This window comes from Prochlorococcus sp. MIT 0604 (assembly GCF_000757845.1).
Taxonomy (GTDB): Bacteria; Cyanobacteriota; Cyanobacteriia; order PCC-6307; family Cyanobiaceae; genus Prochlorococcus_A.
Genome location: NZ_CP007753.1, coordinates 913,082 through 966,277 on the forward strand (window position 1 = coordinate 913,082; position 53,196 = coordinate 966,277).

Below are 53,196 nucleotides of genomic sequence, written 5' to 3' on the forward strand. Positions count from 1 at the left end.
CAATAAACAATAGATTTTCACCTTACCCAATAAAAGTATCATTACTCAATAGATTCAAAACCGTTAATGAAAGAAAGGAAATCTATGCAGGCTTGAAAAATAACAAAATTGATTTAGTTGTAGCTACGCACCAAATTTTAGGAAAAGAAATAGAAATTAAAAACTTAGGACTACTTGTTATTGATGAAGAACAAAGATTTGGAGTAAGGCAAAAAGAAAAAATTAAAAAAATCAAAGCCAACATAGACGTTTTAACTCTCTCGGCAACTCCAATCCCAAGGACTCTTTATATGAGCTTATCTGGACTAAGACAAATGAGCTTACTTAATACTCCTCCTCCATCACGAAGATCAATAAAAACATATTTATCTGAAATAGATATGGATGTTATAAGAACTGCCATTAATCAAGAACTTGATAGGGGAGGTCAGATTTTTTATGTTCTTCCAAGAATTTCAGATATTGATCAAGCTGTAAACAAATTAAAAAATATGTTTCCAAGCTTAAAATTTATTGTTGCTCATGGGCAAATGAACGAAACAGAGCTTGAAAATGCAATGATTGCCTTTAATAATGGAGAAGTAGATCTAATGATATGCACAACGATAATTGAAAGTGGATTAGACATTCCTAAAGTAAATACAATCATAATTGAAGATTCTCACAAATTTGGGCTTTCACAACTTTATCAACTTAGAGGAAGAGTTGGTAGAAGCGGTGTACAAGCACATGCTTGGTTATTTTATCCAAATCTAAATAAAATTAATGACGCTGCAAAACAGAGATTGAAAGCTATAAAAGACTTTTCAGAACTAGGAAGTGGATACCAACTTGCAATGAAAGATATGGAAATAAGAGGTGTTGGGAGTTTACTTGGAGAAGAACAAAGTGGAAAGGTTAATGCTATTGGATATGATTTATATATAGAAATGCTCCATGAGGCTATTTCAGAAATCAGTGGGCAAGAAATACCAGAAGTTAACGATACTCAAATTGATCTACCAATAAATGCATTTATACCTGCAACGTGGATATTAAACAGAGAAGAGAAGCTTGAGGCATACAAATCTGCTACTGAATGTTCAAATAATGATGAATTAACTGAATTAGCTACAGATTGGGTGAATAGATATGGAAACTTACCAAAACCTGTTGAGTCTTTAATTATGATAATGAGACTAAAATTACTAGCTAAAAAATGTGGTTTTAATAAGATCAAGCTCAAAAAGCCAAACATCTTGATAGAAACAAAATTAAAAAATTCTACTTTTAAAATTCTTAAAAATTCTTTGGCAAGTAGTGTTCAAAATAAATTTCATTTTGATGAAGGAGAACAATTATCAATAATAACGATAAGGGGTTTAGGAGTAACTGAAATTCAATACCAAATTGATCAACTAATGTTATGGTTTGGGTCTTTTGAAAGAGAAATAAAGAATTTCGATAAAGAACCTCTTATGAAAAAAGAATAAATTATTAAATAATTATTTAAAATCCGCGAATGAGTTCGATTTCGGTTAGGTTTATAAAAATTTATTTTTTTTATGGGTGAATATATAGACGTCGGAATCCAAAACTCGATTTTACCCTTATCAATTATTCTTTCATCAATTGTACTTGGCATATTTGCATTATTTGGAGAAGAAACAGAAAATGATGATGATGATTCTGATTCAGGAAGCGGTGGCCTAATGCAACCTATTTAAATTTATTTATAAATAATTTGTTTTGACTTTCTCTTAGAGATTCTAAATAACCTATAAAAAGAACCAATAATTAAAATAAGAGCTGTAAATAAAGAGGCAAAAATAAAAATCACTAAAAATATTTCATAGAGATAAGAAAAGAGATCAATTAATAATAAAAAAGATTTATTAAATGTCGAAGGTAGATTTTGTAACAGCAAATTTTTATTAGGAATTAAATAATTTATATAAACTAATAAAATACTCAAAATAAACAAAAAGAAAGATTCTGTAAATAGTCTCCTTTTAGATTTTCTTCTTAAATTTAATTTTTTTTTAAAAATATATTTTTCAGATTTAATATTCAAATTTGGAATGTTTAAATCAGCCATAGATCAAAGCTCAAAGCTCAAAGCTCAAAGCTCAAAGCTCAAAGAATAAATTTGAATAAATCTGAAAAGAAATTAACCTATAGTATCGTGTTTGTATTTAAGATGCTAATTGATCTTTATTCAGGATTTATTTAGTTCTTTTTTTTCTATATTTTCAAAAGGACTATAAAAATAAATAAAAGAAGAAGAAAATAGAATTAAAGAGCAAATTGCAATAAACGGTGGAATAAAGAAATTGAAAAATTTAAATTTTTTATTTAACCCAAATCTTGATTTTTTTGGAATTTTAGAGATTATATCAGTTTTTTTTATTCTTACTTTTGGCGATTCATTTAACTGATCAAAACAATTTATGGTATCTGAAAGCAATGAATTGCCAATCTTTAAAACTAAAGGCTTAACATTTGGTTTAGAGCTCTTTAGAACAATATTATGTATGTGAAGATTATCGGCTTTTATATCGATTAACTTAGACTCATATATTGGGATTTCGTTTTTGATTAAAAGATTTGAATAAATATAAAAAGCATCCATGATAGGTCCTAAATGTTCGATTTTTCCTTCAATAAGTGGTTTATTAACTAGGTTTAATTTCCATTGAGAAATTATGGATATTTGATCTTTATTTTCATTATTGGAATAATCTGGCAATCCGATTATTTCGAGACTTGCTGAAGATTGATGAAAAGACAATTTATTTTGCATCACATTAAAAATCGTATAAAAAATTCTTCAACTTTTGATAACCCTGATTTGAAATGCAAAAAGATAGAATAAGTAAAGATTTTATGATAATCTCATCATTTTCAGCTTGATTTAAAAGCTTTTTCACTCGCATACTATCTATATTAAATCTCTCTTTAATCAACTCAATAAATCTCTTATTAAAATCACTCCAAATATCTGAATCCTCTTCAATATCTTCTTTAGATTTCAGTATCTCTCTGATATAAGGATATAAATATTTAGACATTTCAACTGTAATTCTAATTAAGGCATCAAATTCGTTAGGTTTAATATTGTTAGTAACATAAGATTTTCTCAATGGATTATTGTTCCTTAATTTCCAAATAGTCACTTTATTTGGTAAAACATTATTTAAATGAAGTCTATTTGATAAGGAGTAAAGGGACTGAATACCATTTAAGTCAATAGTTTCTAGTATTAATAACAATAAATCAAGCTTCTCTATAGATTTTCTTGATACCTGATTTGCTCTAGTTAAAACTGTAATTGTTCTCGATTAGGGTATGGGCAGATTATAACAGAATTATTATTCCATTTTTTGAAATAAAAATGAATATAACTTATCTAGTTCTTCTATAGTTAGCATTCCATAACTCCATAATAATATTGGTAATGGAGTGTTATTTTTTATAGATAATTTTATACCAAGTTCAATAGTAGATTCATCTAAACCTAATACATTAAATAAATAAATTATCATTTCTCTAGGTACATAATTATTCATGAATTCTATTTAATACTTGAGTAAATGAGAGATTTAGTCATTTGATTTAAAACTAATTTTCTTGTAAAAAGAAATTTATTTAAAAGAAAAAATGAAAATTTCCTAATTGGAAATAAAAAAATGCTTCTATTAGCAAAAATTGATATTAATGAGTCAGTTATAAAAATAGTGACAATAATATCTAAAATCCTGCTTGAAAAATACTTGAATTTAAATAATATCAATTGCATTTTAGTAATAGCATTATTTTTATTAAAAAGATCATAAATAGTATTAACATCTCTCCAACAAGTATTTAGACCCTGACCACCAACAGGATGAAATGTATGAAATGCATCTCCTACAAAAACTAATTTTTTAAAATTTAAAACTGGTAAATTTAAGGATAATGAAACAGGAAAAATATTAAATTCGCCAATTATTTGGTCCAACTTAAATTTATCTGGCAAGATTGTTGATAAATTATCCATTAAAAAATTCTTGTCAAAATTTAACCTTTCAATTGCCTTAAATGTACTGGAAGTCCAAATTACTTGATATAAGTTTTTTTCTAAAGGTAATAACGCAAGTGGGCCTTCTTTTCTAAAAATTTCATAAGCACGCTTTTCACAATGACCTCTAAGTGAAACTTTAAAAGTTAAACAAGATTGACTATAAGATTTTTTTATATCAATAAAATCTAAGAATTTTTTATCAAGTGAGTTTGCTCCTGTTGAAAAGAATTGATAATCAAATGATATTTTTTTACGCAACAATCTCTGTGGTGTCATAAAAAAAATATTTTCATAATTATCTATCTCTTGAAAAAATACGTTCATAAGATCCGAATGTTTAACTACCCAGCCAATATTTTCAGCAGAACTTATATCATCATCTAAGTCAGAAGTTGATAAATTAGCAAAAGCAGAAGTTACGCTGTCTGAAATTGAAAGGGTATCAAATCCAAATAAAAATGGTTCTAATTTTCCCCAAAGTCTGAATTTAGATAAGATTTTTCTCGTTGAGTGAGTAATTGCATAAGTTTTATCTTTATCAATTAATCTATCTTTTGTTAATAAATCAGTTAAAAAAATATTGCAATTAAATTTTGAAAGCGCAATTGAAAGTAATAATCCTGTGGGACCTGATCCAACAACTTTAAAATTAAATTTATTTTTCATCAGATTATATAAGCATCAACTATCTATTCAAATAAATATAGCAAATTTCCTCAAATGCTGGTCTTAATAAATAGGGATACTCTCCAACCCATAAGTTAATTTCAGGAAGCCAAGCATCAGACAAATAAATATCTCTGTCAAAATTACGGTTATCAGATGTAATTAAACATCTAATACTCGAACCCACCCTAATTTGACTGTGCTTATTTTCCATAGGAAAACTTAATTTTTCCAAATAACCATCTTCATCTTCTAATTCAAGTACTAACCAAGTCCTTTTGTTTTCGATAACTTCTAATCGACCTTGCCTATTAGATTGTTCTCTAGAACTTTCTATCTTTTCTGTTTTATAGATATCTGATATGTAGCCATCAAATATAGAAAAAAATTTATATTTTCTTAATTGCAAATTTTTTCTACTTGATTCCAAAATTGGGCCCCAGATGATATACAAAAAGAAACCTACACATAGGAATAACCAAAAATTATTAGTTTGATCTCCAGTCGAACTTATTATTAAAGAGATAAATCCACCTATTGAAGAAACTATTACTCTTTGAAGGATTTTTCTCGGATTCCCCAATGCGTACTTAAATTGACTTCCTGTACCAACTGCAGGAATAAGTTTTGAAATTTGACTTGAATTAATTGGAATTAACATTTTAAAAAATCAATTTTTCAAGTCCGTAAACTAAAGTTTCATGATTACCAATTTTTCTAATAGCCTGTAAAACTCCTGGCATATATGCCTTTCTATCAATCGTGTCGTGCTTAATTGTGTAAGTTTCACCTGGAGATCCCATAATTACTAACTGATGAGCGAGTAATCCTGGTAATCGTACAGAATGTATATTAATTCCTGAATCTCTGAGCCCACCCCTTACACCTTGCAATGACTCAGACTCTTTTACTAAATTCTGATTAAATTTCTTTGGATATTCTTCAATCATTTCTGCAGTTTTTATACACGTCCCACTAGGAGAATCAGCTTTTTGATTATGATGCATTTCTATTAATTCAATATTGTCATAAAACCTTGCAGCTACAGATGCCGCCTGCTGAAGAAGAACCATACCTACTGAAAAATTAGGAATTATTGCACAACCAACCGATGCTTTCTGAGCAAAAACAGACAAATCTTGTATTTGCGAAGGACTTAGACCTGTTGTTCCTACTACTGGTGATACTCCATATGCAATAGCTGATCTGGTATTTTCATATACAGAATCAGGATGAGTAAAATCAACCAGCACAGGTTTGATTTTTTCATTTCTATAATTTTGACTAACAGAACACAAAGCTCCTTCAAAATCATTTGAAACAAAAACATCACAATTTTTTACCTTCAATAATTCAGAAATATTTGAGCCATTGTTCTTTTCGTTTATGTCGATTGCTGCAACAAGTTCACAATCTGTAGAATTTAATACAGCATTAATAACTTCGCTACCCATTCTACCTAAAGCTCCAGATACTAGTACTGGTATGGAATTTTTAGAATTTTCAATCATTTTTTTTAAAAATTTTTTTTTAAAGGTTGTTACACGCTATTTATATTGCACACAATAACGTCTTTTCATTCGTAGGCTGGTAGAAATACTTAAAGAAAAATCAATGTTTACGCAGGTCCGCTCAGCAAACCGCAGAGTATCTCCTGTTGAGGATAACAAACACAAAGTTGTAATAAAAGCAGTTTATGTTGTCCTTGAGCCACAATACCAAAATTCCTTAACGGAAGCTGCAAAGTCAATAAATGAAATGAATGGGCCAATAGGTATAGACCTTAGCGGCTATCTTATCGAAGAACTTAGGAATGATAGTAATTTTGAAGATTTCAAAGAAGATATAGCTAATGCAGATATATTCGTAGCCTCTCTTATTTTCATTGAAGACCTTGCTCAAAAAGTGGTAGATGCAGTATCTCCATTTAAAGACAAACTTAAAGCATCAATTGTTTTCCCCTCCATGCCAGAGGTAATGAGATTAAATAAGCTTGGTTCATTTAGTATGGCCCAACTTGGTCAATCTAAAAGTATTATTGGAGATTTAATAAAAAAGAAAAAAGAATCTGATGGAGCAAGTTTCCAAGATTCAATGTTGAAGTTATTAAATACACTCCCTTCAATACTTAAATATCTACCAGTAGAAAAAGCTCAAGATGCTCGAACATTTATTTTGAGTTTTCAGTACTGGTTAGGTGGTACCACTGAGAACTTAAAAAACTTCTTGTTAATGATCTCTGAAAAGTACGCTGTCTCAGAGGACATAAAAGATCAAATAGAAGAATTCAAAATTCAAGACCCTGAAACATTTCCAGATTTAGGAATTTGGCATCCTCTTGCTCCGTGCATGTATGAAAGTCTTAAAGAATATCAAAATTGGGAAAATAATAGGAAAGATTTAAATCCTAAAGATGACAAAACTCCAATAATAGGCTTAGTTCTTCAAAGGAGTCATATCGTTACAGGAGATGATGCTCATTACGTTGCTGTTATTCAAGAATTGGAATACAGAGGTGCGAGAGTACTACCTATCTTCTGTGGAGGTCTAGATTTTTCTAAACCAGTTAATGAATTTTATTATGATTCCATAAATAAGGATAAACCTATAGTAGATGGAGTTGTTTCTCTAACAGGATTTGCATTAGTTGGTGGACCAGCAAGACAAGATCATCCTAAAGCTATTGAAGCCCTAAAAAGGTTAAACAGACCCTATATGGTTGCACTTCCATTAGTCTTCCAAACTACACAAGAATGGGAAGATAGTGATTTGGGTTTACACCCTGTTCAGGTAGCACTTCAGATTGCAATTCCAGAGCTTGATGGTGCTATTGAACCTATTATTCTCTCAGGTCGTGATGATGCTACAGGTAAGGCACATACGCTCCAAGATAGAGTTGATGTAATAGCTGAAAGAGCAATAAAATGGTCAACACTAAGAGTTAAACAAAGAAAGGATAAAAAATTAGCCATTACAGTATTTAGTTTTCCACCAGACAAAGGAAATGTTGGTACGGCAGCATACTTGAATGTTTTTGGTTCAATTTATAGAGTACTTCTTGAAATGAAATCGAAAGGATATCAAATAGATGAACTTCCAAGTAATTCAAAAGAATTAATGGAAAAAGTAATTAATAACCCTGAAGCTATGGATGGCTCTCCAGAGTTAAATATTGCTCATAAGATGTCAGTAAAAGAATACGAAGAATTTACACCATATTCACAAAGACTTGAAGAAAATTGGGGTAAACCTCCTGGAAACCTCAATAGTGACGGACAAAACCTTCTTATCTATGGAAAACATTTTGGAAATGTTTTCATAGGAGTTCAACCTACATTCGGTTATGAAGGTGATCCCATGAGATTGCTCTATTCAAGAAGTGCAAGCCCTCATCACGGTTTTGCTGCTTATTACACGTATGTAGAAAAAATCTGGGGGGCTGATGCTGTCCTTCATTTTGGAACTCACGGCTCACTTGAATTTATGCCAGGAAAGCAGATGGGCATGAGTGAAACTTGCTATCCGGATTCTCTCATTGGATCATTGCCTAATTTGTATTACTATGCTGCAAATAATCCATCTGAAGCAACAATTGCGAAGAGAAGAGGATATGCTTCAACTATTAGTTATCTGACTCCTCCAGCGGAAAATGCAGGACTTTACAAAGGACTTAAAGAACTAAGTGAACTCGTTGGTTCTTATCAACAATTAAGAGAAAATAGCAGGGGAATTCAAATTGTAAATGCAATAGTTGAGACTTCTAAACAATGTAATCTTGACAAAGATGTAGAGCTCCCTTCAAAAGACGTAGAAGAACTTTCAATAGATCAAAGAGATCTATTTGTTGGTAATGTCTATAAACAGTTGATGGAAATTGAAAGTAGATTGTTACCTTGCGGTCTTCATACTATTGGAGAAGCTCCAACAGCAGAAGAAGCTGTAGCAACACTTGTAAATATTGCATCTTTAGAGAGAGAACAAGAAGGATTAAGATCTCTTCCTGGATTACTCGCAGAATCCATCGGTCTAACTATTGAACAAATTTATGATGGTAATAATAAAGGTGAACTTAAATTTGTAGAGTTAAATGAAAAAATCATCAAGACAGCAAGAGAGTCGATTTTTGCGATGGTCAACTCTTTAAAAATTGTTGATGGCAGAGTTTATTTAGAAAAATCTCTTCTTTCCAAACTTTTCGATTTACTTAAAGTTTTTGGTATAAATCTACCAACCCCTTGGCTAAGAGTTTGCAGATTAAACGGATTTAATGAAGTTAATCAGAAGGAATTAAATAAATTGTTTGATTACTTACTTTTCTGTCTGGAACAGGTCTGCGCAGACAAAGAAATGGATAGCCTCATTAAAGCACTAGATGGAAATTATGTTTTACCTGGACCAGGTGGAGATCCCATAAGAAATCCAAGTGTTTTGCCCAGCGGTAAAAATATTCATGCACTTGATCCTCAATCAATCCCAACTACAGCAGCAGTGGCGGCAGCGAAGTCTGTTGTTGACAAATTAATTGAAAGACAAAAAGAAGAGCAAGGAACTTGGCCTGAAACAATAGCTTGTGTTTTATGGGGTACTGATAACATCAAAACTTACGGAGAATCACTGGCACAAATCTTATGGTTTGTTGGGGTAAAACCAAAGCCAGATTCTGTTGGAAGAATTAACAAATTAGAATTAATCCCTTTAGAAGAATTAGGAAGGCCAAGAATAGATGTAGTTGTTAACTGTTCAGGAGTATTTAGAGATCTATTTATCAATCAAATGGCATTAATAGATCAGGCAGTCAAATTAGCAGCTGAAGCTGATGAACCATTGGAATCTAATTTTGTAAGAAAACATTCACTAGAACAAGCAGAAAAAGAAGGTACCTCAATCAGAGAAGCTTCAGCGAGAGTATTCTCTAATGCAAGTGGAAGTTACAGTTCAAATGTTAATTTGGCCGTAGAAAATTCAACATGGGAAGAAGAAAATGAATTACAAGAGATGTATTTATCTCGCAAAACGTATGCTTTTAATGCCGATAATCCAGGTGAGATGAATCAAAAAAGAGAAGTATTCGAATCAGTAATGAAAACAGCAGATGTTACATTTCAAAACCTTGATTCCTCAGAAATTTCATTAACAGATGTAAGCCATTATTTTGATTCAGATCCAACAAAATTGATCAAAACACTAAGAGATGACGGGAAAGAACCAAGTAGCTACATAGCAGACACAACCACTTCTAATGCTCAAGTAAGAACACTTGGAGAAACTATCAGATTAGACTCAAGAACTAAACTTTTAAATCCTAAGTGGTATGAAGGTATGCTCAAATCTGGATACGAGGGAGTTAGAGAACTTTCTAACAGACTTAATTACACTCTTGGTTGGAGTGCGACAAGTGGTCAAGTAGATAATTTTGTATATGAAGAAACCAATGAAACATTTATAAATGACGAAGAGATGAGGAAAAGATTAATGGATCTTAATCCTAATAGTTTCAGAAGAATTGTTGGAACATTACTAGAAGTCAATGGTAGGGGATATTGGGAAACTTCTGATGAAAATATAGAACAGTTGAAAGAACTTTACCAAGAGGTAGAGGATAAGATCGAAGGAGTTAAAGAATAATAAATTTATTATTTTCTGTAAATCCTATCTGCTACTTTCAGGATTTGATAATTTAGTTTAACGTTATGAACTCTAACAATATCGATATTAAATTGAGAACAAAGACAACTTATTGCGAGTGTTCCGATATCTCTTTCTTTTGGTTTTTTCTCATTCAAAATTTCTCCTATAAATCTTTTTCTAGATGCACCTATCAATAATGGGAAATTCCATTTTTTAAATACATCTAAGTTTCTCAAGATTTCCAAATTATGATTGATATCCTTTGAAAAACCAATTCCAGGATCCACTATTATATTTCTTTCAGATATATTTTTTTCTAAAGCATTCTTTATTAAATTATCAAGCGAGCACTTAACATCACTCAATACATTCTGGTAACTAGAGAGTTGATTCATATTTTGACTATTACCACGACTATGAGTTATGACGAATGGACACTTGAATTTTGATACAACATCTAAAATATTTATATCTCTTCTTCCTCCAGTTACATCATTTATCCAGTTAGCACCATTTAAAAGAGCTTCATAAGCGACCTCAGAATGAAAGGTATCAATGGAAATTAGAACATCTGGATATTCAGATTTTATTAATTTCAAATATGGTATCAATCTTTTTATTTCTATAGTAGAGCCAACTTCTTCAGCACCAGGTCTTGTACTTTGAGCACCAAGATCAATAACATCAACACCATTATTTAAGAAATGATTTACTTGATCCAAAACTTTTTTTGAAGAGTTTAATTCCCCACCATCACTAAATGAATCAGGAGTTAAATTAATAACTCCCATAATTGAAGTTTTTTGTCCCCACCCTTTTGGCCATGGACTTTTCTTATTGATAATTTGCAATTCTCGCAAAACTATTCGGATCTAATGAAGCCCCTCCAACTAACACCCCATCTATATCACTCATTGACATGATTTCGTCAATATTATTTGGTTTAACAGATCCTCCATATTGAATAATTACATCATCAAAACCTATTAATTTCCGAATCAAAGAACATATCTTATTAGCGTCATCTGCCTCACATGTTTTACCAGTGCCAATAGCCCATATCGGTTCATAGGCAACAATTAAATTAGATGGATCTGTATTTTCTAATCCTTGTTCAACCTGTCTAGTAATAACTCTATCAGCTTCTCCTCTTTCTCTTTGTTCTAATGTCTCTCCAACGCAAACTATTGGTGTAAGTCCACTAGATTGAGCAAAAACTGCTCTTTTATTAATTTGTTCATCACTTTCACTAAAATATTTCCTTGGTTCACTGTGTCCAACGATTGCATATGAGACACCATGTTCAAGAAGCATTTTAGGAGATATTTCTGCAGTAAATGCTCCTTGATCTTCCCAATGAATATTTTGACTAGAAATATCTAAATAATCGAAATCAGAATGATCAGAAAAGGTTGAAATAGCTGTAAAAGGTGGAGCAATAACAACTTTACGATCTTCCTTAATGTTTTTTATTAAAGGAATAAACTCTTGTAAATAGGATATAGCTTCAGCACAAGTCATGTGCATTTTCCAATTACCAGCAATTACAGATTTTCTCAAAATACTATCTCCAAGAAAATTATATTAATATAAATTGAGTTTAATAGGCCAATTATTCGAAAAATAATTCATTTTTTAGAAATATAACTTTATCTCCCTTATTTAATTTTCTTCCTCTCCTAGTTTCTATAACACCATTAACTTTAACAGAACCTGACTTAATTAAAATCTTTGCTTCTCCACCAGAAGAGACCAAATTTTTCCATTTTAAGAATTGATCCAATTTCATTGTTTTTTATAACTAAAGATATTGATAAAGTAGGATAAATAATTAAATATATAATATTTTGAGACTAATACCACCAGTTAGACCCTATTCAAATAGGTTTATTAAAGGTTTTATATGCATGCTTATTTATGTAGCTTGTTGGCCTTTGTTAGCTTATTTTGCTGGAAACTTAATCCCAGCCATAGGATCTGGAGACCTCTCAAAAGTTACCAACATAATAGTTAAGTCTTTATTTGTATTTTTAATTCAGAAAATTGCCCAATTTGGGCAGGATGTATTCATAGCAAAACCATCTTTAGAAATTAGTGAAGTAATGAGAGGAAATTTATTTAGCAAAATTCAAAAAATAGAGATGAATTCTGTTGAAAAGATTTCAGCCGGAGATATCACATATAGACTTACTGAAGATGCAGATAGAGTAAGCGAAGTTATTTATAAAACAGCTCAGGATACTATTCCATGCACTTTACAGTTATTAGCGGTAATAATTTATATGTTTTATTTAGATTGGTCGCTAACATTATCAACTTTTGTGTTAGCACCATTGATAATTCTTTCAGTTAATAGTTTTGGAAGAAGAGTTTTAAGAGCATCTGAAAAAAGTCAGGAATCAACAAGTGATTTAGCAGGTTTAATAGGTGAATCTATAAATGGAATGTCAACGATAAGGGCTTTTGCTGCAGAAAATTGGATTGAGAATAAATTTTATAGAAGATTAAGTGCAAATAAAAGAGCAAAATATAAAACATTAAAGTTACTTGCATTTCAACATCCAGTTGTAGGATTTGTTGAAGCATTCGGAATATTAGCAATACTAGGTTTAGGAGCCGCAAGAATCAATCTAGGCCTTCTAACAAGCGAAGAATTTAGTAGTTTCTTTGCTGCAATATTAATGCTAATTGATCCAATAAGCCATGTAAGTACAAATTTTAATGACTATAAACAGGCAGAAGCATCAATAAAAAGATTGAAAAACATAAATCTAGAACCTATCGAAGATGATAAAGAAAATTTAACAAGTATACTCAGTATTGAAGGCAAAATAACTTTCAAGAAAGTTAATTTTGCTTACAAAAAAAATAATAAAGTTCTTAAAAATATAAATTTAGAGATTAATAAAGGGGAGGTCACAGCTTTCGTTGGAGCTTCTGGGGCTGGGAAAAGTACAATGTTGGCTTTGATATTAAAATTTATAAATCCAAATTATGGAGACATTTTTATAGATGATAAAAATCTCAAATTATTAAATACAAAAGATATTAGAAAGAACATTGCTCTAGTACAACAACAGCCTTTTTTGTTTTCAGGAAAAATTATTGATGTAATAAGAATGGGCAGGAATTTTACCAAAGAAGAAGTAATAGAATCAGCAAGAAAAGCAAACGCCCACAACTTTATTCAAAAGCTTCCTGAGAAATATGAAACTAAGATAACTGAAAGAGGATCAAATTTCTCAGGGGGCCAGATCCAGAGGATTGCAATTGCAAGAGCAATACTTGGGAACCCATCAATTCTTCTTTTAGATGAGGCTACAAGTGCTTTAGATGCAGAATCAGAATCTGAGGTCCAGGAAGGACTTAATAGAGCTATGAAAAATAGAACAGTTATAGTAATTGCCCATAGATTATCCACAACTCAAGAGGCAAATAAAATAGTTGTTTTCGATAAAGGCGAAATTATTGAAGTTGGAAAACACATTGATTTAATAAATAAACCTGGAATTTATAAAGAATTATGTGAAAAGCAATTGATTAAAAAATAATCGCTCTATTTTATTTATTAAAAAGTTAAGCCAATGAATGAGAATACAAATGATTCTTCAAATCCAGTTTTAACCTTTGAAGGGAAAAAATATTTTATAAATGAACTTTCTAATGAAATAAAAGAATCTATAAAAGTATTACAGATAGCTGAGACGCAACTAAAAATGCATGAAGATACTCTCAAATTACTTTCAATTAGCCGTAACACTTTAGCTAATCAATTAAGGGAAAAACTAAAAAAGTTAGGGTGAGATTCTAATAATTGTGGATTTCTTGTAGAGAGTAAGCATCAATTTTATTACTTTGCAAAGCTTTGATTGCTTTGATAGCAGCCTTTGTTGCAGGAATAGTTGTAAAAGTTGGAATATTATATTCTAGAGCAGCACGTCTTAAATAAGCGTCATCATGAAGAGCCTGTGAACCTATTGGAGTATTAATTATTAATTGAACAAGTCCTGAACGAATTAGATCCTCAATATTTGGTCTACCTTCATGAACTTTTAGTACTTCTTCAACTTGAATGCCTAAATTTACCAAATATGCAGCTGTACCTTTAGTTGCGATTAATTTAAATCCCAAAATCAAAAGTTCTTTAGCAACTTCCTCAAGATTTTTTTTATCTAAATCATTTGTAGACAAAAAAGCAACTCCTTCTGAAGGAACACCATTTCCTGCTGCCAATTCCGACTTGGCATAAGCAATTCCAAAATCTTTAGCTAAACCCATTACTTCTCCAGTAGATTTCATTTCAGGGCCAAGTAACGTATCAGATCCAGGAAATCTTTTGAAAGGTAAAACAGCCTCTTTAACTGCCTGATATTTTGGAGAAAATTCTTGTGTGAAGTTAACATCTTCTAATGTAAAACCTTGCATTAACTGAGTAGCTAATTTTGCAACTGGTTTACCTATTGCTTTTGAAACAAATGGGACTGTCCTAGATGCTCTTGGATTTGCCTCAAGAATAAATAACTTATTTTCATTGTTATTTGTATTTGTCACCGCAAATTGCAAATTAATTAAACCAACAACATTTAATTTTTGTGCAATTAATTTAGTCCAGTTCTTTACGTTTTCTATTGTGGATTTTGAAAGAGAAATGGTTGGTAAGCAACAAGCTGAGTCTCCTGAATGAATTCCTGCAGGTTCTACATGTTCCATTAGCCCAGCAATTACAACCGAACCTTTTGAATCGCATAAAGCATCAACATCTATTTCAATAGCATTATTCAAATATTGATCAAGAAGGATTGGATGATCAGGCGAAACCTTCACTGCTTCAGAGATATATTTCGATAATTCGTTCTCATCATTTACAATTTCCATTGCCCTTCCTCCTAAAACATAAGAAGGTCTTACAACTAAAGGGAACCCTATATTTTTTGCTACTATTTCTGCTTCATTTTGATTACGTGCAATTCCGTTTAAAGGTTGTCTAATGCTTAATTCTTCAAGTATTTTTGTAAATTCCTCTCTATCCTCTGCTAAATCGATAGATATTGGAGATGTCCCAAGAATTTTTGATCCAGTTCTAACTCCATCATTAGATTTAAGCCATTCAAATAAAGGTAATGATAATTTCAGTGGAGTTTGACCTCCGAATTGAACAATTAAACCATATGGGTTTTCGGCTTCTATGATGTTGAGCACATCCTCCAAAGTTACAGGCTCAAAATATAGAATATCGCTAGTATCATAATCTGTTGAAACAGTTTCAGGGTTACTGTTTACCATTATTGTTTTATAACCATTTGTAGAGGCTTGATATGATGCATGACAACAACAGTAATCAAATTCTATCCCCTGACCAATTCTGTTTGGACCTCCTCCTAGAATCATAATTTTTTTTGATTTACTATTTTCTGAAATCTCGCTATCAAAAATTTGAGAATTAAGATTAATGAAAGACTCCTCGTAAGTTGAATAATGATAAGGAGTTGAAGATGAGAATTCTGCTGAACACGTATCAACAGTTTTGTAAATTGGTATTATGTTAAGTTTTTTTCTATATTTCCTTACTTCAAAAAACTCAGAATTAGTTAACTTTGCTATCTGTTGATCTGAAAAACCTAATTGTTTAGCATGTAACATTAAATCTCTATCTAGAGCATAAAGGTCCTTTTCTTTCAAAAAGTCATTTTCAAAATTAAAGATATTACGTAATTTTTCGATAAACCATAAATCTATATTTGTAACTTCTTGAATATATGAATTAGTTTTCCCAAGCTGCATAGCTTTTTTAACTAAGAGAATTCTTTCAGATGTAGGGTTTCTTAAACTACTTGTAATATGACTCTCATTTTTAAATTCATCTAAAGAATCACATTCCCATCCAAAAACCCCTACTTCTAATGACCTTAAAGCTTTCTGAAATGATTCTTCAAAAGAACGCCCTATTGCCATTGACTCACCAACGGATTTCATAGCAGTACTTAAAGTATTTGAAGATCCTTTAAACTTTTCAAAGGCAAATCTTGGAATCTTAGTAACTACGTAATCAATTGATGGCTCAAAACATGCAGGTGTTTTTTTTGTAATGTCGTTAATAATCTCATCGAGTGTATAGCCAACAGACAATAAAGCAGCAATCTTAGCGATGGGGAAGCCAGTTGCTTTACTTGCCAAAGCAGAGGATCTACTCACACGAGGATTCATTTCTATTACAACTACGTCTCCATTAGATGGATTTATTGCAAATTGAATATTACTTCCTCCTGTTTCAACTCCTACCTCTCTAATGATTTTCAATGACAAATCCCTTAATCTCTGATACTCCTTATCTGTTAATGTCTGAGCAGGAGCTACAGTAATCGAATCTCCAGTGTGGACACCCATTGGGTCTAAATTTTCAATGCTGCAAACTATTACTACATTGTCAGCAGTATCTCTCATTACCTCTAGTTCAAACTCCTTCCATCCAATAAGTGATTTTTCAATCAATATTTGATTACTTGGACTTTCCTCTAGGCCTGATTTACACAAATCGACAAATTCTTCAAGGTTAAAAGCAATTCCACCTCCTACACCACCTAATGTAAATGCAGGCCTTATTATAAGAGGATAGGAACTGATTTCTTTTGATACCTCTCTAGCTTCATCTAGGTTGGAAGCAATCCCAGAAGGGCATACATTTACATTTATTTTCTCCATCGATTCTTTAAACAATTTTCTATCCTCAGCTTTATTAATAGCTCCTAAATTAGCCCCAATTAATTCAATATTATTTTGTTTCAAAAAATCTGATTCTGATAATTTAACCGCAAGATTTAAAGCTGTTTGACCTCCCATAGTGGGAAGAATCGCATCAGGTTTTTCTCTTAAAATTATCTGAGAAACAATTTCAGGAGTCAATGGTTCAATATAAGTTTTATTAGCAATATCAGGATCAGTCATTATTGATGCTGGATTTGAATTTATCAAGATAATTTCATAACCAGCATTTCTTAAAGCTTTGCAAGCTTGAGTGCCAGAGTAATCAAATTCGCATGCTTGTCCAATTACAATCGGTCCAGAACCTAGAATAAGAATTTTTTTTAGATCACCTCTTTGAGGCATAATATAAAACTATGTTTATCTCATGCTACTTATAAATCATCAGATGTTAATCAAGTTACTTGAAAAGCAACATTTGTTTCTATAGTATTGAAAGAAATTAATTTTTTATGAGCGAACTTCAGCGACTTAAAAGTTTGTTGCCTCCAGAGAATGAAAGTTGGGTATTTGTTGAAGCTGCTGCTGCTATAGACCCACCTTTAATAACACTTGAGGAAATTGGTCGTGACGAAGTAGAAATCCAGATAGATTTAGATGAATGGGATAACTTCGCAATTGATCACAGAAATTTATTATTTTGGCACGAGGTTGGGAAAATTCAAAATGACGCAATTCCCAGAGATGGATGGGAAATGGCGGCTCTTGCGATAGGTCTTGGTGGGGCGATTGGGGAATTGTGGGTACAAGATGGACTTCTTTTATTACTCGCACTTGGTTTGTCAAGTTTTGCAGGATATAGATTATACATAAAAAATAATTCTGAAAAAAAACTTCAAGATGCTATTTTTGCAGATGAAAGAGCTATAGATCTTGCATGTAGATTTGGATACAGCATTCCAAATGCTTATAAAAGTCTTGGAGGAGCATTAAAGGAGTTAATAGAAAAAACTCGAAAAAAGAAAAAAAGAAGTTTCTTTGAAGACAGATTAGATGCATTAAGAAAAAGTGCAGAAAAGGCTAGATCAGAATTATCTCAGCAAGAAGGTTCAGAAAAATCAGTCTCAAGCGAAAATGTTTATGGACAATAAAAGTTTAGTATTAATGGCAGCTAAAGCATGTGATGAAAAAAAGGCAAAAGATATAAAACTTATAAAAATAGACAAAGTATCATTTATAAGTGAATGGATTTTGATAGCTGAGGGATTATCTGATGTACAAGTTAGATCTATAAGTAATTCAGTAGAAGGAGAGTTGAGAGATAAGGCTAAAATTGAACCGATAAGAAAAGAAGGGGTTAATGAGGCTAAATGGGCTTTACTTGATTATGGTGATCTGATTGTCAATATATTTCAACCAGAAATAAGAAAATATTATGACCTTGAATCATTCTGGAGTAATGGAGATAATCTTACATTTCCATAATTATTATTTTATGAACGAACCTAGATGCCCTGTCCCTAGAGAGCAACAGCCAACTAATGAATTCATGGAACTATCAAAGTCTATATTTTTTTCTTGGCCAAAAACAAAAAATTCACTAATTCTTATATTGATTAAATTCTGGTTAGGTGCTTTTGTTCTATTTCTTATTATTTCTTCAGGAAGTGTTTATTTCAAATCATCTCTTTTAAAATATTTTCTACTAAGTTTTTTTAGCAGTTTATCAATACCTCTCTTGATTACTATACGGTTATATTTAGGATGGAATCATGTATTTAAAAGATTAATATCAGAAAAAGTTGAATATGAAGAATCCGGTTGGTATGACGGCCAAATATGGCAAAAGCCATTAGTTTTGAAAGAAAAAGAATCACTTATTGCCTCATTAGAGGTAAAGCCTATTTTAAAGAATTTAATTCAAATTTCTTCTATTATTTTAGTCTTGGCTTTATTAGGCATTTTGCTTTTTCAATATAATAATTTCTAAATGAGTTCTAATTTCAAAAACCTCTACACATCAAACAATCCGCCTTTACAAGCAACCTTAATGAGAGGTTCAAATATTGAGTCAATTCATAAAATTCATGCTGTTATTACTGACAAAAAAGGTAGAGTTTTGATGTGCGCAGGAAATCCAGAATATAAAAGCTTCATAAGGTCAGCATTAAAACCTTTTCAGGCAATACCTTTTGTTAGTAGTGGAGCAGCATCAAAAATCAATGATGAATCAAAGTCAATTGCATTAGCATGCGGATCACACAGCGGATCAAAACTTCATTCGAGAGAAGCCTTCAAAATTTTATGGGAATATGACATTGACATTAATAATCTGAAATGCCCAAAAACAAAGACAAGTCCCCTAGAACATAATTGTTCAGGTAAACATGCTGCCTTTTTAGCTACATGTAAAAAAATGAATTGGCCATTAGATAGTTACTTAAAGGGAGATCATCCCCTGCAAATTGAAATATTCAGAATCGTATCTGAATTACTTGAAATCCCGTTATCTGAAATAAAGGCAGAACGTGATGATTGTGGTGCCCCAACTCTTTATTTGAAAATATTAGAAATGTCTAGGTTGTATTCACTTCTAAGCAGTTCTGAAACGGCTGAATTAGAACAAATCAGTAGAGCTATTACAATTAACCCAATTATGATAAGCGACAACAATAAATTTGATACAGAAATAATTAAAGCTTCTCATGGTCAAGTTATAGGGAAGGGTGGTGCAGAGGGAATACAGTGCCTATGTAAAGTAAATGAAGGTATAGGAATTGCCTTAAAAGTAGAAGATGGTTCAAAAAGAGCCAAGCATGCTGTCAGTCTCCACTTGCTTAAACAGTTAGAGTGGATTTCTGATTTAAGAATTCAAGACATAGAAGAAAAAGTTTTTAATTTATCTGAAGGGGTTCGTATTGAAGTTAAAGGTAAATTAAAATTCCAAGAATCCTAAATAATATAGAAAAAATAACCCTTTCAGATGTATGCTATGTATATAACGCGGGGTAGAGCAGTCTGGTAGCTCGTCGGGCTCATAACCCGAAGGTCGGAAGTTCAAATCTCCCCCCCGCCACCATTTAGAAGCAGCTTCACGGCTGCTTTTTTAGTCTTTGTGATAATTACATCACTTATAAAATAAAAATATTGAAGTTTATAACAATGTACTTTAAAGAACTTATTAGATATTATTTGAGATCTTTTTGTATAGAGAATTTGAAGTCAACTCTGACTATTAGACCAATAATGATAAATAATATTCCAATGTATGAGTTCAAAGATAGATCCAAAATATTAAAATAATTTTCTAACTAAATTTTAACTCAAAAATCATTCCTATTAAATAAGCTAACAAGAATAAATTAAATCAATCTGAATGTTAGCCATTTTAATCTTAAATAAGTAATTTAATAAAGTAGAGTTATTTTATCTAATTTAGAAAAAATTATATGCAGAATTTGCTACAACGTGATTTAGGTTCAAGCTTGTTATCAATAGCTGTCGTTTTAGGTTGGTTAGGACTTTTTTTTGTATTTTTGAGAGTATTAACAATTTCAATGAAAAGAATCCTTGAATTGATTTTCAAAAAACCATAATTATTGAAATAAAACAACAATTCTCAATTAATCGCATAAATCCCATATCAATAGGTATAATAACCTAAAAAATGTCAATTTTAGATAGGGCAACAATAGGAAATCCTGTTCAAATCAACTTAGAACTTTCAAAGGATAGGCTCGCAAAAGAAGTTGTTGATGCTATAAAAGTTTCTTCAGTGGCTAAGATAAGTGATTTCAGAATAACTGACGGAAAAGGTATTGGAGTTATATTGAAATTATCTAATGGAAAAGAGCAATGGTTTTTTGAAGAGGAAATTGAACTCCTTGACGAAAATGGTAAAGTAATAAAAAAAAATAATGATGAGAAAGAGAATAGAAATTTTATATTTGACTTTTTAAAAGGATTAAATTATGAAAATAAAAATAAGGTAAGCGAATTATTTAATCCAATTAACTTTTTTATCTGGATGGTTGTATCGTTTAAAGATATTTTTTAATTTATAAAAAATTTTTCTAAAATAGAAATAATTTTATAATTTATTAAATATAAAATTTAAGTAATTAAAAATTGAAATGGTACAAAATATTATCGATGTAAGAAATTTATCTAAGTCATTTGATATCTCATCCAAAGAACCAGGATTAAAAGGAACAATTAAACATTTTTTTAGAAGAAAAACAAAAAGTTTAAAAGTTATAAAGGATATAAGTTTTGAAATTAAAGAAGGCGAAATGGTAGGTTTTCTGGGAGCTAATGGAGCTGGGAAAACAACGATTTTAAAAATGCTTTGTGGCTTAATTTATCCAAGTGAAGGTTCGATTCTGGTTTCAGGCTACTTACCTTTCAGGAGAAAAGAAAAATTCCTGAAGAATATCACCTTAATAATGGGACAAAAGCAACAGCTTATTTGGGATCTACCGCCAATTGAATCATTTTATTTGAATGCATCAATATATGACTTAGATAAATTCGAAGCTAAAAGGAGAATTAAAAAACTATCAGAAATGCTTGAAATTGATGAAGAGATATTCATACCTGTTAGAAAACTATCTCTAGGTCAGCGTATGAAGTCAGAATTACTAGCAGCTTTGATACATGAGCCAAATATTCTATTTTTAGATGAGCCGACACTTGGATTAGATATTAATGCACAGAGAAATTTAAGAAAATTCCTTCAAAAATATAATAAAGAAACCAATGCAACTATATGCCTAACTAGTCATTACATGAAAGATATTACATCGCTATGCAAGAGAGTTATATGTGTCCACGAAGGGGCAATATCGTATGATGGAAAACTTGATCTATTATTAAAAAAACTATCTCCTGTTAAAGAAATATTAATAGTTTGTCGCTCAGAAGACGATGCAATTGAAATAGAAAATTCCGGTTTTACTGTTAAAAATAAAATAAAGAATGAAATCACTATAAAAATTGCAAACAACTCCATTACCTCCTCACTAAAAACTATCCTAAATAATTTTGATATTGAGGACCTTTTTATAAATGAACCACCTATAGATGAAATTATTGGGAAGTTATTAATCAAAAAAGATTATGATATCTAATTTGATTAACCGTAAAATACTCACCTTATTAAAGGTCCAATATTCAAACATGTTGGAATATAGGGTAGAAATTGCGTTATGGGCAATTTCAGGGATTATTCCTTTTTTCATGTTAAACATTTGGACAAATAATAATCTAAATGAATCCATAAACATCAGTGATACTATGCTTTCTAGGTATTTCTTATGTGCATTTTTTGTAAGACAGTTTTCTGTAGTTTGGGTTGTATTTAGTTTTGAAGAGGATTCTCTTATGGGGAGAGTATCTCCTTATTTAATCCAACCATTAAATCCATTTTTCAGATATTTTGCACAACATCTTGCAGAACAAATAACAAGATTTCCTTTCGCTTTAATAATTGCATTTTTCTTTTTTATTTTTAATCCAGAAAGTATATGGATTCCAAATATAGGTATTTTACTCTTATCGATAATATCTACTTTCTTATCCTTCTTGATTCAATTTTTAATTCAGTCAATAGTTGCATGTCTATGTTTCTGGACAGAGAAAGCATCTTCGATAGAAAGATTATTATTTATTCCAACTTTATTTCTCTCAGGTCTTTTAGCCCCAGTAATTTCATTTCCCACATATGTTAAATCTTGGATTTATTTAACTCCTTTTCCATATCTAATTGATTTTCCTGCGAACTTACTATCAGGTAATACAACAAATATTAGTGGAGGCTTAGGTATGCAAATTCTATGGATTTTATTACTTTTCCCATTATTTAAGAAAATCTGGTCTGAAGGAACGAAAAAATATACTGCTATGGGGTCATGAATTTAAGAAAATATCTAAAAGTTTATAAAAAATTCTTACATACTTCTTTAGCTTCTGAATTGGAGTATAAGACAAATATATTAGTTGATTTAATTACGGCAATTTTAAGTTTAATAGGGAGTATTTTTCTATTATCTATTTTCTTTCAAAATAATGGATATATTGGTGGTTGGAAATTTGAGCAGGCACTAATAATTCAAGCTATTTATACAATTTTGAATGGAATAACAAATACATGGTTCAATCCTAATCTTACAGAAATAGTTAAACATATAAGAGAAGGAACATTAGACTTCGTACTTTTAAAACCTATTGATTCTCAATTTTTTATTTCATTAAAAAAAATAAATCCATCTGGATTTTTAGAAATAATGCTTGGATTTTTCTTGTTATTCTTCTGCATAAGAATAAATCAAATAATTTTAAATTTAAGTTTTCTGACCCTATCCTTGATTACGATAAGCTGCTCGATTTGTATTTTATATAGCCTATGGTTTTTTATCTCTACTACTACTATTTGGTTTGTTAAAACTTGGAATGCATTAGAAGTATTAAGATCATTCCTTTATATTGGAAGATTTCCTCTAAATTCATTTTCATTTTCTTTAAGAATTTTTTTTAGTATTTTCATTCCTATTGCTTTTATAACTACAATTCCTTCTGAAGTTTTTCTAGGACTTTCTCAATTGTGGAAAATATTGCTTGAAGTTATTGTTGCAGCAGTATTTCTTATAACTTCAAGAAAGTTTTGGTTATTTGCATTAAAATTTTATACATCAGCATCTAGCTAACTATTATTTAATAACCTCCCTACAAAGTTCCCAAATTTGTTGTTTACTTTTCAGATTTGAAAGACTAGATAATTTCTTAAAAAGAGGTTTAGATTTTTCAACAGATAAAAGCCTACAGTTGTATTCAATTTTATGATTTCTAGATATGATTCCTAATTTCAGTGCAACATTACAAAGGATAATTATCAAAGTGAGAAAAAAAACTATACTAAAAAATTGTGAAAATGATTTTGAATAATTTTCTTTTTCAGTTTTTAATTCAAACTTCATTACTTAACTATATGCTGAGGGCACTTAATTGCAGCAATAGCAACAGCTGTAACTTTAAAATTTTCTGACTTCTCAATAACCTTTTTAACCTCTAATGGTCCAAATTTATTACTTGCATCACTGTAGGAAAGAAGTAAAGATTTATAGTTATCATGACCAAGATTTCTATACTCACAGAAATTATCCCCAACATAATTCAAAAGAGTAAGTAAAGTTAATTCAATCATTAAAGCTTCTTTACTAGTAAAGTTCTTACGAATGATACAGTGCATGACATTTTTAACAAGTAAAATCACCAAAACACTTGAAATCATGAAATAAGAATTTTATTCATAAACATAAAAACTACAAAATTATTGAAGAATTTATAAATACAAAAACAAGAAAATCATTGAAGCACTATCTGTGGTGTAGTTAACTTCTTAAGATTGCACTATGGATAGGGGGTTGCATTTTTTGAGAAATTGGTTTAAAAATAAGGTTCCCCATCACCCGGCCACACATATGTGAGGCCTTTTTTTTTAATAAGGTTTTCCAAAAAGTATTATTTAATAAAACAAGTTATTCATTAATACCTTTGATAATAAATAAAAATAGAATAAATTTTTCTTTTTGACCACTATACCTTTTAGTCTTATACCTTTTAGTCTTTTTATGACAAGTGTATTGAAATTATCGATTAATTTATAAAAAACTTTTTATGGATTTAATCAATAAGCTTATACCAACCAAAATGCAAACTGTTATAAAAGTTTTTTTAATTAGAATGTTTCCATTTAATTTTGATAGGTGAGCCCCGAAATATCCTCCGGTAAAAGAACCAATTATTAATGCTACCAATATATTTGATGGAACCGACCCTATTCTTGTCAAGAAAACTGCTCCTATAAAATTCCAAAAAACCCCAACAGTGAAAAATGTCAAACTTATAGCGCGAAGAAAATCCATTTCAAAAGTTTTTATTAAAAGTATTGTCACAAGCAATCCTGTTCCTGAAGAAATAGAACCATTTAATATACCTATAAGAAAAATAAAAATAAAAAATCTAATTTTATGAACTAAATTAAGCTTATTATTACCAGACGATATACCTAAATCTGGTTTGAGTAATGAGTAAAAAGCTAATATTATTGAAATTATTCCTAAAATTAAGTACAAATACTTTTCTGATATATATTCAACTGTAGAAGACCCTAAAATTACTCCTGGCAATCCAAACATCAAAATTTGCCGAGCAATACTTATGTCATTACCTAAAGATTTGTAATTTCTTAACGAACCCCCTATTCCTAATGCTACTGTTGCTAATTTATGACTAGCCAGAGCCTGATAATAAGGAATACCAGATAAAATCAATGCTGGCAATTGTAATAATCCTGCTCCTCCTCCAGAAATCGCTGAAAAAGTGTTAGAAAAAAAGGATATCAAAAAAATATAAATACTTTCAAATATAAAATGATCAACACTTCCGAATAATATTGCTGATAGATAAGGCATTAACTATAAATCCTATTTTAATTTTAATAAGCAAAATAATATTCTTTTCATAGGAAACAGTAAGACAAATAAAGTTTTATTTTATCTTTTTCAATCATAGTTTTGAAAAAACTGTTATTATCAAAAAAAATTTTCAAGAATATTATGCATAGACAAGATGCAATTTACCTTGATCAGTTTTGTCCAAAAATAAGTATTAAAAATTGGAGAGATTCACTTAATAAACTTACTAAGTATAAATGTATCTATTGCGGTAAACCATCAGAATCACTTGATCACCTTCATCCAATGTCTAAAGGTGGTACGAGCATTACAAGTAATTGCGTCCCATGTTGTTTGTCATGTAATGGTAAGAAATCAGATTCAGAAGTTCTTGGTTGGTACAGAAAACAGAATTTTTATGATCCTCGAAGGGCTATGGCCATTCGCGCATGGATTAATGATGATTTAAAACTAGCGTCAGTTCTTTTGAACTACTTAAATTAAAAATGAAATGATTATATTCCAGAAATATTTTTCTACAAGGTTAAATTTAATCCTTATATTTTAATAAGTAATGATTATTTTAAATTATTATTATTCTTTCTGAATTTATTTTTTTACTGAAAATCGCGATACTAGAATAGTCATCTTTCCACATTATGGGCGAATCTATAACCTTCCTCTCTGGAGATTTTACTGAAAAAATCAATCCAAATACAAAAAGAATAGTAATCAAAATTATAGTCAATACTAATTTGTCTGAAATATTGTTCATTAAACTAATCTATCTGGAAAAATTTTTGTCAGGAGTAGTTTTTTCATAAATTTCTAGAAAATATGATTTAAAGTAATCAACTCCCTCCTTTCCAGTTAATCCAAATGACCATCCACAATCATTTACTACTTGCAATGAAATTTGATTTGCCAAGTCACTTTTCTCAATCCATTTTTTCTGCGGATTGTAAGAGAAAGATATAATGTTTTCAGTTTTTACAATGGCTGATTTTATTGCTTCATCTTTAGAAAAACCATTTTGAATAGCATTACAATATTTCCTAGAGAAATTATTAGAGATCCTATTTTGTAGCAAACTAACACTAGGGTCGGAAGTATCAAAAGCTAAACCTATTGCAGGTTTTAATTGAAATATTATAAATAAAAGAAACCCAAAAAAGAATTTTAACAATAGCTATAAATCAATACTTTATGAATAATATAATAGTATTTTAAAATATTATTTTCAATTAAATCTGATAATTATTAAAAGCAAATTAAATTTCAATTTATTAAAAATTATAAGTATTGCGATAAGTTCAGTAATAATAGTCAGAGGTTTATTTGATTACTTATATGTACGAATCATTGATGACATTGCTATTTTTTCCTGATTGGACAAATGGACTACCTTCAGATTTCTTAATTCTTCATTTTTTTGTAGGAGCTGTGATTTTTCCATTCAACATGATTCATGCTAAAGCGAGAAAAATTGACAGTCAAAACCCCCAGGAAGCTGCTAATGGGTATAAAGATTCAGACAATGCTGCATTTTTTGGATACGAAGAAATCAATTAGATTTCAATAAAATTTCTTTAAGGAATTAGTTTATTAATGATAATTGCCCTAAATAAAGCTTTAGATCTCAAAATTTTCAGTCCCAGTGAACCCATAGGAATATTTATTATTTTTATAGGATTAATATTCTCTGGTATGATTTTCTATATTATTTATGCAGTAAGCACCAATAAAGAATCTCTAGAAGATAAAAAAATAAGAACTAAAAGAGAGTACTTGCAAAAAGAGAAAATAGGAAAATTATTTCCTAAGAAAAAAGAAATTTGATTGCTTTATTACTATAAAGGTATTTATTTATATTATTAACGATCAAATCAGTAGGATCTAAAAACATAAGTTTTAGTTCTCTTAAATCAAACATTTTCAAAACTTTAATATAGCAACTAAATTTTCTTTACGAGGAGTTAATATTGTAAATTGCAAAGCAAAATTATTTTCATATCAAGCAAAAAATGTTAAAAATGGAGAAATGATTTCAAATTTTGGAGAATTCACCTCAATATCTATTTCTTGCTAGTGGAGTAAATAATGGAGAAGGGTTTTGGATTGTGGGAATAAAAAATTGTGATGAAAATATACTTGGAGATGAAAATCTTTTAGATTGTCATAGAAAAGAATTAATAGGTAATGATTCAGCAAAAGATATTCTTTTAGCTATTAATTTAAACATAAATAATTTATTAAATGAACTAAGAAAGAAAAATTATTTAATTGAAAGACCTTCAATGGGAATTTCATTTAATATCCCTTTAGAAATATTGGAAAATATTTTTGATTTTTGGTTAGATATTTATAAAAATCAAGAAGCCTGGGAAGCTTGCTTAGGTCTTCTTAAAGTTAGAAAAAGGATTCCCCTAACAAACCTAATTGAAAGCGAAAGTTTAAAAGGTAACTCTAAAAAATGGGCTATGAAAATTGAAACTTTACATACTTATGTTCCTTCTTCACATAGAATTGAAAAATCAAATGATCCTATGTGGGAATAATTTTATCTTTGAATACTCAAAATATTTACTTCGTGGGATATTTAAGTAAAAATAAAATAACTAAAATATTAAAAAATGAATAAACCATATTCTTTTAGTATCGAACAAATGAACGGGATTGTCGAGGACACATACGCCAAGATAATAAATGAATGTGATAATTTAAAAAAAAATACTAATTGTCCAAATGAGCAAGTTGTAGCACTTTTAAGTGTAATTGCTTCAAATTACGCTACTGCAACAGAAAAAAAATAAAGATGATAAATTATTTTACTTGGAGCGAATTTGATAAAAGCGTGGAACAAATAGCTAATAAATGTAGGTTTAAGGAGTTTACTGGAATATATGGAGTTCCTCGTGGTGGATTATGTCTCGCTGTAGCACTAAGCCATAAATTAAAAGTTGAATTAATTTCAAAACCAATAAAAAATTCACTAATAGTAGATGATGTTTATGAAACTGGTCTAACATTAACGACCTTTAAGGATATTGAAGGAGCAATGTTTTTTGTATTATTTAGTAAAATCAAACCTACATGGTGGAATACAGTTTTTATATCAAAAAAAAGCCAATGGATTGTTTTCCCCTGGGAAAACCATTCAAATTCAAAAAGTGACCGCGAAGAGTACATCAAAAAAAGAGGTTTAAGTTGAGAAAGAAATTATATTTAGCAAATCCATATGGATTCTCAAAACAAACTAAAACTCTCTTACAAGAATTTGTTGAAATCTTTGATGATTTAAATGTAGAAGTATTTGAACCTTTTGAGAGAGCAAAACCACTAACACAAAAAGAAAGTGAATGGGCACATGACGTTGCAAGAAGTAATTTCAATGATTTGAAAGAATGTGATTGTATTTTTGCGATTGTTAATGGAAATCCACCAGATGAAGGGGTAATGATTGAATTGGGTATAGCAATTGCTTTAAAAAAGGAAATCTTTTTATTCAGGGATGATTTTAGAAATTGTTCAGATAACAATCAATACCCATTAAATCTAATGTTATTTCTTGGACTGCCTAAAGATAACTGGGAAAAATATTATTTTGAATCATTACAAGATATAAAAAGCAATAAAAAAAGATTTGTGGAGTGGGCAAAAAATTAGCAAAATAAACCCTCAACACATAAGTAGAAGTTTTAAGTGCAAAAATATCTGTTTAAGTGCTAGAATAAATTTTATTTGAAAAATTTTGACACAAGTTACAGTAGGAGAGAACGAGGGAATTGAGTCTGCCCTTAGAAGATTTAAGAGACAAGTATCTAAGTCCGGGATCTTTGCAGATTTAAAAAGACTTAGGCATCACGAAACTCCTATTGAAAAATACAAAAGAAAATTGCAGCAGAGAAGAAAAGCAAGAAGAAGATAATCTCTTTCAACTTATAAAGTTTTTGCAAATCACTAATATTAATTTTTAGATAAGTTTAGAAATAGAAATTTTAACTATTTAAGCTTTTTAAGCTTCTTAACAAGGTTTATTCCAACTCCTGATACAGCCAGAAGATCTTTTTCATCAGCAGCAATAACTGAATCTATTGTTTTAAATCCAGCCTCATACAAAGCTTTTGCGCTTTTAGCTCCAACACCTGAAAGTGTGGTTAAAGTTTCAATATTTTTCTTAGAGTTAACCGTTTTGGTTTTGGTTTTAGCTTTGGTTTTTGTTTTTGTTTTTGAGGTTTTTGCAGACTTTACTACTTTTTTTTCTTTCTTTAAAGGAGTTTCAGGGGATACTGCGCTTTTAAATAGAATTGATTTTAGTTTGCCTAGAAATTTAGAAATCATTGCAATATATCAATAATAAAATAGCTATTCAATAAAATATATTATCAAATTCCAAGGGGAATTAGTAACAAAAAATAGCTAATTGAATAGAAATAATTTATTTACAATTATATAAAGACACACATTTTATATTTATGCAAGCTTACGAGCAATTGCAAGGTGTTTAATATTAGTCTAATAACTAAAAAAAAGAAAAAATGTACTTTCAAAAATTAAAAGTATCTATTACTAGTAAAGCTAAAATCTTAATAAAGACCATATCATAAAAATGAAGCTTATATTTATAGGTGGACCTTCTGGAAGCGGTAAAACAACTTTATCAAATCAAATAATTAAAAAAAATAAAAATGGTATTGTTTTAAGTACCGACAATTACTATAAGACAGGGTTAATAAGTAAATTAATATCAAAATTTGTAGAAGGTTTTTTTGATAGAAGTATTAGTTTTAATAACAAACTATTCAAAAAAGATTTTGATTTTATTTATAAGAATGGAACTTCAATCTATGATCGATATTATAATTTCGAAAAGAAAACAATTCAAAACACCTTAAACGAAAAAAATAATATTAGTTTTTTAATTATTGAAGGTATTTTTGCCAAAGAATTCTCAAACAGCTTAGATAATAAAGACTATTATTTTTTAGAAATAAAAACTAAAAAAAATGAGTGCATGAAAAGAGTTGTCCAAAGAGATATAAAAGAAAGGGGGAAAGATAAAAAACAAGCTGAAAACGATTTCTTAAAATCTTGGGCAATCTATTACGAAAAAGTTAATCCTAATAGCATAAAAAATAATACAAATAAATTCATTATTGAAAAGAACACAGATATAGAGCAAATTCTGAAAAAATTATTTAATTAAATCATTAATTTTTTTCTCTAAGATTAAAGCACTTAAAATTGATCCTTCAATTCTGCCAAATCCATCTCCCTCAAACCAGTCTCCGCAAAATCCAATTCTACATTTTCTACTAACTTGTAAAGATAATGGGACGGCAATGCCTGAAGGTTGTGAAGCTCTCCATTTCATAATAGAGATTTTTTCATCAAAAGTTAATTTATTTACTACAGAATTATCTTCAAACAGTTTATTGAAATTTGTAATTATTTTTTGTTTAAAAACTTCTTCATCTTTTGAATTTAAATAAGAATTAATGAACTCTATATTTTTTGAATGTATTACAATACCTAATTTATTATTATCTTGCAGCTGAAAAATAATTCTTTCAAATCTATATTTTTTCTCTAAACTATTTTTCAAATAAAAATACCTTTGTTTTTTTGGATAAAAATCTTTATATCTATAATTTTCATTTGTATAAATTAAAAAAGTTAACCTAGGAATAAATGTTTGTTCTTCTAAAAAGTTTAATAATGAATCTATTTTTTCATCATAATTTAAAGGAATAGCCTTTCTTAATGGAATTTGATTTATGTTTAAAATTTTCAATGCCCTTTTATGTAACAACAAATTAGTTGAACAAATAAGATATTTAGACTTGAATTTATCGCCATTTTTTGATGTTAGTACCCATTCCTTATCATTAAACTTCAAATCAACTACTATGGTCTCAAAGTAAAAATCAATTTTCCCCTTTAAATGATTAGACTCAATTATCTTTTGCGATAATTGACTCATAGAAACTAAAGAATGATAATTAACACCACAAGAAAATTCTGATTTCTTTTTGGTTTCTAAATTAGAATCTTCATTTAGAAAAAATATATCTGAGTCATCAATTTTAATAAATTTATTTTCCAATAATTCATCAATATAACTTTTTAATAGAAGATTTTTTTTTCTGTTAGAGATATTAAAATTTGGAGAACCATGGTTTAATTGCCATCCTTTAAATCTTTTGCTTATTCTTGTACTTGATCTCCCTCCAAGTCCTCGACCTATCTCAATTAATGCAATTTTTTTTGTAATATTATTTTTAAGATACTTAGAAGCGAAAACGCACGCAGATATTCCTCCACCAATTATTAATAAGTCATATGTATAGTTACTTTTCATATGGATCAAATTGAAAGAAATTATCTTACATTTTCTAAAAATCTATTAACAAAATCAAGTTTATATGATGATGAAAAATCAGATTCAATTACAGGAGTGATGTTATTTTTTTTATAAAATCTGACTAAATCGCTTGTGAAATCATAAAAATATTCTAAGGAATATAAACACTTTTCTGAAATATAAACCTCTTTCCAAGGACGAAATTTAAACCGAGCTATAAATTGTTTAGAAGGAATAAATAAACTTCCAAATAGATTTAATTTTTCATCTTTTGCTACTTTCTTAATATAAGTCAATTCATTATGAAGAACCTTAAGATCTGTACCAAATTGAAACCAAATTGAATTTATAAATCCTGTCAAAATTTTTCTTTCTAACCTTTCTCTTTCTGAAGAAATCTTATAATATTTTTTCAAGTATGGATTGTAAGCTATACCTAATTTAACTTTTAAATTTTTTTCTTTTTTTAAATAACTTAATACATCAATTGAATCAAAATTTTTTTTCTTATTTGATCCTGACACTAACAGAATTTCATAATTTCTATTAGTGTGAGAATTTTTAATAAAGTCTAAAAAATCCTGATATGAATTATCTTTATTTTTTGAATATTGATGATAAAGACTGTAATGATAAGTCACATTAAATTCATGGAAGTTCTTAGATATAAAATTTATAGTTGAATTAAACAATTCCTTCTTAATAATTCCTTTACAGGGGATATTGATATTTTTTATGTTATTTAATTTGCAGAAATTAAGTTTACTTTCTAATTGAGAAATATTTTTAAATGAAAGTTCAAATCTTAGATTATTGTTCATTATTGAGTACTCATATTACATCCTTCAACATATTAACGAAAACACGCATCTGCTACGATTCTTATTTTTGAAGCCGTCTTTTTATTCTTACCATTTAGCAAATAACTTGGAGAAATCTGTAATGCAGCTTTTAAAGAAATTTTATCTTCTACAGATTTTGTGATTATGTCATTAAAACATTTCCAATTTTTTGGTACTACTAAACCAGGCCATGATAAACAAAGACCTGCAAAAATCCCAAAAGATAGGAACAAAAAAAACCTCATAACAAATAAATGTTTGATTTTACTAATTAAAACAAAGATCCAATTGTATAAGGAAATAATTAATAAATTATATCCTTTCTTATTTTGGCAAATGTTTAATCCATGAAAGATTTTCATGAACTCGAGAGGTTAGAATATCAAAAGTATTATTTTAGAATATGGCAAACCAAAATTATTTAATTGCAATAGCTTTAATAGAGCAAAACCTAGTTAGAGCAATGCCTCTTGGTGGTAAAGAAATTAAGGATAATTTAGAGGAATCAGAAAATCTCAAGAAACTTGGAGAAGAAGTTATTTTAAATCTTTTAATGAGAGTTTTTCAAAGAAGTGATGAAGGTGCTTTAAAAAGGGCTTCTGAAGAAAAAGGTTTACTCCTAGTTCATATGCATCCTAAAAGAATGCAGAAAGAGCTTCCATTTATTAAATCTGAATGGATAAGAGACGGTGATACACAACAATTTTTAAAATACCTTGGCAATCTCTCCAAAGAAGTATGGACAGCATCATTTGTTAAGTATAAGGGGATTGAATTTACTTCTATCTCTAAAAATGAAGAAATCTAAAATATATTTTCTCTACTATAGAATTTCTCTCTTTAAAGTATCATTTTCCTTATAGACTTTAAAACAATTTCTACCATTACCAAAATCGATTGAGTAATATTCACTATCATTTTTGACGTGGATGGCACAATTGCCCTCTATACAAATACAAGATTCAATAATTTCCCTATTTATAACATCATTTACATAAGGCTCCCTCTCTTTTTCTTCATCGAAATGAGGGCAGGCAATACCCTCAACTATTCCTAAGCAATCAATTATTGCTAATTCTTCAGCATAAGAATCAGTTATACCTTTATCAAACCAACAAATAGCTCCAGCACTTACACCACTCATCACAATTCCTTTTTCATAGGCATTCCGCAAAATTTCATGTAAATTCCATTCTTTCCAAACAGCTAACATACTTTTTGTATTTCCGCCTCCAACATAAATAATATCTTGACTTAAAACTTTATCTTCAAGGTTTTCTGTTCTAGAGAAAAAATCAATATGACTTGTTATACAATCAAGTTTAGAAAATGCTCTATAAAAATTTAGTTTGTACAAACTACTATCCCCAGAGGCAGTTGGAATAAAGCAAATTTTTGGTCTTTTTTTATTAATTAATGAAATTATATATTTTTCAATTTGAAGAGAGCCTAAAGATCGTCCAAACCCTCCACCACCTATTGCAACTATATTTTTACTATGCATATTAAATTTAAAAAGAAGATTTGTTTATGAATTTAAGACAAATTACCACTAAAGATCAACTGGAATTAAAGAAGGTTTATTTTGATTCAATTCAATCATTAGATGAAAAAATTTATAGTCAAGAACAAAAAAGGGCATGGTCAAGTCAAGCTTGGAATAATTCAAATTTTGATAAGTCAATAACTAAAGGGCAAGGTTGGCTTATAAGTAAACAGGGAGTTATTATTGCTTTTGCCACAAGATATCCCACAGATAGAATTGCTTTATTTTACTGTAAAGGGAAATACCAAAGAAAAGGCTTCGGTTCTAAGTTACTACATAAGTTAGAAGAAGAAGCTAAGAAAGAAGGTCTAGATTCACTTTCAACTGAAGCAAGCTTAATAAGTTATGAGTTATTTCTTAAAAATAAATGGAAAACAATACGTAAAGAAATCGTTATTATAAATAACATTTTTTTTGAAAGATATAAAATGACTAAAAATATAAAAAGTTAACTAATAATGTCTGGCAAAAAGGGATTGATTCTAATTAAAAGAGTTCTGTTTTGGACGTTTTACTTTTTTTCAGGATTTGTACTTTATTCGAATAAAGGTATATTACCTTCTATGTTAATTACTTTCTCAAGAATTTTTTATCCATTATCTATTTTTTGGCTACAAATAAGAATTAAAAAAAGAACCAATTTTCTGCCTATTGATTCAAAAATGACAACTTCGCAATTATGGTTCAATATATTACCCGTTATTGCATCTCTATTCACGGTAATTTTTTCTTTAACAAATTTATTTTTATATATTCTAGGAAAATTAATTAACTCTTAAATTTAATAAATAAATTATTATCTAATCGCAATATAAATTTCTCTGATAAAAAACATAATGTAAAGAAATTTGCCTTTTACTCATAAATGTTTAAATTTTAAATAGTGATCAATACAATCATGAAAAATATTTCAGTAAAGGGAAATATTAATTTTGATAAAAAAAAAGATATAAATGATTATGAATTATTCTCTTTAAAGATCACAGATAGTTTATATAAAAAAGATATTGGAAAATTTCTTGAGACTCTATCTTCTCACTTTATTTAAGTAAAAAATTTTTTCTGATCTTCAAATTCAAACAGTACCATTTATAAAATAAGTATTTAAGGGATAATAACAATAATCTAAAAAAAATAAAATGCAATTATTTCTTGCTGATTGTCAATTCCCAGATATTGATAATCAAGTAAAAGCTTATCAATTATTTGTGGAGGCCTGGGAAAACGGTGAAATTGCAAAATCAGATAAAACAGACAAATTTGAGATGTTATTTAGAGTGCATGCTCCTGGAGAAGGTAGGGTAGTTTGTTTGTGTAAGGCAAATAGTGATAAGGAAATTTTTGAGCATTTTGCTCCATGGAGAGCAAAATTTGGCATTCATATGGAATTTACACCTGTAATCAGTTGTCAAAATATTGTTGATTACCATAAAGATTTGTTCAAAACTTTAGGTTAATTAGCTTAAATATCAAATTAATCGTGATTAAACCTTTTTCCAATCTTATTAATAAAAAAAAAGAAAGAAATTTTTCTTCTTCAAAAAGTAATGTTAATCGAGAAGAAAAAGTAAAATCTAAACCATTAATTATATTTGGTTTTATCATCTCATTGACTTCGATCTTTTTACTTTTATTCACTATTAATGATAAATTTGGATGATTTATGAGTAATTAAAACTATTTCTTGGTAACAAATATGTTCTATTATAAATTTAAAAATAACTAACTATATGGCATTTAATGAAGGAGGGATGGCATCAGGCCTTCTAATCATTGCAGTATCAATTATTTTTGCTGCAGGTTTTGGATTTTTAGTATTGCATTTTGTACCAGGTACTCCTTTTTAAAAAAAGAAAATTTATTCAAAAATCTTGATTATGTTATACATTAACAGTTTCTAAATCCTGCATTTGATTATCATCAGGATTAGATTTCTTTTTTAATCTATAAGCATAAAATAAAGATCCTAAAGCTACGGTACTAGAGGCTAATATTCCTGATATTAGTATTACGGCAAAAAGGCCTCCTATTAGTCCCCCTTTTAATCTAAGCAAATTTGCTTTTATTAAAAGAATTGATAAAAAAACAATGGTGGCTTTAAGTGATGAGATTTTCAAGAAAGTAAATGGATAAAAGGGATTTAATAACATTTCTTTAACAGAATAGAATTTATCTGATTCTAAAAATAAATTTTAAAAAACGCATAAAAAAAAGACCCAAATGAGTCTTTTAAATTCTAAATTAAGGATAATGATTTATGCATCAGGATCAAAATTCTTAAGGTTTGGTCCTGCAACAAGACCAACAAGGCCAAAAAGGACTAAAGAACCAATTCCGAAGCCTGCTGCCCAAGGATTGAAACCACCTAAAGCAAAAGAAGCTAATAAATTCATGATTTAAAACATAATATCTGGGAGTAAGCATACAGATTATTATGAAAAATATACCTATATTGAGACATTTCTTCGTAATTATTAGAATCGTTTAATTGTCCTTTTATAAGAAATCCACAAAATTTTTATTATTTGTTTTATTATCGAGGCAATACTATTCTGTTGGCGTACTTTAAGACCATCAAAAATGTTTTTTTCTAATGACTTCCAACTATACCTTTATTTATGATGGAGAATGCCCATTCTGCAATCATTTTGCTGAGCTACTTGAGATCAAAAGCAAGATAAATAATATTAAAATTCTTGATGGTCGTAAAAATTTAACTCTAATTAAATCCCTCCTAGAGAAAGGTTACGACCTAGATAAAGGAGCTATTCTCCTGAAAGATGAAGATATCTTTCATGGGGCAGATGCAATTAATACTATTTGCAAAAAAATAAATAATCCCTCAAGTAGTTTACTTTTGTTACTTTCTAGAGTATTTAAATCAAATAAACGAACAAATTTGATATTTCCTTTACTAATCAGAGCCAGAAGATTCGCATTGATATCAAAAGGTATATCAATATCCCTAGTTTAAAAATAAAAACTTTCTAAATATTTAATAACATATTTATAAGCTTCTGTGTTAATAAATGATAATTAATTATTTCTTAGCTAGAACTAGGTGGTAACAACAAGTATTAAATGATAGAAAACTTCAATCCCTTTATTTCATTGGGCGGTGATAACCAAAAAGTTAATCATATGGCTGAAGCGGCACTTGAAATGAATTTAACTTGCAATGATTTAAAGAAGGATTTAAATTTAACTGATGGTGATGTAGTGGATATGTTGCAACTAGTAATGGACAGGTTTAAAAATAGTAATTAAGTAAATATCGTAATTAATTAATCACTATATATTTATTATTTTTTAATGAAAACAGTACAAATTGAGTTTTCGAAATATGAATCAGTTAACTTTTTATGGTCTGAATTAATAGAAGATTACGGATTTGACAAAGCGAGAAAAATTGTTTCTCAAGCTATTGACTTACAAAAAATGAATGGAACAAAAAATACCACAATGCCAATCATATTTTCAGGAACAGGAGGATTAGCTTTAATCCCAATACAAATGCTAGAAAAAGAAGATTTTAAAATTAGTTGTAAAGATAACCAAGTTTTAATATTTAATCTAAAAAGAAAGTCATTTCAAATTTTAAATGAAGCAAACTAATCTAAATTAGTAATTTCTCGATAAAGCCAAAATTACTTTATAGTCTATTAAAACAATTTAGTGATAATGACTTTCGAAGCGACCTACCTTGGATCAAATGGTTGGCTTATAAAATTTTAAAAAACCAACTTAATTATTGACCCTTGGCTCAAAGGCGATTTAATATTCCCACCAGGTGAATGGTTCTTTAAAGGATCATTAGAAGAAGAAATCTTAATAGATAAAGAAATAGATATTATTTTATTAACTCAAGGTTTGCCTGATCACTGTCATGTTCCAACATTAGAAATGTTCAGAAAGGATATTCCTATAATTTGCCCTAAAAGTGCTGTTGAAACATTAGAAAAAATTGGTTTTAGTTCAATAAAAATGCTTAAGCCAACTGAAAAGACTAATCAGTTTAATTTAAGTTTTGAAGCCACTGCTGGGGCTCCAGTACCACAAATAGAAAACGGATATATTGTTAAAGACGATCAAGATAATGGGTTTTATATAGAACCCCATGGATATCTTGATGAAAATTTAAACAAACAAAATCTTGATGCAGTTATTACTCCTACAAAAAATTTAGAATTACCCTTAGTAGGTGCTTTTGTAAAAGGTGCTGATGTAGTACCTAAATTGATTAACAAATTCAATCCAAGATTTATACTATCAAGTACCGTTGGCGGAGATGCAAAATATTCAGGTTTTTTAAATAATTTTATTTCAGTACAGGATTTGGAAGAGGAATTAAATTGTAATCTAGTAGATTTAAAGAACATGCAATCTATTATGATCTAAATTTCTCTAAAAGATCTCTTATTTAGTCATTTAGCTTGCAAGTAAATCTATTTTAAAAGGAGTACAAAAAATTCATTCATTTTTAATTAGCTCACTACTTTTATTAGCTTTAAATAGTAGCTATATTTGTGAGAATTCAAAGCTTAACCTTGTGATGAGAAATAATATAAATGGTGACTTTTCCATAGTAGAAAAGATATCTGAGTTAAAGCCAGGAGCATTTATAATTATTAATTGGAACGAAATAAAGCTTATGCTTCCATACTCTCTAAGAAAAGATTATATTTCCTTTACAGATAAAAAATGGGACTGGAGGTACCAATTTAATAAAGACGGATCTGCTGATATTATTAATCCTTCTTTATTCGAACTCCTTCCTTCTGGAGAAGTTAAAGCACATCTTTGTCAATCACAACATAAAAGTTCTAACTTATAATTTCAAAATAAATATTCTAGATTATTTAACTTCTGTACTTCTTTGTAAAGATGAACAAACCAAAAAAACAAAAAGGTATTTCAAGATATGTAAAACTTGAAGATTACAAAGTTTTTGATTATGAAATTCCAGAAATCTTTTTGGATTTCGTAATAAATAAAAATGCTGTTAATGTTACGACGAAATTAAAATTGGTAAAAAAAAATAAGAATACCAAAAATCTTATCCTTGATGGTACGGATATATTAATAAAAAAATTATTTATAGATGACTCACTACTAGAAAAGGAATACTACAAACAGCAAAAAAATAACTTAATAATTGAAAATATAAACAAAGATAATTTTTTACTAAAAATAGAAGGAATAATTAAACCAAAGGAAAATACATCCCTTTTAGGAATGTATGAGAGCAATGGAATTATAACTACGCAATGTGAGGCAGAGGGATTTAGAAGAATAAGTTTTCACTCTGATAGGCCTGATATTCTAAGCAAATACACCGTTAGAATTGAGGCAGACAAAAATGATTATCCTGTCTTACTTTCAAATGGTAACGTCGTAAAAGAAAATAATCTTGCAAATAATCGACATGAAATAATTTGGGAAGACCCATATCCGAAACCCTCATATCTATTTGCATTGGTAGCTGGAAAACTTAATTGTGTAAAAGACAATTTCATAACAAAATCAAATAAAAAAGTAAAAATAAATATTTATGTTGAGTATGGCGATGAAAAATATGTTCAACATGCAATAAGTTCATTACAGAAATCTATGAAATGGGACGAGGATAAATATAACCTTGAATACGATTTGTCATTGTTCAATATTGTTGCAGTTAGGCACTTTAATATGGGAGCAATGGAAAATAAAAGTCTCAATATTTTCAATTCAAAACTAATACTCGCGAATTCTGAAACGACAACTGATGAGGAATTAGAAAGAATAGAGGGTGTGATCGCCCATGAATATTTCCATAATTGGACGGGTAATAGAGTGACTTGTAGGGATTGGTTTCAATTATCTTTAAAAGAGGGTTTAACAGTATTCAGAGATCAACAATTCACTGCAGACGTTCATAATAGTGAAATAAAGAGACTTGATGATGCAAAATTTCTTAGAAGAAATCAATTTAGAGAGGATTCTGGGCCAACATCGCATCCTGTAATGCCAGAAAAATATCAAGAAATAGACAATTTCTATACGACCACGATTTATGAAAAAGGATCAGAAATAATTAGAATGCTTAACAAGCTTGTAAAAGATGAAAATTTCTATAAAGGATTTAGTAATTACATCTCAACATATGATGGAAAGGCAGCAACAATAGACCAATTTGTCGATAAAATTTTAGAGCACAATAAGGAAATCGATCCTAAAAAGTTTAAAATCTGGTACAAGCAAAATGGGACACCAAAAGTTCAATTCAAGAGAATCTGGGATCAAACAAATGAAAAACTTACAATTGAAGCCTCTCAAACTAATCCAATAAAGAAGAACCAATATAATGATTTACCTCTAATAATACCTATAAATCTGGCTATATTTTGCGGTGAGAATAAAACGATAGAAAAAACAGTTGTTTTAAAAACAAAAAAACAAGAATTTATTTTTAGGAATATAAGATCTCACCTCCAAATTCCTTTAGTCACTTATTTTCGCGAATTCTCTTCACCTGTTGAGTGGGAATCAGACACTACCTTTGATGAAAAATTTTTAATCTTAAGATATGAAAAAGATTTTTTTACACTATCTAATACTGTAAAAGTATTTTATAAAAAAATAATTTTATGCAGATTAGATGAAAAACCAGATCATAAAATTGAAAATAAATTAATAAGCGCCTTAATATCATTTATAAAAAATAAAGATATTAATTTATCCCTTTTATCAGAATTACTTAGTATACCGACATTTGCTGAAATTGAATCAGAAATGGAAAATTTAGACCCTTTAAAGATATATAAAACTATTGACGAATTAAATCATTTATTCGGGACTAAATTAAAAGAAGAATTATATTTTAAGCTTAAAGAAATAGAGAAAAATCTAGATAAAGTTTGGCCAAAAGGTAAAAACGAGAGAAAACTAATCGAAACTATTTGGAAACTACTCTTGCACAGTGATGATGAGGAAATTAAAAGAAAAATAATTTTTTATGTAGATAGTAATTCGATGACGCTAGCAAAAGCTGCATTGAATTCTTTCAGTAGGATTAATTGTCCAGAAAGAAAAATTATTTCAAATATATTCTTTAATAAATGGAAAAATAATAGTGTCGTTTTGGATAGTTGGTTCTCATTCAATGCATCTATAGAAATTGATGAAAAAACAAGCAGCATTGAAAAATTATTTGAAAATAAGTATTTTGATTCAAAATCACCAAACACTCTAAGAGCTATATTAAATACTTTCGTAACAAGAAATAGTACTTTTCATGCAATGGATGGTTCTGGTTATAAATATATTGCAAAGAAGATAATTGAATTTGATAAATTAAATCCAATCGTAATTTCCCGTTTTGTGAAAGTATTTAGTAGATACGATTATTATTCAGACCCTTATAAAAGTAATATGTTAGAAACAATAAAGCAGATTAAAAAAAAGAAACTATCAACAAATACTAAAGAAGTATTAGATGCAATACTAGATTGATTTATTGATGTTATTTAACTAAATATAATAACAATAATTATAAATATTAAAAATAAAATAAATACAAGATACTTATTAATAAAAATATAATCAAATACATTTTTATTATTATCTTTATTCCACTTTTTATTTACGTATTCCTTAGTTATAAATTTATTAGGTCTGCCACAATATAAACATGTTGGGGAAGTTTTTAAAATTAAATTCTTACATTGAGGGCACTTTTTTTTTTCCATAAATTTATTTTACTGAATAAAAAAAGTAATTAAAATTTTATTTACTATATTTTGAATAATTAAATATCATTGCAAAAAAAAATTTGATTCTAACTATTTAAAAAAATTCAATATAATAAAAAATTAGTATTTGGTTTGAAATGTTTGCTATTGCACTTGGAATGTCCCCTGTCGAAAAAATCACTGTTGCAATATCTGCTTCAATTTTTATAATCGCCTTTACTTGGGTCTCAATTAAGGGAGATTTAAGAAAACTTGCTAATGAATTAATTGAAGATAATGAAAATAATCAGGATAATTAAAAAAATCTTTTAACTTACTTTGCATGCAAACTAGGATAATCAATAATATGCCTAATTTCTTTTAGAGAAGAACCATAGATTTTTTCACCATTTAAGTGAACACCAATCCATTTTTCTTTTTGATTAAAAAAATTACTTTTAGTAGTATCCATCTCGAGATAATCTTTATTATCCCAATTTAAAGTTATATCCCAACCTTTATAATTTTCTATCATTGTTAAAAAGAGAACATACTCAAATAATACCCAGAGAGACATAGAACAAAAACAAAGGAAATAAGTATTTTTTTCGTTATTTTTATTTAATATTTATATAGTACTGACTATTATCTTACTAGCAGCTTCATCTGCATTTTTTCTTGCCAAATTAATGTCAGAATTTGATGAGAGAACAACGCCCATTCTTCTGCCTTTTCTGGAAACTGGTTTGCCAAATATTAGCACTTTAGTTTTTTCAAATTCTAATGCTTCATTAAGACCCTCATAAATAGGATTTAAATACTCTTGGTTAGAGAGTATAACTCTGGTTGCAGAGGGTTCTATTAGATAAATATGCGGTATTGGTAAATTTAAAAAAGCCCTTAAATGTAATTCAAATTCATTAATATTTTGACTAACTAATGTAACCATACCAGTGTCGTGTGGTCTTGGAGATAATTCTGAAAATATAACCTCACTTCCTTTTATAAAAAACTCTACTCCGTATAATCCAGCTCCATTAAGGTTATTTAATATTCTACTTGTCATTCGCTCAGCTTCAATAATTAAGGACTCCTTAATCTCTAAAGGTTGCCAACTACATTGATAGTCTCCATTAGATTGAAGATGTCCAATTGGTAAACAAAAAATATTTTCACCATTTTCTTTTCTTACAGTTAGAAGAGTAAACTCAAAATCAAAATTAATAAATTCTTCAATAATTACACCTTTAACCTTTCCTCTTGAATTTGCTTGTGCCTGTTTCCAAGCATTTTGTAAATCATTTTTTGTTTCAACCAAACTCTGCCCTTTTCCTGAAGAGCTCATTAAAGGCTTAAGTAAAAGTGGGAATCCAATTTCATCTGCTTTTTTTTCTAAATCATCAAATTCAAAAATATAATCAAATTTTGCAGTTTTAATTTTTAAATCTTTAGAAGCTAAGTCTCTTATTTTATCTCTATTCATTGTAATTTCTACAGTTCTGGCGTTGGGAACAATATTGAATCCTTCATCCTCGAGTTCTTTTAGGGCTTCAATTGAAAGTGCCTCTATTTCTGGGACAACATAGTCAGGCTTAAATTCTTTTATAACATTTTTTAAAATATTTTTATCTCCCATATCAATTACTCTTGAATAATCAGCAACTTGCATTGCAGGTGCTTTTTCATATCGATCAATTGCAATAACTTCTAATCCTAATCTTTTGGATTCTATTACTAATTCTTTCCCAAGCTCGCCACTACCAAGCAATAAAATTCTTTTTTTAGAAAAAATTGATTCTTTCATGTATATAAAACTTATTCTTCATCACCAGAAGGTTTTGAAGATGTATCGTCTGTAATTTTTTTATCTTTAGAATAACTAAATAAAAAATTTCTACCAAACGAATTTTGGCTTCGCATGCTATTGGTTATTGATCTTGAAATTGCTCCTAAAAAAAAGATTCCAATCATCGCCCAAATAATTCTTTCTAAAGCAATTGCAGGTAAAAAACCTTGACCGGAATTAATAATTTCAGTAAGTGGGTCTAAAGGGTCCAAATTTAAACTTATTAATAATATTTATTATAAAGGCTTAAATAAATGAAAAATTAAGACTTATAAAAGAAATAACCAAAACCACTATATAAATTAAACACAATAAAGTCTATACAATGCTATCTTCAAAGGGTGATTTTTTTTAGACATGCAAGTTGACGTACAAAATACTACTGTTCTTTCCGCAGACGGATCTTCCATAAAACTAGGTGAATATTCAGGGGAAGTAATTTTAGTTGTTAATGTAGCTAGTTATTGCGGAAATACTGCTCAGTATGAGGATCTTCAAAAGCTACATGATTTATATTCAACCAAAGGCCTAAGAATACTTGCATTCCCTTGTAATGATTTCGGAAAACAAGAACCCGACTCTCTTTCAGAAATAAAAGATTTTTGCACAACAAAATATGGAGTTAAGTTTGAAATCTATGAAAAAGTTCATGCCAAAGGCAACACCACAGAACCATACACAACCCTTAACAAAGTTGATCCTGAAGGAGATGTTGAATGGAATTTTGAAAAGTTTCTGATAGGAAAAGATAGTAAAGTAATTGCAAGATTCAAACCAGGTGTTAAACCGTTTGACGAAAACTTAATAGCAGCTATCGAGGTAGCTTTAGATTCATAAAAACCTTCTTATAATTCAAATTAAAATATTAAAAATAGAGACCCTTTATATTGAATTAAAAAAAAATTATTCTAGAAGATATCCTATTTTTAAGATTCAATCTTGTCTAGTATTCTTTTATTTATTTTAAATCTTATTTATTATCAGAATCAACTTCTACATCTATTATTTCATCTTTAACAGATCTTTTTTTAGGTTTAATTGATTTTACTTCGGACTCTACTTTTTCTTCTTTAACTTCACTTTCTTCTGGTTCCTCTGATTTTACTTCGGACTCTACTTTTTCTTCTTTAACTTCACTTTCTTCTGGTTCCTCTGATTTTACTTCGGACTCTACTTTTTCTTCTTTAACTTCACTTTCTTCTGGTTCCTCTGATTTTACTTCGGACTCTACTTTTTCTTCTTTAACTTCACTTTCTTCTGGTTCCTCTGATTTCACTTCGGACTCTACTTTTTCTTCTTTAACTTCACTTTCTTCTGGTTCCTCTGATTTTACTTCGGACTCTACTTTTTCTTCTTTAACTTCACTTTCTTCTGGTTCCTCTGATTTTACTTCGGACTCTACTTTTTCTTCTTTAACTTCACTTTCTTCTGGTTCCTCTGATTTTACTTTTGAATTTTCTGAGCTTTGATCTTCATCTTTACTTAAGAGGAACTTTAATAGTTTCTTGAATAATAAGAAACCTTTTTCAACTCTTTTTGGACCTAAAATTGAAAGCAAAATTACTAATATTATGAATATTTCAGGTGAATTTAAACCTAATAGTTTCATAAAATTTCATATTCTATTTATATTTTAGTACATGCTAAAAATTTAAACTAATTATTCTCAAAAGTTGGTAAATAGAGTTCCCTATTTGATGCAATTAAACCTTCTTCTTTAAAAAAAATCTCTAGGTCTTTTAGATCATTTATATCTACAAATTCACCACAATTATCTAATATATTATTATGTGTGAAATTCCATAAATCAGCCAAATATTCATCATCATCTGGAAATGCAACAAATTTCAAATAAGTATTATTCAAAGCATATTCACTAGCAAAATCAGAATCTAAACCTTCCCTCTTAGCATCACAAAAAACCTTAGCAAATCTTTTGCCTACAGAAGTTTGAGCACTTGATAAATCTAAATTACCTTGCATAGCATTTACATTTATTGGAGCAATAAAAATAATTATTGGAAGAAAAATAGATACTAATATAAACAAGAAAAAATTTCCTTTTTGAATTTCAACTCAACATAAACTAGCAAAAAAAGTAATCAATTAGGCCTTTTTAAGTAAAAGCACTTATTATAAATTAAGAAATAAATAGAAAACATAAAATCAGCTCCATATCTGAATTTATAATAAAGAAAGATTAAATCAATTAAAATTATATGTCTTCAAATATAAGGCTAAAAGGAAGGGGAGTTAACAGAATAATTATGAGTAAGGTAATGCTATCGCCATTAGCAGGAGTTACAGATAACATTTTTAGACGACTTGTACGTAAATGGGCTCCAAACTCTTTACTTTTTACAGAAATGATAAATGCCACAAGTCTTAAAAAAGGATATGGCACACAAAAAATCAATCAAATAGATTTAGAAGAAGGTCCAATTGGAGTACAAATATTTGATAATAGGCCATATGCTGTTTCTGAAGCTGCGAAACAAGCTGAGGACTCTGGAGCTTTCTTAATTGATATAAATATGGGATGTCCTGTAAAAAAAATTGCAAAGAAAGGTGGAGGCAGTGCCTTAATTAAAGACCGAAAACTTGCTATAGAATTAGTCAAAAATGTTGTAAAAGCTGTTAGTGTTCCAGTAACAGTAAAAACAAGACTCGGATGGGATAGTAAAGAAGAGAATATAGAGGATTTCTTATTTAAACTTCAAGATGCGGGAGCAACGATGATCACACTTCATGGAAGAACAAGAAAACAGGGTTTTTCAGGCAAGTCAGATTGGGAAATGATCGGGAGACTTAAAAAGTTGTTGGAAATTCCAGTAATTGCTAATGGAGATATCAAAAATCCAGATGACGCTATTAATTGTTTAAAAAAAACAAATGCTGATGGTGTAATGATTGGACGAGGAATTTTAGGATCGCCATGGAAAATTGGAGAAATAGATTATGCTCTTAGAGAAAATAAAAATTTTAAAGAACCAAACACAGAAGAAAAACTATATTTAATTATTGAGCATCTTGATGAATTAATAAAAGAAAAAGGAGATCACGGTTTGCTTATTGCAAGAAAACATATCTCATGGACATGCAAAGACTTTAAAGGAGCATCAAATTTGAGAAATAACTTGGTTAGAGCTGTTGATAAAAATGAAGTTAAAAATTTAATAATTAAAATGATTAAAACTTTGAATAATGAAAAAAATAGATTAGCTTAAAAAAAAATATTCTTTAAATGAAAATTATTAGTAAAGAAACAAGTAAAAGAGTTTGTGATCACATGAACAATGATCACATTGATTCAGTGCACAAATATCTTACCCATTATGGAAAGATATCAACATTTGAGAATGCCTTTATGGAAGAAATTAATAATAGTTATATAAAAATCAATTACGATGGCCAATCAGCAATTATCAATTTTAAAAATGAAATATCTGAAGAAGAAATTCATTCAACTTTAGTATCAATGATTAAAGACATTAAAGAATAAAATAATTTATAAAAAATTCTAATTTTTATTTTCATAGTAATCAGTTATCTTTTTACATTCTTCAAATGAAAGCATGCTTAATCTAGATGTGGCTTTTATTTTTAAAATTGCACAAACAGCTAATAAATCAGCGCTATCAACAGTAAGTGCTTCAGAAAGTTCCAGGACCCTAAGACCTTTCATTAGTATTAAAAAATCTTTTCTACATTATCAATAACCTTAAAATCAATGGGCTGCATTTTTCCCTAAACCTGCAACGAATGGAAAAGTTTGTTCATCACCAAATATATCTTCTACCGAAGAATTAGAAATATTAGTTTTTTTATTATCAGGCTTAACTTCTTCAATTTCATTAGAAATATTATCTTTAATGTTATTTTCAATTTCTTTTGCTAATAAATTATTCGTATTAGAAAATATTGAAAAAACTAATACACATAAAAACAAAACAATTCTTTTCATAAAAAAAATTTATCTAATACTATTTTTATATGCCAATAGTGTTATTTAGAAAAACTAGATAATTTTAAAACAAATCTATATAAATCAAAATCAAAAAATATTCATCTTCCCAACTTATTTCTATTTTTAAATCTAATTAAAAAATAAAGACCTAGTAACAAAAGAATTGCCAAGGAGTACTGATTAAGAAAAACATAAACCATATAGACGAGAAAGGGGAATAAGCACGCCCTCTTGAAATTTAATTTCTGTTCCTTTGACATATTTTTCCAATTTAAATATTCTTCCCATTGAAAAATCTTCTTCATTTTTCTACTTTTATTTTTACGATTAAACATAACTTTATAAATATAGTTTTGGTGATTCTTATGTTAATAAATAAAATTAATCTACAATATCAAAATATGTTTTTTTATTGAATTAAAATTTTCTAAATAAAAGATGAACTCAAAACCAGTTTGGAAAATAGAAAAAATTGTTTTACCTCAACATGCAGATCATGCAGGGGTAATGTGGCACGGTAAATATTTTAATTGGCTTGAAGAAAGCAGAATAAATGCACTTTCAGAAGTAGGTATAAGTTATTTCGAACTAACTAAAAATGGCTTAGATTTACCTTTAATCAATACTTCTATAAAATATAAATCTCCTTTATTTCTTGGTGAAAAAATAACAATCGAGAGCGAATTCAATATTGATAAAAGTCCTAGGATTAATGTAATTTCAAAATTTCATAACAAGAAAAATGAAATCTTAACGATTGCTGAAGTCAATTTAGTCTTAATAAATAAACTGAATTTTTCTATAATAAGAAAAAGACCAGATTTCCTATCGGAAGCCTTTTGTAAATTAAATGGTTGAAATTATTATCCGCCAATTCAACGATTTATTAATTATGAATATATTTCAAGTTATTGATTCTTATCAATATGAAATGGAATCAAGATATCAAGAAAAATCAATGCTCACTAATCTTTTTACAGAGCACAAATTTATAGGATGGTTAGGGTTGTTTATAGTATTTTTCTCTATCTTTGCAATTTTTGTTTTTCAATTTCTTGAGTGGGAAAGTAATGACAATAATAAAAGTTAAGAAGATTTAATGCTTATAATTCAACTGAATGACTTAAAAAATGGCTATCTACTTAAAAATAACTAACCCTACAGAGGTTGTAAAAAAAAAGACTTCAAAATGGCTTACAGATATTACACCTGAAAGAATTGATAGAAAATTGGTCGAGGATGAGGTAATAAAAGGCATTATCGAGCAATTAACATTAGAAGGCATAAAAGGAGAAATATCAGCAATTAATGGGTTTGAAGTAAATGAATCTTCAGTAATAACAAAAAATAATTTTGTTATTAGAAAAACAAAAACTTTTTAGATAGAAAATAAAAATCTTTAATGAAAAATTTTTTTATTTTAATTATTTTTATCATTTTTTTAATTTTTATAATTGTAAGAGATTATCAAATTAAGAAGAAAAAGTTAAAATTAAACAATGCCTTAAATTCCAATTTCTTTATTCAAACAATTAATAAATTAATTGACGAGAACAAATACAATTTGTTAGAGGAGAGGATCAGATTGAGGGAGATAGATGCTTACGGTAATGAGGATTATAAAAAATGGATTGGCAATCCACCTCTTGATGAAAAAGCCATTGAAAAAAATATATTTAATGGATCTAAGCGATTTAAAGAGGGTATACCATACTTCTATGAAAAAGTAATTTTAAAAGAATTTGGAAGTACGGAATTATTTTTCGAAAAGTGGAGATCCTATTGTCATGAAAATCCTACTATTGATGATGAGATAATTGGATCTATTAGAAAGCTCGAGACTGAAGATTGGTTTGTTTTCATAGCAAGTCAAATTGAGAAATCATGCTTAAACCTAATAGAAAAAAACTACTCAAGAAAAAAAAAGGGAAACTACCAAAAAGGTATTAGATTTGAAAATCATTGTATGGAAATTCTCAAACAAAATGGCTGGGAAGTAAAAGAAACCCCTATTACAGGAGATCAAGGGGTTGACTTAATTGCGTCAATAAATGATTTGAGAATATGTATACAATGCAAAGATCATGAAAAAGCCATTGGAAATAAAGCAGTTCAGGAAATTTCAGCTGGTAAATTATTTTGGAAAGGTACACATGCAATAATAGTCTCAAAATCTGGCTTTACAAAGTCTGCTCATCAACTAGCAAAATCAAATAAAGTGGAACTAATCAATGAATATCAATTAAAAGATTTAGAAAAGTTTATTGTTTAAATGTTTATATCAATTGAGTTAAGCCCTCTTTGTAAAGCAAAAGTGTTGTAAAAATTCCTGAGGCCCACATTAAACCTCTAGCTGTGGGGATATTAAATATATATGCACCAATATATAAAAAACGAAAAATAGGATGAATCAATGCTGCAATTATTGCAATATTAGAGTCAGTTAAACTAATCAAACAAAGAAGACATGCGGGTGCATGTAGGGAAATACTTTCCCAACAATTTTGATGACACCAAACTGCTCTTTTTCCAAAAGAAGGTAATTCATCGAATAAAGCCCTTGGAGCAGACATATTTTCAACAGAATATCCCGCTTTAACTCTACCTATAGTTAATGGAATAATTGATAATAAAACAACACCAACTGATAGACAAAGGCTCCAGGCAAAAGCTACTTGCATATGATTTAAATAATATTATTAGCTTAATAATTGAAGCTCGTTATCGTGATAAATGAAAAATCATTACCATAGATAAAACTTTGCAAAAAATGCTGTAATTTATAAAAAAAATCATTTATGGATATTTCAAAGATAATTCTAATTTTTGGCATAAGTTTACTAATATATTCTGCTTTTCTGTTTTTAGGATTTTTTCTTAAGAATAAAAATCTAAAGGCACAGAATCTAAAAAAAGAAGAATAGATTATTAATGCCACGAAAATTTCTATTTTCTCAATATTTTTATATCTTTTTGAATATATTTAATGGAAATAAATTTTGATCCAAATAATAATAAGGGATATTTGAAATTAAATAAGACAGTTGCTGGTATATGAAAAAATTTTATAAATTTCTTAAAAGTTTTCTATTTATATCACTATGGCTTATTTTATCCTCATTTTTAACCCAATATTGGAATACCTTTCATTGGGAATATGTTTACTTAAACTTCAGAATTATATTTGATAAAGAATTTTGGTTTGTTGTAGAAAAAATTCTTTTAGGATTTGATATTGGTTACTGGTTAGAAGAAGCACTTAAATTCTTAAGTTATGAAATACCTAAAGAATCATTTAAATATTTACCAATTTATTTCGTATTAAAGTCTATTTGGATAAAGAATTAATTTCTATTTTTAATAGATTTTAATAAATTCCTTGAAATTCTTAAATAAAGTCGGTGAATGTATTTTTCTTAAAACGAATAAAGTTCCTTTATCACCTCTACAGATTCTAAGCTTATTGCTTAAATAAGTTATCTCTAACCACCCTAATTGTTCATTATTTATTTCTTTCATAGCCTTTATATTTTTTTTCCCAAATTTAGGACCAATAACACCCGCATGCGTAAATTTGACCCCAATTTTTTTTTCATTAATGTAATTAAGTCTTATTAAAATACCAGTACCAATAATTGATTTTATTCCTCTAGGTTTAAGTAAATTAAGACCATTTAAATTTAAGGGGTCGAGAATTTGAAGGTTATCAATAAGAGGAGAATATTTTAAAAAAGGACTATTAGAACTACTCCACCTAAGCTCCCAAACACCCTGCAAATCATTTCTATCTTTGCTAAAGGAAAAATTATGATCAATTTCAAGTTGTTCGGCAATATTACGTATACCCTCTGAATTTGGAGATTTAAGAAGTAAATTTAATAAATCATTTTCGGTTTCCATTTAATAAACGCTGGGGTATATAGCTAAGGATAAATACTTACCTCCATGTGCTATATTCTACCCAGAATATGTTGATTTGATGACAAAGAGCTATTGGCTTAAGAAAATTTCAATTCCAAATGCTGATTTATTTCTGGAATATATAAGGACAGTATTGCCTTGGATTAAATCTGTGGGAGGAGTAATAGTAAAAAGAGATTTAATACAAGAATCAACCTCAAATGAATGGGATGGAGGGCAGCTTGGATTAGTAATTGAATTCGAATCAAAATTTGCTGCTAAAAAAGCATTTTATTCTGAAGTATTTCAAAAATATCTGCAGTCTAGAGATTTAATGGAACTAGTTACTATAAGTACTCTTTAAAAAAATTAACCAATATCAACCTCATACAAACAACTTATAAGTATTTATTACTATTGAATTATTTATGTAATATTTATAACTTCACCAGCAATAGCATATTTTGCAAAATTTAATTGTAAAAGTAATTCGTTAATCAAATGAACTATTCAACAGAAAAAGATGATTATTTGATGACAACTCCATATACAAAGAAAATTCAGCAAAAATTTGAAAAGGTTAAATCATTTTTAGAGCAAAATGGATTTAATCCTTCATCAGAGAGCTTAATGCAAGATATAGTTAGCTCAGAAGAATATATTGCTAAAAATGGCTTATAAAATATCAGAATATATTCAGAGTCCTTAAATAGTAAAAACCGCCTATTAGAAAAGGTAATAATATTCCAATAAATAAAAATATGGATTTCTTTGATTCGCCTTCTGATATGGGGTTAATTTCTGGTTCAATTGCAAAACCATTTTGTCTACCACCACTTTCGGTTGTATAACCTTTTTTATTCATAAGAAAAATAATCTATGCAGATTATCTCATGTAAAAACTTATTTAAAAAAATTTTTTACATTTAGAATTAAACTAATTTTAAAATCTAATAATTGATTTCTATCTGAGATTTCAATTTGGCTGCTTTTTTTAAGAGACCTACAACTTCCTTACGGCCATTAGCAAATTCAGCCTTGTTTAGTAATTCGCTATATTTTTTTGTGATTTCTCTATGATTCATTTTGGTTATTATCTTCTATAAATTATAAAGTTACTAAAAAAAGTTTTTGTATAAAAGATATCAAAAAAGAGTTTAAGTACCTTTACCTATTTAAACCAACCTTTTTTCTTTGGTTTAATCTCTTCTTTAATAACTTCTTTTTTTCTCCCAAATAATCCCTTTTTTTGGACTGTTAAATTCTCTTCAACAGGTTTAGATTTTCTGTTAAATAAGCCTTTTTTAGGTTCTTTTTTAATTGATTCTTTTTTGTCGGAAATCTTTGTTTTTTTAGGATTTGATTTTGAATTTTTGGGTTTGCTATCTGCAAATAAAGTTTGATATACAAAAAAACCAAAAACAGCAAAGAAGCCTAATGCCTGTACTAGAGCAGTTCCAAGATTATCAAACATTTAGGCCTCAACTTTGTATAGTGATTCTTTTTCTTTCGCTTCAATACATTTTTTATCATC

At 28.8% G+C, this 53,196-nt stretch carries 77 protein-coding genes, 1 tRNA gene and 2 pseudogenes (2 of these 80 only partly in view); 46 read left to right on the forward strand and 34 right to left on the reverse strand.

Annotated features, from left to right (window positions below; translation table 11 throughout):
* Together mfd and EW14_RS10290 are read left to right on the forward strand one after the other, a co-directional pair.
* Window positions 1–1,472 carry the end of a transcription-repair coupling factor gene (mfd, locus tag EW14_RS05030; protein ID WP_042850418.1) on the forward strand. It extends 2,041 nt beyond the left edge of the window, so the window shows 1,472 of its 3,513 coding nt (coding positions 2,042–3,513); its start codon lies beyond the left edge, outside the window; its stop codon occupies window positions 1,470–1,472.
* Window positions 1,473–1,544: 72 nt separating this feature from the next.
* The gene (locus EW14_RS10290) at window positions 1,545–1,706 is read left to right on the forward strand and encodes a hypothetical protein (protein ID WP_197049544.1); all 162 of its coding nucleotides are present in this window, start codon (window positions 1,545–1,547) and stop codon (window positions 1,704–1,706) included.
* A gap of 491 nt (window positions 1,707–2,197) precedes the next feature.
* Here the strand turns inward: EW14_RS10290 and EW14_RS05040 are convergent, their stop codons facing one another.
* From EW14_RS05040 to dapB, 6 genes are read right to left on the reverse strand one after another with little or no spacing between them, the layout of a single operon-like run.
* Window positions 2,198–2,782 carry a DUF4335 domain-containing protein gene (locus EW14_RS05040; RefSeq protein ID WP_042851313.1) on the reverse strand — a complete coding sequence of 195 codons (585 nt, stop codon included), beginning with the start codon at window positions 2,780–2,782 and terminating at the stop codon, window positions 2,198–2,200.
* A 4-nt stretch (window positions 2,783–2,786) separates the two neighbouring features.
* Entirely contained in the window at window positions 2,787–3,311 is a 525-nt protein-coding gene (locus EW14_RS09865) for a DUF3038 domain-containing protein (RefSeq protein ID WP_225866652.1), read from the reverse strand.
* A 39-nt stretch (window positions 3,312–3,350) separates the two neighbouring features.
* Entirely contained in the window at window positions 3,351–3,548 is a 198-nt protein-coding gene (locus EW14_RS05050) for a DUF2949 domain-containing protein (RefSeq protein ID WP_042850420.1), read from the reverse strand.
* Between the two features lie 5 nt (window positions 3,549–3,553).
* The gene (locus EW14_RS05055) at window positions 3,554–4,708 is read right to left on the reverse strand and encodes an FAD-dependent monooxygenase (RefSeq protein ID WP_042850421.1); all 1,155 of its coding nucleotides are present in this window, start codon (window positions 4,706–4,708) and stop codon (window positions 3,554–3,556) included.
* A gap of 19 nt (window positions 4,709–4,727) precedes the next feature.
* Window positions 4,728–5,369, reverse strand: coding sequence for a hypothetical protein (locus EW14_RS05060; protein WP_042850422.1), 642 nt, complete (start codon window positions 5,367–5,369; stop codon window positions 4,728–4,730).
* Window position 5,370: 1 nt separating this feature from the next.
* On the reverse strand, window positions 5,371–6,219 hold the full coding sequence (gene dapB, locus EW14_RS05065; protein WP_042850425.1) for a 4-hydroxy-tetrahydrodipicolinate reductase: 849 nt from the start codon (window positions 6,217–6,219) through the stop codon (window positions 5,371–5,373).
* Between the two features lie 103 nt (window positions 6,220–6,322).
* Between dapB and EW14_RS05070 the strand changes: the two genes are divergently transcribed.
* Window positions 6,323–10,333 (forward strand): magnesium chelatase subunit H, encoded by a 4,011-nt coding sequence (locus EW14_RS05070; RefSeq protein WP_042850426.1) that lies wholly within the window; start codon window positions 6,323–6,325, stop codon window positions 10,331–10,333.
* Between the two features lie 8 nt (window positions 10,334–10,341).
* On the opposite strand, the gene folP is transcribed toward EW14_RS05070, so the two are convergent.
* From folP to EW14_RS05085, 3 genes are read right to left on the reverse strand one after another with little or no spacing between them, the layout of a single operon-like run.
* A complete protein-coding gene (gene folP, locus EW14_RS05075; RefSeq protein WP_042850427.1) occupies window positions 10,342–11,187 on the reverse strand; it encodes a dihydropteroate synthase in 846 nt (281 codons plus the stop codon).
* Complete coding sequence (gene tpiA, locus EW14_RS05080; protein WP_042850428.1) at window positions 11,171–11,896, reverse strand: triose-phosphate isomerase; 726 nt, start codon at window positions 11,894–11,896, stop codon at window positions 11,171–11,173. The genes folP and tpiA overlap by 17 nt, the downstream gene beginning before the upstream one ends.
* 52 nt (window positions 11,897–11,948) lie before the next feature.
* Complete coding sequence (locus EW14_RS05085; RefSeq protein ID WP_042850429.1) at window positions 11,949–12,125, reverse strand: RNA-binding S4 domain-containing protein; 177 nt, start codon at window positions 12,123–12,125, stop codon at window positions 11,949–11,951.
* 118 nt (window positions 12,126–12,243) lie between these two features.
* Between EW14_RS05085 and EW14_RS05090 the strand changes: the two genes are divergently transcribed.
* A complete protein-coding gene (locus tag EW14_RS05090) occupies window positions 12,244–13,887 on the forward strand; it encodes an ABC transporter ATP-binding protein (RefSeq protein WP_052044731.1) in 1,644 nt (547 codons plus the stop codon).
* Between the two features lie 33 nt (window positions 13,888–13,920).
* A complete protein-coding gene (locus EW14_RS05095; RefSeq protein WP_042850432.1) occupies window positions 13,921–14,139 on the forward strand; it encodes a DUF6447 family protein in 219 nt (72 codons plus the stop codon).
* A gap of 4 nt (window positions 14,140–14,143) precedes the next feature.
* On the opposite strand, the gene carB is transcribed toward EW14_RS05095, so the two are convergent.
* The gene (carB, locus tag EW14_RS05100; protein WP_042850433.1) at window positions 14,144–17,440 is read right to left on the reverse strand and encodes a carbamoyl-phosphate synthase large subunit; all 3,297 of its coding nucleotides are present in this window, start codon (window positions 17,438–17,440) and stop codon (window positions 14,144–14,146) included.
* Between the two features lie 107 nt (window positions 17,441–17,547).
* Here carB and EW14_RS05105 point away from each other — a divergent pair, with 107 nt between their 5' ends.
* The 10 genes from EW14_RS05105 (at window position 17,548) to EW14_RS05145 (ending at window position 23,739) form a co-directional block, all read left to right on the forward strand.
* Window positions 17,548–18,186 (forward strand): DUF3318 domain-containing protein, encoded by a 639-nt coding sequence (locus tag EW14_RS05105; protein ID WP_042850434.1) that lies wholly within the window; start codon window positions 17,548–17,550, stop codon window positions 18,184–18,186.
* On the forward strand, window positions 18,176–18,520 hold the full coding sequence (gene rsfS / locus EW14_RS05110; protein ID WP_042850435.1) for a ribosome silencing factor: 345 nt from the start codon (window positions 18,176–18,178) through the stop codon (window positions 18,518–18,520). Before EW14_RS05105 ends, rsfS begins: the two co-directional genes overlap by 11 nt.
* A 10-nt stretch (window positions 18,521–18,530) precedes the next feature.
* Entirely contained in the window at window positions 18,531–19,025 is a 495-nt protein-coding gene (locus tag EW14_RS05115; RefSeq protein ID WP_042851315.1) for a CGLD27 family protein, read from the forward strand.
* The gene (locus EW14_RS05120; RefSeq protein WP_042850436.1) at window positions 19,026–19,991 is read left to right on the forward strand and encodes an asparaginase; all 966 of its coding nucleotides are present in this window, start codon (window positions 19,026–19,028) and stop codon (window positions 19,989–19,991) included.
* Between the two features lie 46 nt (window positions 19,992–20,037).
* Window positions 20,038–20,114: transfer RNA gene (locus EW14_RS05125), tRNA-Met, on the forward strand.
* A 370-nt stretch (window positions 20,115–20,484) separates the two neighbouring features.
* A complete protein-coding gene (locus EW14_RS10295; protein ID WP_197049545.1) occupies window positions 20,485–20,631 on the forward strand; it encodes a hypothetical protein in 147 nt (48 codons plus the stop codon).
* A gap of 71 nt (window positions 20,632–20,702) precedes the next feature.
* On the forward strand, window positions 20,703–21,092 hold the full coding sequence (locus EW14_RS05130) for a cytochrome b6f subunit family protein (RefSeq protein ID WP_042850437.1): 390 nt from the start codon (window positions 20,703–20,705) through the stop codon (window positions 21,090–21,092).
* Between the two features lie 76 nt (window positions 21,093–21,168).
* The gene (locus tag EW14_RS05135; RefSeq protein ID WP_042850439.1) at window positions 21,169–22,164 is read left to right on the forward strand and encodes an ATP-binding cassette domain-containing protein; all 996 of its coding nucleotides are present in this window, start codon (window positions 21,169–21,171) and stop codon (window positions 22,162–22,164) included.
* Window positions 22,154–22,948 (forward strand): ABC-2 family transporter protein, encoded by a 795-nt coding sequence (locus EW14_RS05140; RefSeq protein ID WP_042850440.1) that lies wholly within the window; start codon window positions 22,154–22,156, stop codon window positions 22,946–22,948. Before EW14_RS05135 ends, EW14_RS05140 begins: the two co-directional genes overlap by 11 nt.
* Window positions 22,945–23,739: an ABC transporter permease gene (locus EW14_RS05145; RefSeq protein WP_042850442.1), complete on the forward strand. Its 795-nt coding sequence runs from the start codon at window positions 22,945–22,947 to the stop codon at window positions 23,737–23,739. Before EW14_RS05140 ends, EW14_RS05145 begins: the two co-directional genes overlap by 4 nt.
* Before the next feature lie 3 nt (window positions 23,740–23,742).
* On the opposite strand, the gene EW14_RS05150 is transcribed toward EW14_RS05145, so the two are convergent.
* The 3 genes from EW14_RS05150 to EW14_RS05160 form a co-directional block, all read right to left on the reverse strand.
* Window positions 23,743–24,009 carry a hypothetical protein gene (locus EW14_RS05150; protein ID WP_042850444.1) on the reverse strand — a complete coding sequence of 89 codons (267 nt, stop codon included), beginning with the start codon at window positions 24,007–24,009 and terminating at the stop codon, window positions 23,743–23,745.
* A complete protein-coding gene (locus EW14_RS05155; RefSeq protein WP_011863020.1) occupies window positions 24,009–24,236 on the reverse strand; it encodes a hypothetical protein in 228 nt (75 codons plus the stop codon). Before EW14_RS05155 ends, EW14_RS05150 begins: the two co-directional genes overlap by 1 nt.
* Window positions 24,237–24,693: 457 nt before the next feature.
* Window positions 24,694–25,506, reverse strand: a complete 813-nt coding sequence (locus EW14_RS05160; RefSeq protein WP_042850445.1) for a sulfite exporter TauE/SafE family protein — start codon at window positions 25,504–25,506, stop codon at window positions 24,694–24,696.
* A 144-nt stretch (window positions 25,507–25,650) separates the two neighbouring features.
* Between EW14_RS05160 and EW14_RS05165 the strand changes: the two genes are divergently transcribed.
* Complete coding sequence (locus tag EW14_RS05165) at window positions 25,651–25,992, forward strand: HNH endonuclease (RefSeq protein ID WP_042850446.1); 342 nt, start codon at window positions 25,651–25,653, stop codon at window positions 25,990–25,992.
* 280 nt (window positions 25,993–26,272) lie between these two features.
* Here the strand turns inward: EW14_RS05165 and EW14_RS05175 are convergent, their stop codons facing one another.
* Complete coding sequence (locus EW14_RS05175; RefSeq protein ID WP_042850449.1) at window positions 26,273–26,674, reverse strand: hypothetical protein; 402 nt, start codon at window positions 26,672–26,674, stop codon at window positions 26,273–26,275.
* Between the two features lie 179 nt (window positions 26,675–26,853).
* Between EW14_RS05175 and EW14_RS05180 the strand changes: the two genes are divergently transcribed.
* The 7 genes from EW14_RS05180 to rpsU all read left to right on the forward strand — a co-directional run bounded on the left by EW14_RS05180 (window position 26,854) and on the right by rpsU (window position 29,416).
* Entirely contained in the window at window positions 26,854–27,060 is a 207-nt protein-coding gene (locus EW14_RS05180) for a hypothetical protein (RefSeq protein ID WP_225866618.1), read from the forward strand.
* A gap of 36 nt (window positions 27,061–27,096) precedes the next feature.
* Window positions 27,097–27,327: a hypothetical protein gene (locus EW14_RS05185; RefSeq protein WP_042850452.1), complete on the forward strand. Its 231-nt coding sequence runs from the start codon at window positions 27,097–27,099 to the stop codon at window positions 27,325–27,327.
* A 215-nt stretch (window positions 27,328–27,542) separates the two neighbouring features.
* Window positions 27,543–28,046 carry a hypothetical protein gene (locus tag EW14_RS05190; RefSeq protein WP_042850454.1) on the forward strand — a complete coding sequence of 168 codons (504 nt, stop codon included), beginning with the start codon at window positions 27,543–27,545 and terminating at the stop codon, window positions 28,044–28,046.
* 75 nt (window positions 28,047–28,121) lie between these two features.
* Window positions 28,122–28,301 carry a hypothetical protein gene (locus tag EW14_RS05195; protein ID WP_042850456.1) on the forward strand — a complete coding sequence of 60 codons (180 nt, stop codon included), beginning with the start codon at window positions 28,122–28,124 and terminating at the stop codon, window positions 28,299–28,301.
* Window positions 28,302–28,303: 2 nt separating this feature from the next.
* Window positions 28,304–28,699, forward strand: coding sequence for a phosphoribosyltransferase (locus EW14_RS05200; protein WP_052044732.1), 396 nt, complete (start codon window positions 28,304–28,306; stop codon window positions 28,697–28,699).
* Complete coding sequence (locus EW14_RS05205; RefSeq protein ID WP_042850458.1) at window positions 28,696–29,154, forward strand: nucleoside 2-deoxyribosyltransferase; 459 nt, start codon at window positions 28,696–28,698, stop codon at window positions 29,152–29,154. The genes EW14_RS05200 and EW14_RS05205 overlap by 4 nt, the downstream gene beginning before the upstream one ends.
* Window positions 29,155–29,239: 85 nt before the next feature.
* Entirely contained in the window at window positions 29,240–29,416 is a 177-nt protein-coding gene (gene rpsU, locus EW14_RS05210) for a 30S ribosomal protein S21 (RefSeq protein ID WP_002806486.1), read from the forward strand.
* Between the two features lie 74 nt (window positions 29,417–29,490).
* Here the strand turns inward: rpsU and EW14_RS05215 are convergent, their stop codons facing one another.
* Window positions 29,491–29,829 carry a helix-hairpin-helix domain-containing protein gene (locus tag EW14_RS05215; protein WP_042850459.1) on the reverse strand — a complete coding sequence of 113 codons (339 nt, stop codon included), beginning with the start codon at window positions 29,827–29,829 and terminating at the stop codon, window positions 29,491–29,493.
* Between the two features lie 268 nt (window positions 29,830–30,097).
* On the opposite strand from EW14_RS05215, the gene EW14_RS05220 reads away from it, so the two are divergent.
* Complete coding sequence (locus tag EW14_RS05220) at window positions 30,098–30,694, forward strand: uridine kinase (protein ID WP_042850460.1); 597 nt, start codon at window positions 30,098–30,100, stop codon at window positions 30,692–30,694.
* Here EW14_RS05220 and EW14_RS05225 read toward each other — a convergent pair.
* From EW14_RS05225 to EW14_RS05235, 3 genes are read right to left on the reverse strand one after another with little or no spacing between them, the layout of a single operon-like run.
* Window positions 30,683–31,849 (reverse strand): NAD(P)/FAD-dependent oxidoreductase, encoded by a 1,167-nt coding sequence (locus tag EW14_RS05225; RefSeq protein ID WP_042850461.1) that lies wholly within the window; start codon window positions 31,847–31,849, stop codon window positions 30,683–30,685. The genes EW14_RS05220 and EW14_RS05225 overlap by 12 nt on opposite strands.
* A gap of 20 nt (window positions 31,850–31,869) precedes the next feature.
* Complete coding sequence (locus EW14_RS05230; RefSeq protein ID WP_042850463.1) at window positions 31,870–32,673, reverse strand: hypothetical protein; 804 nt, start codon at window positions 32,671–32,673, stop codon at window positions 31,870–31,872.
* 32 nt (window positions 32,674–32,705) lie between these two features.
* Window positions 32,706–33,056: a hypothetical protein gene (locus tag EW14_RS05235; protein WP_225866619.1), complete on the reverse strand. Its 351-nt coding sequence runs from the start codon at window positions 33,054–33,056 to the stop codon at window positions 32,706–32,708.
* 41 nt (window positions 33,057–33,097) lie between these two features.
* Here EW14_RS05235 and EW14_RS05240 point away from each other — a divergent pair, with 41 nt between their 5' ends.
* Window positions 33,098–33,502, forward strand: coding sequence for a hypothetical protein (locus EW14_RS05240; RefSeq protein ID WP_042850464.1), 405 nt, complete (start codon window positions 33,098–33,100; stop codon window positions 33,500–33,502).
* A gap of 15 nt (window positions 33,503–33,517) precedes the next feature.
* On the opposite strand, the gene EW14_RS05245 is transcribed toward EW14_RS05240, so the two are convergent.
* Entirely contained in the window at window positions 33,518–34,198 is a 681-nt protein-coding gene (locus EW14_RS05245; RefSeq protein WP_042850465.1) for a peptidase E, read from the reverse strand.
* Window positions 34,199–34,224: 26 nt separating this feature from the next.
* Between EW14_RS05245 and EW14_RS05250 the strand changes: the two genes are divergently transcribed.
* The 3 genes from EW14_RS05250 (at window position 34,225) to EW14_RS05260 (ending at window position 35,697) form a co-directional block, all read left to right on the forward strand.
* Entirely contained in the window at window positions 34,225–34,692 is a 468-nt protein-coding gene (locus tag EW14_RS05250; protein ID WP_042850467.1) for a GNAT family N-acetyltransferase, read from the forward strand.
* 446 nt (window positions 34,693–35,138) lie between these two features.
* Window positions 35,139–35,288, forward strand: a complete 150-nt coding sequence (locus EW14_RS10300; protein WP_197049546.1) for a hypothetical protein — start codon at window positions 35,139–35,141, stop codon at window positions 35,286–35,288.
* A 91-nt stretch (window positions 35,289–35,379) separates the two neighbouring features.
* The gene (locus EW14_RS05260; RefSeq protein WP_042850470.1) at window positions 35,380–35,697 is read left to right on the forward strand and encodes a DUF3303 domain-containing protein; all 318 of its coding nucleotides are present in this window, start codon (window positions 35,380–35,382) and stop codon (window positions 35,695–35,697) included.
* 423 nt (window positions 35,698–36,120) lie between these two features.
* Here EW14_RS05260 and EW14_RS05270 read toward each other — a convergent pair whose 3' ends face one another.
* Window positions 36,121–36,390 carry a hypothetical protein gene (locus tag EW14_RS05270; protein WP_042850472.1) on the reverse strand — a complete coding sequence of 90 codons (270 nt, stop codon included), beginning with the start codon at window positions 36,388–36,390 and terminating at the stop codon, window positions 36,121–36,123.
* Between the two features lie 105 nt (window positions 36,391–36,495).
* Window positions 36,496–36,633 carry a hypothetical protein gene (locus EW14_RS10305; protein WP_002806597.1) on the reverse strand — a complete coding sequence of 46 codons (138 nt, stop codon included), beginning with the start codon at window positions 36,631–36,633 and terminating at the stop codon, window positions 36,496–36,498.
* 200 nt (window positions 36,634–36,833) lie between these two features.
* Here EW14_RS10305 and EW14_RS05275 point away from each other — a divergent pair, with 200 nt between their 5' ends.
* The 8 genes and pseudogenes from EW14_RS05275 to EW14_RS05310 all read left to right on the forward strand — a co-directional run bounded on the left by EW14_RS05275 (window position 36,834) and on the right by EW14_RS05310 (window position 42,269).
* The gene (locus EW14_RS05275; RefSeq protein ID WP_042850473.1) at window positions 36,834–37,214 is read left to right on the forward strand and encodes a DCC1-like thiol-disulfide oxidoreductase family protein; all 381 of its coding nucleotides are present in this window, start codon (window positions 36,834–36,836) and stop codon (window positions 37,212–37,214) included.
* Between the two features lie 107 nt (window positions 37,215–37,321).
* Window positions 37,322–37,507 carry a hypothetical protein gene (locus tag EW14_RS05280; protein WP_011818521.1) on the forward strand — a complete coding sequence of 62 codons (186 nt, stop codon included), beginning with the start codon at window positions 37,322–37,324 and terminating at the stop codon, window positions 37,505–37,507.
* A 45-nt stretch (window positions 37,508–37,552) separates the two neighbouring features.
* The gene (locus EW14_RS05285) at window positions 37,553–37,855 is read left to right on the forward strand and encodes a hypothetical protein (RefSeq protein WP_042850474.1); all 303 of its coding nucleotides are present in this window, start codon (window positions 37,553–37,555) and stop codon (window positions 37,853–37,855) included.
* 135 nt (window positions 37,856–37,990) lie between these two features.
* Window positions 37,991–38,497, forward strand: a pseudogene (locus EW14_RS05290) (MBL fold metallo-hydrolase); the annotation flags it as partial.
* Between the two features lie 38 nt (window positions 38,498–38,535).
* A pseudogene (locus EW14_RS10685) lies at window positions 38,536–38,556 on the forward strand (hypothetical protein).
* Between the two features lie 236 nt (window positions 38,557–38,792).
* Window positions 38,793–39,074 carry a hypothetical protein gene (locus EW14_RS05295; RefSeq protein WP_225866620.1) on the forward strand — a complete coding sequence of 94 codons (282 nt, stop codon included), beginning with the start codon at window positions 38,793–38,795 and terminating at the stop codon, window positions 39,072–39,074.
* A gap of 50 nt (window positions 39,075–39,124) precedes the next feature.
* Entirely contained in the window at window positions 39,125–41,731 is a 2,607-nt protein-coding gene (gene pepN, locus EW14_RS05300; protein WP_042850476.1) for an aminopeptidase N, read from the forward strand.
* A 376-nt stretch (window positions 41,732–42,107) separates the two neighbouring features.
* On the forward strand, window positions 42,108–42,269 hold the full coding sequence (locus EW14_RS05310) for a hypothetical protein (protein ID WP_025933616.1): 162 nt from the start codon (window positions 42,108–42,110) through the stop codon (window positions 42,267–42,269).
* A 14-nt stretch (window positions 42,270–42,283) separates the two neighbouring features.
* On the opposite strand, the gene EW14_RS05315 is transcribed toward EW14_RS05310, so the two are convergent.
* The 3 genes from EW14_RS05315 to EW14_RS05325 all read right to left on the reverse strand — a co-directional run bounded on the left by EW14_RS05315 (window position 42,284) and on the right by EW14_RS05325 (window position 44,007).
* Window positions 42,284–42,484: a hypothetical protein gene (locus tag EW14_RS05315; protein ID WP_042850478.1), complete on the reverse strand. Its 201-nt coding sequence runs from the start codon at window positions 42,482–42,484 to the stop codon at window positions 42,284–42,286.
* Between the two features lie 93 nt (window positions 42,485–42,577).
* Window positions 42,578–43,753 carry a formate-dependent phosphoribosylglycinamide formyltransferase gene (gene purT, locus EW14_RS05320; RefSeq protein ID WP_042850479.1) on the reverse strand — a complete coding sequence of 392 codons (1,176 nt, stop codon included), beginning with the start codon at window positions 43,751–43,753 and terminating at the stop codon, window positions 42,578–42,580.
* Between the two features lie 11 nt (window positions 43,754–43,764).
* Window positions 43,765–44,007: a hypothetical protein gene (locus EW14_RS05325; RefSeq protein WP_042850480.1), complete on the reverse strand. Its 243-nt coding sequence runs from the start codon at window positions 44,005–44,007 to the stop codon at window positions 43,765–43,767.
* A 145-nt stretch (window positions 44,008–44,152) separates the two neighbouring features.
* Here EW14_RS05325 and EW14_RS05330 point away from each other — a divergent pair, with 145 nt between their 5' ends.
* Window positions 44,153–44,632, forward strand: a complete 480-nt coding sequence (locus tag EW14_RS05330; protein WP_042850481.1) for a glutathione peroxidase — start codon at window positions 44,153–44,155, stop codon at window positions 44,630–44,632.
* Window positions 44,633–44,765: 133 nt separating this feature from the next.
* Here the strand turns inward: EW14_RS05330 and EW14_RS05335 are convergent, their stop codons facing one another.
* Window positions 44,766–45,404, reverse strand: a complete 639-nt coding sequence (locus EW14_RS05335) for a hypothetical protein (RefSeq protein WP_042850482.1) — start codon at window positions 45,402–45,404, stop codon at window positions 44,766–44,768.
* Between the two features lie 47 nt (window positions 45,405–45,451).
* A complete protein-coding gene (locus EW14_RS05340; RefSeq protein WP_025931985.1) occupies window positions 45,452–45,844 on the reverse strand; it encodes a hypothetical protein in 393 nt (130 codons plus the stop codon).
* A 170-nt stretch (window positions 45,845–46,014) separates the two neighbouring features.
* Between EW14_RS05340 and dusB the strand changes: the two genes are divergently transcribed.
* Both dusB and EW14_RS05350 read left to right on the forward strand, forming a co-directional pair.
* The gene (dusB, locus tag EW14_RS05345; protein WP_042850484.1) at window positions 46,015–47,022 is read left to right on the forward strand and encodes a tRNA dihydrouridine synthase DusB; all 1,008 of its coding nucleotides are present in this window, start codon (window positions 46,015–46,017) and stop codon (window positions 47,020–47,022) included.
* Between the two features lie 17 nt (window positions 47,023–47,039).
* Window positions 47,040–47,297: a DUF2470 domain-containing protein gene (locus EW14_RS05350; RefSeq protein ID WP_042850485.1), complete on the forward strand. Its 258-nt coding sequence runs from the start codon at window positions 47,040–47,042 to the stop codon at window positions 47,295–47,297.
* Between the two features lie 18 nt (window positions 47,298–47,315).
* Here EW14_RS05350 and EW14_RS10310 read toward each other — a convergent pair whose 3' ends face one another.
* A complete protein-coding gene (locus EW14_RS10310; protein WP_179850545.1) occupies window positions 47,316–47,480 on the reverse strand; it encodes a translation initiation factor IF-2 N-terminal domain-containing protein in 165 nt (54 codons plus the stop codon).
* Window positions 47,481–47,522: 42 nt separating this feature from the next.
* Window positions 47,523–47,759 (reverse strand): hypothetical protein, encoded by a 237-nt coding sequence (locus tag EW14_RS05355; RefSeq protein WP_042850486.1) that lies wholly within the window; start codon window positions 47,757–47,759, stop codon window positions 47,523–47,525.
* A 441-nt stretch (window positions 47,760–48,200) separates the two neighbouring features.
* Between EW14_RS05355 and EW14_RS05365 the strand changes: the two genes are divergently transcribed.
* From EW14_RS05365 to EW14_RS05380, 4 genes are read left to right on the forward strand one after another with little or no spacing between them, the layout of a single operon-like run.
* Window positions 48,201–48,620, forward strand: coding sequence for an acyl-CoA thioesterase (locus EW14_RS05365; RefSeq protein ID WP_042850488.1), 420 nt, complete (start codon window positions 48,201–48,203; stop codon window positions 48,618–48,620).
* 34 nt (window positions 48,621–48,654) lie between these two features.
* The gene (locus EW14_RS05370; RefSeq protein ID WP_011818539.1) at window positions 48,655–48,852 is read left to right on the forward strand and encodes a hypothetical protein; all 198 of its coding nucleotides are present in this window, start codon (window positions 48,655–48,657) and stop codon (window positions 48,850–48,852) included.
* Between the two features lie 40 nt (window positions 48,853–48,892).
* Entirely contained in the window at window positions 48,893–49,144 is a 252-nt protein-coding gene (locus tag EW14_RS05375) for a hypothetical protein (protein ID WP_011818540.1), read from the forward strand.
* A 20-nt stretch (window positions 49,145–49,164) separates the two neighbouring features.
* A complete protein-coding gene (locus EW14_RS05380) occupies window positions 49,165–50,034 on the forward strand; it encodes a restriction endonuclease (RefSeq protein WP_042850489.1) in 870 nt (289 codons plus the stop codon).
* 4 nt (window positions 50,035–50,038) lie between these two features.
* Here the strand turns inward: EW14_RS05380 and EW14_RS05385 are convergent, their stop codons facing one another.
* Window positions 50,039–50,443 (reverse strand): MAPEG family protein, encoded by a 405-nt coding sequence (locus tag EW14_RS05385; RefSeq protein WP_011818542.1) that lies wholly within the window; start codon window positions 50,441–50,443, stop codon window positions 50,039–50,041.
* A 373-nt stretch (window positions 50,444–50,816) separates the two neighbouring features.
* Here EW14_RS05385 and EW14_RS05390 point away from each other — a divergent pair, with 373 nt between their 5' ends.
* Complete coding sequence (locus EW14_RS05390; protein ID WP_025962451.1) at window positions 50,817–51,110, forward strand: hypothetical protein; 294 nt, start codon at window positions 50,817–50,819, stop codon at window positions 51,108–51,110.
* Between the two features lie 9 nt (window positions 51,111–51,119).
* On the opposite strand, the gene EW14_RS05395 is transcribed toward EW14_RS05390, so the two are convergent.
* Window positions 51,120–51,662, reverse strand: coding sequence for a PAP/fibrillin family protein (locus EW14_RS05395; RefSeq protein ID WP_042850490.1), 543 nt, complete (start codon window positions 51,660–51,662; stop codon window positions 51,120–51,122).
* Window positions 51,663–51,741: 79 nt separating this feature from the next.
* Between EW14_RS05395 and EW14_RS05400 the strand changes: the two genes are divergently transcribed.
* The gene (locus tag EW14_RS05400) at window positions 51,742–52,026 is read left to right on the forward strand and encodes a DUF1330 domain-containing protein (protein ID WP_011376579.1); all 285 of its coding nucleotides are present in this window, start codon (window positions 51,742–51,744) and stop codon (window positions 52,024–52,026) included.
* A 137-nt stretch (window positions 52,027–52,163) separates the two neighbouring features.
* Window positions 52,164–52,343 (forward strand): hypothetical protein, encoded by a 180-nt coding sequence (locus tag EW14_RS05405; RefSeq protein WP_011863071.1) that lies wholly within the window; start codon window positions 52,164–52,166, stop codon window positions 52,341–52,343.
* Between the two features lie 4 nt (window positions 52,344–52,347).
* Here EW14_RS05405 and EW14_RS05410 read toward each other — a convergent pair whose 3' ends face one another.
* From EW14_RS05410 to EW14_RS05420, 4 genes are all read right to left on the reverse strand, one after another.
* Window positions 52,348–52,527, reverse strand: coding sequence for a hypothetical protein (locus EW14_RS05410; protein ID WP_011818547.1), 180 nt, complete (start codon window positions 52,525–52,527; stop codon window positions 52,348–52,350).
* Window positions 52,528–52,612: 85 nt separating this feature from the next.
* A complete protein-coding gene (locus EW14_RS10610; RefSeq protein ID WP_255347384.1) occupies window positions 52,613–52,747 on the reverse strand; it encodes a hypothetical protein in 135 nt (44 codons plus the stop codon).
* Window positions 52,748–52,833: 86 nt separating this feature from the next.
* Window positions 52,834–53,136, reverse strand: a complete 303-nt coding sequence (locus tag EW14_RS05415; RefSeq protein WP_025923298.1) for a hypothetical protein — start codon at window positions 53,134–53,136, stop codon at window positions 52,834–52,836.
* Window positions 53,137–53,196, reverse strand: the 3' end of a protein-coding gene (locus tag EW14_RS05420; RefSeq protein ID WP_225866621.1) for a hypothetical protein. Its footprint extends 126 nt past the window's final position; the window shows 60 of its 186 coding nt (coding positions 127–186); its start codon lies beyond the right edge, outside the window — the gene reads right to left on this strand; the stop codon is at window positions 53,137–53,139.

Coding starts and splice junctions, on each gene's coding strand:
- EW14_RS10290 (WP_197049544.1), top strand. CDS start 1,545: ATGGGTGAATATATAGACGTCGGAATCCAAAACTCGATTTTACCCTTA.
- EW14_RS05040 (WP_042851313.1), bottom strand. CDS start 2,782: ATGCAAAATAAATTGTCTTTTCATCAATCTTCAGCAAGTCTCGAAATA.
- EW14_RS05050 (WP_042850420.1), bottom strand. CDS start 3,548: ATGAATAATTATGTACCTAGAGAAATGATAATTTATTTATTTAATGTA.
- EW14_RS05055 (WP_042850421.1), bottom strand. CDS start 4,708: ATGAAAAATAAATTTAATTTTAAAGTTGTTGGATCAGGTCCCACAGGA.
- EW14_RS05060 (WP_042850422.1), bottom strand. CDS start 5,369: ATGTTAATTCCAATTAATTCAAGTCAAATTTCAAAACTTATTCCTGCA.
- dapB (WP_042850425.1), bottom strand. CDS start 6,219: ATGATTGAAAATTCTAAAAATTCCATACCAGTACTAGTATCTGGAGCT.
- EW14_RS05070 (WP_042850426.1), top strand. CDS start 6,323: ATGTTTACGCAGGTCCGCTCAGCAAACCGCAGAGTATCTCCTGTTGAG.
- EW14_RS05085 (WP_042850429.1), bottom strand. CDS start 12,125: ATGAAATTGGATCAATTCTTAAAATGGAAAAATTTGGTCTCTTCTGGT.
- EW14_RS05090 (WP_052044731.1), top strand. CDS start 12,244: ATGCTTATTTATGTAGCTTGTTGGCCTTTGTTAGCTTATTTTGCTGGA.
- EW14_RS05095 (WP_042850432.1), top strand. CDS start 13,921: ATGAATGAGAATACAAATGATTCTTCAAATCCAGTTTTAACCTTTGAA.
- carB (WP_042850433.1), bottom strand. CDS start 17,440: ATGCCTCAAAGAGGTGATCTAAAAAAAATTCTTATTCTAGGTTCTGGA.
- EW14_RS05105 (WP_042850434.1), top strand. CDS start 17,548: ATGAGCGAACTTCAGCGACTTAAAAGTTTGTTGCCTCCAGAGAATGAA.
- rsfS (WP_042850435.1), top strand. CDS start 18,176: ATGGACAATAAAAGTTTAGTATTAATGGCAGCTAAAGCATGTGATGAA.
- EW14_RS05115 (WP_042851315.1), top strand. CDS start 18,531: ATGAACGAACCTAGATGCCCTGTCCCTAGAGAGCAACAGCCAACTAAT.
- EW14_RS05120 (WP_042850436.1), top strand. CDS start 19,026: ATGAGTTCTAATTTCAAAAACCTCTACACATCAAACAATCCGCCTTTA.
- EW14_RS10295 (WP_197049545.1), top strand. CDS start 20,485: ATGCAGAATTTGCTACAACGTGATTTAGGTTCAAGCTTGTTATCAATA.
- EW14_RS05130 (WP_042850437.1), top strand. CDS start 20,703: ATGTCAATTTTAGATAGGGCAACAATAGGAAATCCTGTTCAAATCAAC.
- EW14_RS05135 (WP_042850439.1), top strand. CDS start 21,169: ATGGTACAAAATATTATCGATGTAAGAAATTTATCTAAGTCATTTGAT.
- EW14_RS05140 (WP_042850440.1), top strand. CDS start 22,154: ATGATATCTAATTTGATTAACCGTAAAATACTCACCTTATTAAAGGTC.
- EW14_RS05145 (WP_042850442.1), top strand. CDS start 22,945: ATGAATTTAAGAAAATATCTAAAAGTTTATAAAAAATTCTTACATACT.
- EW14_RS05150 (WP_042850444.1), bottom strand. CDS start 24,009: ATGAAGTTTGAATTAAAAACTGAAAAAGAAAATTATTCAAAATCATTT.
- EW14_RS05155 (WP_011863020.1), bottom strand. CDS start 24,236: ATGATTGAATTAACTTTACTTACTCTTTTGAATTATGTTGGGGATAAT.
- EW14_RS05160 (WP_042850445.1), bottom strand. CDS start 25,506: ATGCCTTATCTATCAGCAATATTATTCGGAAGTGTTGATCATTTTATA.
- EW14_RS05165 (WP_042850446.1), top strand. CDS start 25,651: ATGCATAGACAAGATGCAATTTACCTTGATCAGTTTTGTCCAAAAATA.
- EW14_RS05180 (WP_225866618.1), top strand. CDS start 26,854: ATGACATTGCTATTTTTTCCTGATTGGACAAATGGACTACCTTCAGAT.
- EW14_RS05185 (WP_042850452.1), top strand. CDS start 27,097: ATGATAATTGCCCTAAATAAAGCTTTAGATCTCAAAATTTTCAGTCCC.
- EW14_RS05195 (WP_042850456.1), top strand. CDS start 28,122: ATGAATAAACCATATTCTTTTAGTATCGAACAAATGAACGGGATTGTC.
- EW14_RS05200 (WP_052044732.1), top strand. CDS start 28,304: ATGATAAATTATTTTACTTGGAGCGAATTTGATAAAAGCGTGGAACAA.
- EW14_RS05215 (WP_042850459.1), bottom strand. CDS start 29,829: ATGATTTCTAAATTTCTAGGCAAACTAAAATCAATTCTATTTAAAAGC.
- EW14_RS05220 (WP_042850460.1), top strand. CDS start 30,098: ATGAAGCTTATATTTATAGGTGGACCTTCTGGAAGCGGTAAAACAACT.
- EW14_RS05225 (WP_042850461.1), bottom strand. CDS start 31,849: ATGAAAAGTAACTATACATATGACTTATTAATAATTGGTGGAGGAATA.
- EW14_RS05230 (WP_042850463.1), bottom strand. CDS start 32,673: ATGAACAATAATCTAAGATTTGAACTTTCATTTAAAAATATTTCTCAA.
- EW14_RS05235 (WP_225866619.1), bottom strand. CDS start 33,056: ATGAAAATCTTTCATGGATTAAACATTTGCCAAAATAAGAAAGGATAT.
- EW14_RS05240 (WP_042850464.1), top strand. CDS start 33,098: ATGGCAAACCAAAATTATTTAATTGCAATAGCTTTAATAGAGCAAAAC.
- EW14_RS05245 (WP_042850465.1), bottom strand. CDS start 34,198: ATGCATAGTAAAAATATAGTTGCAATAGGTGGTGGAGGGTTTGGACGA.
- EW14_RS05250 (WP_042850467.1), top strand. CDS start 34,225: ATGAATTTAAGACAAATTACCACTAAAGATCAACTGGAATTAAAGAAG.
- EW14_RS10300 (WP_197049546.1), top strand. CDS start 35,139: ATGAAAAATATTTCAGTAAAGGGAAATATTAATTTTGATAAAAAAAAA.
- EW14_RS05260 (WP_042850470.1), top strand. CDS start 35,380: ATGCAATTATTTCTTGCTGATTGTCAATTCCCAGATATTGATAATCAA.
- EW14_RS05270 (WP_042850472.1), bottom strand. CDS start 36,390: ATGTTATTAAATCCCTTTTATCCATTTACTTTCTTGAAAATCTCATCA.
- EW14_RS10305 (WP_002806597.1), bottom strand. CDS start 36,633: ATGAATTTATTAGCTTCTTTTGCTTTAGGTGGTTTCAATCCTTGGGCA.
- EW14_RS05275 (WP_042850473.1), top strand. CDS start 36,834: ATGACTTCCAACTATACCTTTATTTATGATGGAGAATGCCCATTCTGC.
- EW14_RS05280 (WP_011818521.1), top strand. CDS start 37,322: ATGATAGAAAACTTCAATCCCTTTATTTCATTGGGCGGTGATAACCAA.
- EW14_RS05285 (WP_042850474.1), top strand. CDS start 37,553: ATGAAAACAGTACAAATTGAGTTTTCGAAATATGAATCAGTTAACTTT.
- EW14_RS05295 (WP_225866620.1), top strand. CDS start 38,793: ATGAGAAATAATATAAATGGTGACTTTTCCATAGTAGAAAAGATATCT.
- pepN (WP_042850476.1), top strand. CDS start 39,125: ATGAACAAACCAAAAAAACAAAAAGGTATTTCAAGATATGTAAAACTT.
- EW14_RS05310 (WP_025933616.1), top strand. CDS start 42,108: ATGTTTGCTATTGCACTTGGAATGTCCCCTGTCGAAAAAATCACTGTT.
- EW14_RS05315 (WP_042850478.1), bottom strand. CDS start 42,484: ATGATAGAAAATTATAAAGGTTGGGATATAACTTTAAATTGGGATAAT.
- purT (WP_042850479.1), bottom strand. CDS start 43,753: ATGAAAGAATCAATTTTTTCTAAAAAAAGAATTTTATTGCTTGGTAGT.
- EW14_RS05330 (WP_042850481.1), top strand. CDS start 44,153: ATGCAAGTTGACGTACAAAATACTACTGTTCTTTCCGCAGACGGATCT.
- EW14_RS05335 (WP_042850482.1), bottom strand. CDS start 45,404: ATGAAACTATTAGGTTTAAATTCACCTGAAATATTCATAATATTAGTA.
- dusB (WP_042850484.1), top strand. CDS start 46,015: ATGTCTTCAAATATAAGGCTAAAAGGAAGGGGAGTTAACAGAATAATT.
- EW14_RS05350 (WP_042850485.1), top strand. CDS start 47,040: ATGAAAATTATTAGTAAAGAAACAAGTAAAAGAGTTTGTGATCACATG.
- EW14_RS10310 (WP_179850545.1), bottom strand. CDS start 47,480: ATGAAAGGTCTTAGGGTCCTGGAACTTTCTGAAGCACTTACTGTTGAT.
- EW14_RS05355 (WP_042850486.1), bottom strand. CDS start 47,759: ATGAAAAGAATTGTTTTGTTTTTATGTGTATTAGTTTTTTCAATATTT.
- EW14_RS05365 (WP_042850488.1), top strand. CDS start 48,201: ATGAACTCAAAACCAGTTTGGAAAATAGAAAAAATTGTTTTACCTCAA.
- EW14_RS05370 (WP_011818539.1), top strand. CDS start 48,655: ATGAATATATTTCAAGTTATTGATTCTTATCAATATGAAATGGAATCA.
- EW14_RS05375 (WP_011818540.1), top strand. CDS start 48,893: ATGGCTATCTACTTAAAAATAACTAACCCTACAGAGGTTGTAAAAAAA.
- EW14_RS05380 (WP_042850489.1), top strand. CDS start 49,165: ATGAAAAATTTTTTTATTTTAATTATTTTTATCATTTTTTTAATTTTT.
- EW14_RS05385 (WP_011818542.1), bottom strand. CDS start 50,443: ATGCAAGTAGCTTTTGCCTGGAGCCTTTGTCTATCAGTTGGTGTTGTT.
- EW14_RS05390 (WP_025962451.1), top strand. CDS start 50,817: ATGAAAAAATTTTATAAATTTCTTAAAAGTTTTCTATTTATATCACTA.
- EW14_RS05395 (WP_042850490.1), bottom strand. CDS start 51,662: ATGGAAACCGAAAATGATTTATTAAATTTACTTCTTAAATCTCCAAAT.
- EW14_RS05400 (WP_011376579.1), top strand. CDS start 51,742: ATGACAAAGAGCTATTGGCTTAAGAAAATTTCAATTCCAAATGCTGAT.
- EW14_RS05405 (WP_011863071.1), top strand. CDS start 52,164: ATGAACTATTCAACAGAAAAAGATGATTATTTGATGACAACTCCATAT.
- EW14_RS05410 (WP_011818547.1), bottom strand. CDS start 52,527: ATGAATAAAAAAGGTTATACAACCGAAAGTGGTGGTAGACAAAATGGT.
- EW14_RS10610 (WP_255347384.1), bottom strand. CDS start 52,747: ATGAATCATAGAGAAATCACAAAAAAATATAGCGAATTACTAAACAAG.
- EW14_RS05415 (WP_025923298.1), bottom strand. CDS start 53,136: ATGTTTGATAATCTTGGAACTGCTCTAGTACAGGCATTAGGCTTCTTT.